Source organism: Streptomyces sp. NPDC033221, from assembly GCF_055577005.1.
Map to the genome: position 1 here is coordinate 170,426 of NZ_JBVIQN010000014.1, position 41,144 is coordinate 211,569.

Consider the following 41,144-nt stretch of genomic DNA (forward strand, 5'->3'; position numbering starts at 1 on the left):
GCGGGTCGAGGCCGACGGTGGGCTCGTCGAGGAACAGCACGCCGGGTTCGTGGAGCAGGGCGCGGGCGATCTCCAGGCGGCGGCGCAGTCCGCCGGAGAGGGTGCGTACGCGGTCCCGGCGGCGCTCGGTCAGTCCGGTCAGCTCCAGGAGCGTGGCGCTGCGGGTCCGGGAGCGGGCTCGGGAGAGACCGTACAGGCGCGCGTGGAGGTGGAGGTTGCGTTCGAGGCTGAGGTCGGGGTCGACGGCGCTGTGCTGGAACAGCAGGCCGACTCCGCGCCGTACGTGCTGCGGCTGGGTACGGATGTCGGCCCCGGCCACCCGGGCCTGCCCCGAGCTGGGGCGGGCCAGGGCGCAGAGCATCGCGATGGTGGTGGTCTTGCCGGCGCCGTTGGGGCCGAGGAAGGCGAACGTTTCGCCGGGGCGTACGTGGAGGTCGACTCCGCGGACCGCCTCCGTGCCGGGGTAGCGCTTGGTCAGGCCGTGGGCGCAGATCGCGTACCGGTCGGCGCGGTGTGCGGCCTCGGTCACCGTTCGGCTCCCGGCGTCCGGTGGCCGGCCGCGCGGTACCGCTTCCGGGGCCGCCCATCCGCTTCCTTTTGACGTGACACGCTGCACCCCTCAGGCTGGAGACAGAGGGAAAAAACCCTATATGCGCCGTAACGTCTTTGCGGTGTCGACTCGACCGTAGAAGGAAGGTGACAACAATGCGTTTGCGCTACACGCCTCCGAAGGTCGTCCGTATCGGACGGGTCGAGAAGCTGACCGGACAGCTGCGCCACGGCACTCCCGACCTGCTCGGTCACGGAAACATCTGGTAGCCATCCCCGTCGGTACGGGGCGGAGTCCGGAAGGCTCCGCCCCGTACCGTACGACGACACCGGGGAGAACGATGGCCGGTCGGTACGTCACGGAGTTCCCCGGCTGTTCCGGGTGGGTCGCCGCCGGTGCGGCCACCGTCGATCACGAACATGTGCCGTTCGACCGCGTACAGGCGCGGGCCGGTCACATCCACGCGCGCTCCGGTCACGTACACGCGCCGTTCGAAGTCCGGAACGGCCACCACCCGCGCGGCAGCCACCTCCAGCAGTGGATCCAAACGGGTACGGACGGGCCTGTCCCCGGCATCCCGCAGCCGGTCCCGCACGCCTACCTCGCTCTCGCCGGCCCGGCCCCGCGAGAACTGCCGCCGGATCGGGTGAAGCGTCTGATCGGGGAGGTGGACCGGGACACGTACGCCGCGCTCCGCCACCTCCCGCCGGATGTCGCCGGCGCGGTCGTCACGCCCCGGCGAGTCGTCCTCTTCCGCGGAGTGACCAGCGCCGACCAGCTCTTCTTCCGCGTGTCGGACGGCTGGACACGGTGGTCGAGCGACCCGCGCCACCTGCTCGACGGTCCGCCGCGCTTCGCACACGAAACGCTCTGGCGCGCCTGCCGCGGTGAGGACGTCTTCGTCTTCCCCGGCCTGGGCCGGCTGCTTCCCGGTCAGTTCGCCGTCGCGGACGGCCGGTCGGCGCACACCGGCACGTACGACCGGATCACCCCGCTGCCGATGCCGCGCCGCACCTCGCTGCGCGCCTACGCCGACCTGGCCTACCAACTGCTCCTGGAGGAGACCCGGCGGTACGCGTCCGCCGGCCGCATCGGCGTCCTGCTCTCGGGCGGCGTCGATTCCGCCACCGTGCTCGCCGCGCTCGCCGACCAGGGAGCCGACGTCACCGCGTACCACATGTACACGCCCGATCCCCTCGCTGACGAATCCCCGCGGGCGCGCCAGGTGTGCCGGGAACTCTCCGTCCCCTTGGTGACCGTGGACCCGCCCGGCGAGGACGAGTCCTACTTCCCCGACGGCCACGACTTCCCGCTGCCCTTCAACCACGTCTGGTTCCGCCGCCTGGACCTGACGGCCCGCCGGATCGCCGCGGACGGGGTGCGCACGGTGCTCTCCGGCCTGGACGGGGACGTCGTCTTCGGACCACTGCGATTCGGCCTGTACGACATCGCCGTCGCCGACGTGCCGTTGCGCGAACGGTGGACCATGGCCAACGGCCTGCTCAGTTCCCGTTGGGAGCTGAGCCGCATCGCCCGCAGCATCCGTCGCGACTACTCGCTCTACGAGGACCCCGAAGCGACCGCCGAGACCGAGCGCGCGGGCGACTTCCTCGTCCCCGTGCCCGGCGCCGGCCCGGAACGGTACGAGCCGGACTCCGCCGCGCAGGAACACACCCTGAACCTCACCGTCTGGCGGCCGTACGGCATCCACTGCGCCAAGCCCTGGGGCGGCCGTCAGCTGCGCCGGCTGGCGGCCCGGCTGCCGAACGCCTACCGGGTCATCCCGTACGGCGGGCGCACCATCGACAAGCCCGTGCTGCGTCTCGCCGCCGCCCGCCGAGGGGTGCCCTCCTGCGTGTGGCGGCACTACGGCAGGGACTGGCTGGGCTCGCCGGACGAGACATGGTGCCTGTGCCACCCGGACGCCGTCGCCGACCTCCTGGGCGGCCCCGACGCCCGGCTGACCACCCTCGGCATCGTCGACCCGCAGCGGCTGGCCGCCGTTCTCGCCGACCCGCGCGCCCTGCGCCGCAACGCCGAAAACCTGCTGTGCACGGCCATGGTGGAACTGTTCCTGCGCGACCTCTCGCACAAGACCGCCCCGCTACCCGGCACATGAACGCCGGATGGCAGCCCCCGGCCCCGGACCCGCGACAGGAGCCCTCCAATGACACTGATCCGCCTAGCCGAACAGACCGTCTTCGACCCCGCCGACGGTACGGGTGTCCTCCTCGACACTGCCGAAGGCGTCTACTTCGAGCTGAACCCCACCGCGACGCTCATCCTGGAAGCGTCCCTGCGCTGCGAGACGTACGACGAAGCCGTCCGCGACCTCGCGGAGCGCATCGACGCCACCGACGGCGAACTGCGCGAGGGCATCACATCGCTCGCCGCCCAGCTCACCGAGAGCCGTCTCGCCGAGTCGGGCGACGGGTCGCCATGAGGGCCCGGGCGACCACAGGCCGGGCGACCGCGGACTGGGCCTTCCTGCTGTGGGGGGACGCGGCGGCCGGGCCCGTGCCCCGTACGCCACCCTCGGCACGGCTGGCCGCCGCCGTACGCACCGCGCGGGCGCTGCGGGCCCTGAACCGGCACGGTTGGGGCGTCGCGCAGACCCAGCTGCGCGGTCTGCGGCCGGCTGCCGGTGCTCACCGCGGCCTGTCGGAGGCGACGGCCGTCCGCCTCGCCCACCGGGAACTGCCGCGCTGCCAGCTCGTCGTGCGCCTGACCGAACCCGAGGCACTGTGCCTGGCCAGGTCATTCGCGCTGGCCGTCCACCTGTCGGTGCTCGGACTGCCGGCCGAGACCGTCATCGCCCGGCAGCGATCGTCGATCGGCGCCCGGTTCGCCTTCCACTCCTGGACCGAACTGTACGGCGAGGTACTCAACGACGTCCCGGTCGTCCAGAGCGGCCACACAGTGCTGCAACGGGTCGGCTGCTCTGCGCTTCATCGACCGGACTGATCGCCTGTTTTCGTCGTGACCATCACATCCATGTCCGGCAGGAGGGGCAGGTCGATGTCGGCCCGGCCTTCGCTCTCCGTTAAAGGGAGCCGAAGTTTCCGGAACATCGAAGTCATCTGTTTCCCAAAGGCCTTGGGGCTGCAGTGGAGCCTTGGGGCAATGCCCGTGTTCGAGAACCGGCCCTCCAAAAGCCTCACGGCGTAGGGAGTCTCGGCCTAGTGGGACAGCGCCGGCAGGCCGACCTGGGGATGGTCCTGTACCTGAACCAGATCATGGTCGTCGAGCTGAGCATCGACGGGCTGGGCCGCCAACGGCAAGTGGGCACCGCCCCCGTATGACAAGCAGGTATGGACGGGCCCGAGCCGCTGAGCCGGGTGTTCCGGCACCTGGCTCAGCGGCTCGGTGACTGCCGTCGTGCCGGGCGAGGAACACCCCAGGATCGAGGCCGAGTACCGGCACGGCTGCGGATCGACAATCGGCTCGGTCGGCCCGCCCAAGGGCCTTGGGTTTTTCCCGTCGCGTCTGAGAACAAACGTGTACCGAGGGCGTGTTGTCCCGGAAAAGAGAGCTCCTCCCGGGTATCTGCACCGCAGCGATACCTGATACGATCGCGTGAATCGCCCATCTATCCCATCGTTCGGCGGTGGGCTATCGCCTGTCGCGCGAGAATTACACGCCGAGCTTCCAGCCTGTAACTCGCCATGTGAAAGAGCCAGCCGGTCCCCTGTATGAAAGCGCGGGGCCCCTCGACCCGCTCATTTCCACCGGACGGTTCAGCGCAGGGCACCCGGTTCGAGAGCACGCCCCCTCGCATGGCAATTCCGTTCCTCAAGCCATCCGGCACCCAGGCTCAACAGTTCGCTCAGGAGTGTGCGATGCGTGTCGTCATCACCGGCGGTGCCGGCTTTCTCGGATCGCACCTGTGCGACGCGCTGGTGCGGCGGGGGGACAGCGTCGTATGCGTCGACGACCTGTCCACCGGGCGGCTCGACAACCTCAGTCAGCTGCGCGACGACCCCAGCCTGACATTCCTTGAGTGCGACGTGACCCGTGGCATCGAAGTCACCGGCTCCATCGACGTGGTCGCCCACCTGGCCAGCCCCGCTTCGCCGCCCGACTATCTGCGGCGCCCGCTGGAGACACTCCGCGTCGGTAGCCGGGGTACGGAAAACGCCATCACCCTGGCCAGAGACCACGGTGCTCGATTCATACTGGCTTCGACCAGTGAAATCTACGGCAGCCCGGCACTGCACCCACAGCCCGAGGAATACTGGGGCAATGTGAATCCCATCGGGCCACGCAGCGTGTACGACGAAAGCAAAAGGTACGCGGAAGCCGTGACTGCCGCCTGCGCCCGCACTTACTCAGTGAATACGGGCATTGTGAGGATTTTCAATACCTACGGTCCTCGAATGCGCGCCGGCGACGGACGTGTGGTCACCAACTTCATCACCCAGGCCCTCACCGGCCGGCCACTCACCGTGAACGGAGACGGCAGCCAGACCAGGAGTTTCTGCTATGTCGACGACCTGGTCGCCGGGCTCACCGCGATGATCGACGCAACGGAGCCCGGGCCCGTCAATCTGGGGAATCCCGAGGAGTACACCGTCCTCCGACTCGCCGAGCTCATACGGTGGATGACCGGCGCCAAGGTGCCGATCGACCACCGGCGACTTCCCCGGGACGATCCACCGCGGCGCCGCCCGGTCATCGAACGCGCGGAACGCACACTGGGCTGGCACCCCGTCACCGGCGTCGAGGAGGGCCTGCGCAGAACGATTGACTGGTTCAAGGCCCGGCCCGAGGAACTGCGGGAGAGCGCCGTCGTGACGGCGGACACCTGAGGGAACGCGCAGCCGCCGGGGCCGGAGACGTGTGGGTGCCGGGCCGACAGCCCGGCGGGTCTCCCCGGACCGTGTGTAGAGTCTGGCCTCGCAGCACGCCGGCCACCGCGTCGGAGCTGGGATCCGGGATCGGCGGCAGGTCGGCGGAGCTGAATGTCGAAGGGGTACCCGTCTTCGTCAAGCGGGTTCCGCTGACGGACCGGGAGTTACAGCCGGAGAACCTGCGGTCGACTGCCAACCCGTTCGATCTGCCGCTGTTCTATCAGTACGGAATCGGCTCAGCCGGTTTTGGAGCCTGGCGCGAACTGGCCACGCACATCATGACCACCGGGTGGGTTCTGGAGGGCGCCGGCGCGGACTTTCCGCTGATGTACCACTGGCGGATTCTTCCCGACCGTCCCCCCCACCGGGTTCACCGACGAGTTGCCGTATCCCTGGGTGGAGAAAGCCCTGATACGCGGGACCGACTTTAATCGGCGCCATCATCGACAGGCACGCCCGATGCGCCGTCGTCCTTGAGGGCTTCCACCGTCGGCTGCTCAAGCAGAGCAAAAGGACACCGTATCCGCTCTTGAGGTTCAGCAGGCGATGGACAGCGCCTATGCACCCCAGAGCTGATCGGACATCGCGGCCGTAGTCCCACTCCGGATCAGGATCACAAAGACGCCCGTACTCCAGCCGGAGACCAGTCACCTGTTCTTCGGCTGGTAGGTGACCGTTGCTGGCGCAGCTGATCGCGCGACCAGCCGTGTTCCTCGGTCATGTGCTTCCTCGACTCCAACCACGGCCCCGGCGTGACGCCCGTGATGTGGTTCCCGCAGTGGGGTGTACCACGGCAGATCTAGGCATGCGGCGGCTGCGCCCGCCGCATGCGGCCGGCCTGGTCGGCGGTGCCCTGGTGGGCGAGGCATTCGACGACGACAACGACTGACGGCCTCGGCCAGGAACGTGAACTGAAGGAGAGGGGCAGTGGCAGCTTCCGGACGGCATGGAGTCTGCTTGACACACCACTCCTCGCCTGCCGCTGGAACGGCTGGAGGCGGACAATCACCGCGCCCAGCCGGTCGACGACTTCTTTGACCGCCCCGCTTGCCCCGCTGCCGAATTGGCGCCCGCGGGGGCGGGCCAGGGCGTCGGCGAGTACCGGGACGCCGGCGGCTTCTCCGGCGCAGATCCGCGCACCCTGGTACACCTGGTACAGAAGAATCGCTTCCGCACCCTCGATTTCGCGCCTCTTCATGGTTCTGTCGAGCGGTCAGAAGGTGCCCGAAACCGGATTCAAAGCCCGTCGGTCCGGCTGCACGGCGCTTGCGTGTCACACCTCGGGGAGACCGACGGCAATTGGCCTGCTGCTCGGCCGCCGACGGCCGGAAGGTTGCCGTGATCTTCGGACTTGGCGGTATTCGACGGCAGCACGCCTGGGGGTGCTGTCGAATACCTCTCGCCGATATCCGCCACCTCGGGGAAAGGACTGCTGTGCAGCCGCATCTGTCACCTCTTGCCGCGACGGCGAGCACCCTTCTCCGGGTCCCATGACCGCGTGACAGCAACACGACTCCAGGAGAAGATATGGCTACAGGCCCCAGAACACGTCGGCACCTACTGTGGCGCTGGCGACGAGGTACGGCCGGGATCGCGGTGACGGCGCTGCTCGCCGGCCTGTGTGTCGCTCTGGCCGCGACACCGGCCTCGGCCGCCTCGGTCGACACCAGCGCGTGGTACGTCCTGGTCAACCGCAACAGCGGCAAGGCGCTGGATGTCACCGACCGCGACACCGACAACGGAGTCGGGCTCCAGCAGCACAAGCGTAACGACGGGGCCTGGCAGCAGTGGCGTTTCGTCGACTCCGGCGACGGCTCCTACCGGTTGCGTTCTCGCTTCAGCGGCAAGGTCCTCGACGTATCCGCCCGGTCGACGGCCGACGGAGCCCGGATACAGCAGTGGGACGACACGAAGGCGAGCAGCCAGCAGTTCAGCCTGGCGACCTCCGCAGGTGGGTACCTGCGTCTGATCAACCGCAACAGCGGAAAGGCCGTCCAGGTCGCGGGCGCCTCCACGTCCGACGCGGCGGCCATCGACCAGTCGACCGACCGGGGCGGAGCCGGCCAGCAGTGGCAGCTGGTGAAGGTCGGTGTCACCTCGAACTCCCTTCCCTCCGCGTTCTCCTGGGTGTCGACCGGTGTGCTGGCGGGTCCGCGGTCGAACGCGTCGCACCGGCTGGTGTCGATCAAGGACTTCTCGGTCATCCGGTACAACGGGAAGTACCACGTCTACGCCACCACGGCCAACACGGCGGGGAAGTGGAGCCTGGCGTACTTCAGCTTCGACAAATGGGCGAACGCCGCCTCCGCCACACAGCATTACCTGGATTCTTCGGCCATCGGCACCCGTTACGCGGCCGCACCCCAGGTCTTCTACTTCGCCCCGCAGAAGCTCTGGTACATGGTCTACCAGACCGGCCCGCCCACCTACTCCACGACGACCGACCCCGCCAACCCCTCCTCCTGGTCCGCACCCAAGACATTCATCGCCTCGGAACCGCCCGTGGTGACGCAGAACAAGGGCAAGGGGCAGTGGATCGACTTCTGGACCATCTGCGACACCGCGAACTGCTACCTGTTCTTCAGTGACGACAACGGGCACCTCTACCGCGCCCGGACCACGCTCGCGAACTTCCCCAACGGATTCGGCGACACCACCATCGTGATGTCCGACTCCCGGCCCAAGCTCTTCGAGGCCTCGAATATCTACAAGGTGTCCGGCACCAACCAGTACCTGTTGCTGGTGGAGGCCATGGGAGCGGGCGGCCGTTATTTCCGCTCCTGGACGTCCACCGGCCTGACCGGGATCTGGACCCCGCTCGCATCCACCGAAAGCGCCCCGTTCGCGGGCACGGCCAACGTCTCGTTCAACGGCCCCGCCTGGACCAACGACATCAGCCACGGCGAACTGGTCCGCTCGGGCACTGACCAGAACCTGACCATCGACCCCTGTCACCTGCAGTACGTCTACCAAGGACGCCATCCGAAATCCAGCGGAGAGTACTCGCAACACCCGTACCGCATGGGCCTGCTCACCCAGGCCAATTCCACCTGCTGACCCGGATCCGTCTCGCGTCATCACCGAAGAGGAGAACACCCGGACGTGAATACACTCGCCCACGCCCGAATACGTGAAAACCGCCGTCTCGGCCTGTCGGCCAGAGGCACCTGTGTGCTGGCACTGACGGCCCTGCTGTCCCTGCTCTTTCCCGGTACCGCCAGTGCCGGACCCGTCATCGCGACGAACAAGACCGGCATCCACGACGGTTACTACTACTCGTTCTGGACCGACAGTCCTTCGACGGTGTCCATGGACCTGACGTCCGGCGGCAGGTACAGCACCTCGTGGCGAAACACCGGTAACTTCGTCGCCGGCAAGGGTTGGGAGACCGGCGGGCGGAAGAGCGTCACCTACTCCGGAAGTTTCCGCCCTTCCGGCAACGCCTACCTGACGCTCTACGGGTGGAGCACCAACCCCCTCGTCGAGTACTACATCGTCGACAACTGGGGCACTTACCGGCCCACCGGCACCTACCAGGGCACGGTGACCAGTGACGGCGGCACCTACGACATCTACCGGACGACCCGCGTCGACGCCCCCTCCATCGAGGGAAGGAAGACGTTCGACCAGTACTGGAGTGTCCGGCGGTCGAAGCGTACGGGCGGCACCATCACCACCGGCAATCACTTCGATGCCTGGGCGCGCCACGGGATGCGCCTCGGTACCTTCCACTACATGATCATGGCGACGGAGGGTTACCGCAGCAGCGGAAGCTCGAACATCACAGTGAGCGCGTCCCCTCACAAGACGCGGCGGTAACTGAGTGGCGCGCGGAACCCCACCGCGGTTGCGCGCGCCACGCAGTGCGCTGATGGGCGCCGGCCAGTGGGTGATCGTGCGGGCTCAGCCGGTCCGTACGGGGGGCTCGCAGTTCGACCAGCCTCCGCGTTCGGGGGTGCCGTTGAGCAGCCTGGCCCGCTCGGCGAGCAGCGCCGCCTGGACACGGCCGGCCACCCGCAGCTTGCTCAGGACCGAGCCGACGTGGTCCTTGACGGTGCCCGCACTGAGGTGGATGCGTATGCCGATCTCGACGTTGGACAGGCCCTCAGTGACCAGCATGAGCACGTTGCGTTCGCGGTCGCTGAGCAGGGCCATCAGCGCCTCGTCGTCGACCACCACCAACCGGAGCACACCCGGCCCGCCGGTGAATGGTGGACATGCCGTCACGCTGGCCCTGACGGCTGCCCTGATCTCCAGCGGTATAAGCAGTCCACTTGCGCTGGCCGGGGTGATCGGCTGCTGGGCTGTCTTCGCCTGGGGCCTCACCCCGCCCATCCAGGGCAGCATCCTTACGGCGGCCGGTCCGGCCTCCGGCATGACCACGCTCGCCTTGAACATATCCGGCCTCTACCTGGGCACCGGAGTGGCCGGAGCCCTCGGCGGCACCGTGATCGACACGATCGGCATCCGGCACGTGCCGCTTGCGGCCACCGTCTTGATGGCGCTGTCCTTCGCGATGACGCTGCTTCCCTCGCCCCCCATCCGACGGCACACCGCCTGTATCGACCCGGCACCGGAGCGCGCGGATGTCTGACCTCGGCGGACGTCCCCGGGAAGGATGGGAACTTCGGACGACGCACGCCCCGAAGCCTTGGCGGGAGCGACCCGCCCTACCCGGGCTGTCTGACGGGTGCGGATACATTCGCCGCCGGACTCTAAGAAGTCACCCGGCTCCGGACCAGCGGGACCCGGCCGGCCCAACCATAGGGACACAGCACGCGGACCGTGGCGCCGCTCAGGGCGTCCGCGTGGGGGAGTACTGGAGGATCCATCTGGAGGTTGCCACTCTTTTGCGGCAGCGAGGGGCATCGCGGCGCGCCATGCTGTCAGGTCAGGCCCGAAGGTGGATATCACGGCTGGATCCGTCAGATTCCGGAGCGGGCCACAGAACAGGTAGCCCGGTGCGCCTCACCGCAAGCGCTTCGCTGTCGTTGTCAGCAGCGCCGTACTGGCAGTTCTGGGGTGACGCGGAGCGCACCGCAGGGTGATCGCAAACCTGCCTCAATGGCGTGGGCGCCGGACACTCACGTCAGGCCGTCACAGGTCCAGCGACAGCCGTAGTTGAAGGCATGGGCCGCCGGGTCCTCCAAGGCCGCCGTGGAGCCCACCCGGTTGGTGCGGACCTTGGTGCGGTCGGCCTCGACCGTCGCCTTGGGACCACCCCGTCGTTGGATCGTGACTGGGCCAGGTGGTGGCCTTCGCCGACGTGCTGGGGTGCGCCGGCCACGGCCCGGGAAGCTGGTACTGGTAGTCGCCTCGCAACTCTGACCGATACCGCTCCTGGTTGTGTACGCGCCGCTCCGCAACCGCCAGGGTGGCGCTCAAACCCTCACAGCTGGCTCTCGGAGACGGACCGCCCCGGCCGGGCCGCCGCACCCCCGTGACGGCGGCCCGGGCCCGGCTCAGCGGAGCCGAGTTGCGGCGTACGCCTCGATGGCGGCCCGCTGGTACGCGGCCAGGCCCGGCGCGATCGACTCATACGCCGCGTACCAGTGTTCGTTCTCCACGCAGCAACGACCGATCGCGCGGTACTCCTCGGCGGTGGCTGCCCGGATCCGGGCCAGCGTCCGGTACTGTGCGTCGATCTCTGCCTGCACCGCGTCGGCGTCAGCGGCCAGGCCGGCGGCCAGCAGCTCGGCCAGCCGGATCATCTGTGCCGTGCGCTCGCGCTCGTCGGCCTCGCTCTCGGCCTTGCTCAGCGCCGCGGCATGCCGTTCGACGGCCCCGGCCAGTTCCGGGAAACCGTGCAGGGCCTTCATGCACTGGGATGACCGGATGCCCTCGAACAGGTTCTCCGGCCGGCTGATGCTGATCATGTCTGTGCCGTCCTTCCTGGACTGTTCCAGTTCGGCGATCGTGCGGGCGACGGTGCCGGCCAGGACATCCAGCCGGTCGCGCTCGGCGAGCAGCCGACGGTGATGGCCCCGCAGGGCCGCCAGCTCGTCGACCTGCGCGGCCAGGATCCGGCCTATCTCGGGCAGCCCCAGGCCCAGCGCCCGCAGCACGAGAACCTGCTGCAGCCGCAGCAGTTGACGCTCCTCGTAGTAACGGTGGCCGTTGGCACCGATCCAGGCCGGCGACAGCAGACCGATCTCGTCGTAGTGCCGCAGTGTCCGGGCCGTCACTCCCGACACCCGGGCGACCTCCGCGATCGGCCAGGCCATCGCCGCCTCCCCCACACGTGCTGCATCGGGCCGGAATCTCCGGCTCTTCTCAGGACGGTAGCGGCTTCCGCTGCGGCAGCTTCAAGCCCGGTTCTCAGGCTCCCAGGTCACGCGCCGATCGGCGGCCGCCCGAACGGTGACCTCGATCGGCCTGCTTGCAAAACCCGGTGCTGTCGAAACTCGTGAACATTCTTGTCCCGGCCCCGACGGCCTGGTGCCTTCCGAACCAGTATTGAACTGCTGACGTTTCTCGTGAACAGAGCCAGCACCGCGTGGGCGGGACCACATCGTCTGTGGAGCCCCCGAGGCCGGGTTTAGGGATGGGTGCGGCCTATGTTCGGTGGCGAGATGATGTTCTTGCATTACCTGCGAGAACAGCAAAGGCGTGGACCAAGAGGTCGATGTCCGCATCAGACCGGAGGGAAGACGGCCATTGCCGTACTGCCACTGCCCCAAACCGTCACATGGTGGCCAGGATGAGACTCGGACATCTCGGTGACCTCGGCCCCCAAGGGGTGCCCCGGGCGCCTCGGTGACAGGCAATTGAGCGGTGTCAGTGGCAGATTTACGTTGGTGCCGGCCGAGCCTGGTTCCGACGGTTGAGTGTTGCCGCACGTCGGGACGGTCGCAGACGACGGGGCCCGATGCGCAACAGCACGTCCATTCCGGTCACTCTTCCACGACTCCCGCTGATTGAGCCTTCCGATTCCCGGCCGACCGTTCATGCTCTCTGCGACGTCGATGGCGCCACGTAACTGTGGCTCACCGGTATGGAGTTCCTGCGGGCCCCGAAGGCCGCCGGCGGCAAAGCGTCCACCAGCACGAAGAATACGGCCAAGAAGACCGCAGGGAAGAAAACCACCAGCAGACGAGCCGGGTAGCAGAGCCGGAACGCCCCACCCTGCCGAAGCGGCGGGGAGGGGAGCTACCTGGTGTAGCGGAGGTATACCTTCCAGGCGCTCGCCTTGAAGTGGTACCGGTCACCTGGCCTCAAGGAGAAGCCGGTCCACCGGCCCTTCCCGCACACCCGCGAGGACAGGTCGGTGTCGCGCAGCTGGCCGTTCTTGTACCAGCGAACCATGATCTGGACGCACCACCCGTCATTGGCGTTGTCCTTGACCCAGCCCCTGGCTCCGTATCCGTTGAGCTGGTCGACGTGATAGACCGAGCTCGGCCGCTTGGCGCTCTGTGCTTTCTCGGTGGCCGGTGAAGCAGCGGCAGTTCCGGCTCCCGTCGCGATCACCAGGGCGCTTGCCAACGCCATTACCGGGACGACCTTTTTCCACGCATTCATGAGCTGGACTCCTTCGTGCGCCGTATGCCCCAGACGGGTCACAGCATCGCTCCTCCCAAGGGCTCGGGAGTGTGATCGACTGTAGGCGTCAAAACAGTTCGTATGTAGGGCTGTTGACCGGCGTGAGGGGTCGTCCAGGGGCGCACGGTCGGCGTGCAGAAGGAAGAAACGCGAGCCACCTTTGCTGCCTCCCCGGAATTCCCGCCGCCCCATACCGCACGGGCGGTACGCAGCACCCGGGGCACCTGGGCAGGTGGCGCGCCCCGGCACCGACGCCTTGCCGGACCTCGCGGACGGGTAGCGGGGGCCCGTCCCGCAGGTAGGCGACCAGTCGGCGCTCGGCCCGGCGCCGCCGCGCCACCCACACCAGCCGCAGCACAGACCCCGCAGCTTGCGCAGCCTCAGCACCCGGTCGGGCAGGCCGGCGAAGGCGGTCCCAGTGGGCGGACAGGCTTGCCGACGTGGACCGCCGGGACCTGTCCCTGCTGATCTGGACCCACGTAAATCCGTACGGCCGGTTCGATCCGGACACGAACAGTCGCCTTGATCTGAATTGGTTCATCCATGAGGCAGTGCCCCGCCCGTGCACTCCGCAGAAGGGGGGAGGTGCTGCTGTACGGGCGCCTGCTCAAGGACCGCTTCACGGCGTACGACCTGACCCGCTGTCTGGAACTGACCGCTACCTCGGAGGACAACGGCGTCCTGGACGCGCTCGCACACGCCCGCTGCCACAAACACCTGCGCGACCACCGCCCGGAGCGGTACAAGGACGGCCACCCGGTCGACATCTCGCCACGCTGAACCGGCAGAAGGCCGTACGGACGAGCAACTGCTGGCCTGAGAGGACGTCCCGGGTTGCCGGCGCGATCACTCTGCAGTTCGTTCCGGGAGGGGTGGCAGTGACGCGGGCGCGGATCGGAATAAGCCCCTCTATGATCATTTTTGGCCAGTTCCAGGCTCTCGCCACCGCCCCCGTGGCCGCTACGTTCACCCCTTGACCGAACACACACGACCAGGGGGAAGGGCAACGATGCGCCCCATAGGACCCGCGAGCCGCATCGGCAGATCACTCATGGCGGTGACCGCTACGGCGGCCGCCTGGGCGGTCACCGCCACGGGCCTTGCCGCCTCACCTGCTGCGGCAGCACCCACCACCACGACGGCGCAGACGCCCGCGCCCGGCGACACCTGTACGGCGGCCGACCTCGGCACACGCCACCCGTACATCAAGACCACCGAAGTCTCCCCGACGATCACCCACTTCAAGGGCTGGTACGTCACCGAGGGCACAACGGGCACCCAGACCGTCACCACCACCACCCAGACGACCATCACGGTCTCCGTCGGTCTCAACGGCAATGTCGAGGGCGGTTTCGGCACCGAGGCCCTCGGTAAGGTCGGCGCGAGCCTGGGCCTGAACGTAAAGGTCGATTACACCTCCACCAGCACCGAGTCGAACGCGGTCACGTGGAACTTCAACCAGCCCGGCTATTACGGCGCCTACAAGGGCACCAAAAAGGTCACCGGTACCTACGCAAGCCTCAACTGCAACCGCGTCCAACAGGGCGGCGGCAGTTGGGCGTTGAAGTGGACCGAAGGGCCCGACGGCGGCAACTTCACCACTTACACCACCCTTGAGGAAGGCGCGGTGCGCTGCCAGGACCAGGTGCCCGCAGGCAGCATCATGGCCAAGGCACAGGCCCTCCTCGACTGCGGCTCGGCCGCCGCGAAGGCCGAGCATCCGGCGGGTGCGGTGGCGCCGACGGCGAAGCAGGTGCGGGACCGCCTCGTGCAGCGCCCGGCTCCCGCCAGCCGCACCTCTGCCGAACAGCCCAGGGCCACCGGGCGTAGCGCGCGGGCCGCTCTCGACTGCCAGGCCGAGGTCTACAAGATCGCTGTACCCGGCAAGCCCCTGTCCTGGGGCGCGCCGCTCCTGGCGGCCGACGGTGTCCGCCTGCGGCCCTCGTCGATCTTCAGTGCCCACCTGGACAACTGGCGCCTGTGTAACGTGACGGAGCGCAACGGCGTCCTTGAGGCGTCCCTGTGGAACTGGGGCAACGGCGGGTGCGCGACCATCGCCTCGCAGAACGCGTCCACCGAACGGGCGGTCCTGCAGACGGCCTCCTGCGCGGAGGACGACCTCCAGCGGTTCTACATCTACCGCGACGTACCCGGCAGCTCGAAGATCGGTGTGCAGAACAAGTACACCGGCTCCATGATGGGCCACGACCGGTACGCGGACGGGGAGTTCATACGCCAGTACTCCAGCGGCAGGCAGGACGGTACGGGTACGTACACCCTGATCGCAGTCTGACGGCCAACACCCCGTGAGCGGTCCCGCACGTGAACCCCCTACTTCCCGGTTTCGTGCGGGACCCTCCGGGCCCGGCCTTGGGGACCAGTGGAACAGTCGATGTCGGCTGTTCCACTGGCAGTGGTGCTCAATGTGCGCCGTGGATGCGACGGCACCGACGAGACGACAGGCGGACTCCTCGTTCACGGCGTGCGCGGCAAAGGCTTCGACCGCGTCCCCATGCAGCCACACGCCCCCCAGCCTTCGCGCCCGTGGGCCGTCGTACACGTCGTGCATACCGCCATTGCATTCCGGGAAGAGCCTCACGCACTGCCACTGCTCTTGCCGCCGAGCCTGACCAGAGTGGTCCTGCCCCGGCGTCCCGCCACTGTCCACGCCCGCAAGGGGCGTGTCATGAACGAGATCGGTAAGGACGTGGGCCGCGAGATCAGTGCGGCCCGGGCTGAGGGGAATGGCGGGTGGGCTGTGCCGCCCGAGACTGTGTAGCTGCCCAGATGGCGAGGAGTTCGAGCCGGTCCTCGGATGCGGTGCCGGGTTCGACGGTGTAGATGATCAGGTCGTGCACGGCTCGGCCCGGCAGGGGCAGGTCGAGCGACTGGAAGGTCAGGTCCAGGTGGCCGACGTCGGGGTGCTGGAGTCGTTTGACGCCGTCGTGGCGCATCAGGACGTCGTGCGCGGCCCATCGGCTGCGAAACTCCGGGCTGAGGGCGGACAACTCGCCGACGAGTTCGCGCAGTGCCCGGTCACGGGGCTCGCGCCCGGCCTCGGCGCGCAGCAGGGCGGCGGTGGCGCCGCCGGCGGCGCCCCAGTCGACGAAGAAGTCATGTGCACCACGGTCGAGGAAGACATAGCGGGCGATGTTGGGGCGGCCGCGCTTGTCGACGGTGGCACTGTCGAACATCGGCGCGAGCAGGGCTCGGGCCAGGGGATTGCCGGCGACGATGTCCGTGCGGCCGTTGCGTACGAACGCCGAGGACATCGTCATGGAGTCGAGCAGCCACTGGACCCGGGGCGGGACATCGACGTCCCTGCGACGCGGCGGCGTGCGACTCGCGTGCCGCGATGACCGGGCCAGGTCGAACAGATAGGTGCGTTCGTCGTCGTCCAGCCGCAGGACACGAGCGACCGCGTCAAGGACATCTTCGGACACGCCGCCGATGTGGCCCTTCTCCAACCGCGTATACCACTCCGTGCTCACACCGGCAAGGACGGCGACCTCCTCGCGCCGCAGCCCGGCGACCCGGCGACGGACGCTGGTCGGCAGTCCGGCCTGCGCCGGGGTGATCCTGGCGCGTCGGCCGACAAGGAAGTCCCGGATTTCGCCGCGGTTTCCGGGCTGCTGATCCATGTCATGCAGGGTAGCCGCCGGCCACGGCGTGAGGGGGGTTGAGGTTGTACCCCCCATAGAAGCGGCCTTCTCCGGTGGCGGCGATCGCGGTCTCCTGGGGTTCGATCGTTCCGACACGGTCCCCGAGAACAAACAACGGAGACAAGACATGACGAGCAAGGCGCTGACTGTGCCGGCGGTGGCGTTGGGCACATGGGCCTGGGGAGACAGCGGCGAGGCAGGCGACGGCTGCTTCGGCAGTCAGCTGAGCGAGTCCGGCCTGCGAGAGGTCGTCGAGAAGGCGCAGTCGAACGGGCTCACCTTGTGGGACACCGCCGTGGCGTACGGCATGGGCCGCTCGGAGACTGCCCCCGCCCAGGCACTGACGGGCTATCACCGCAGCGAGTACCAGCTGTCGACGAAGTTCACCCCGCAGATCTCGGGCGACGGCGACGATCCGGTCGGGGACATGCTGGAGCAGAGCCTCGACCGCATGAGTACGGACTATGTGGATCTCTTCTGGATCCATAACCCTGCCGACGTGGCACGATGGACGCCGCCTCTGATCCCGCTGCTCAAGAGCGGCAAAATCAAGCATGTCGGCGTCTCGAATCACAACATGGAGGAGATCGCTCTTGCCGATCGGATCCTCGGCGAGGCCGGCTTCCGCGTGGAGGCGGTCCAGAACCACTACAGCCTCCTGCACCGGAGCTCTGAGCGCGCGGGCATCCTCGACCACTGCCGCAAGCACGGCGTGCGGTTCTTCTCCTACATGGTCCTCGAACAAGGAGCGCTGACGGACCGGATGGGGGCGATCGGCAAGGAACGAGGCGCGTCCGCCGCCGATGTCGCCACCGCCTGGGCCATCGCCAAGGGGACCACCCCGATCATCGGGGTCACGAAGGCGGATTACCTCGACGGGGTGGTCCGAGCTCGCGGCATCGAGCTCGCCGACGAGGAGATCGCGGAACTGGAGGCGCTGGCGGACGCCGCAGACGTCGACACGCGCGGCTGGTGGGAGCACGAAATGTAGCAGCGGTCGGAACCGAAGAAGGGACCGCGTCGTGGAGCGACGATGACCTGGTCTTCGTCTCCGAGGAGGGTACGAGGCGACCGTCCTCGCCAGGCTACGGCGGGCTGGAGGCTGAGGTCTGTGGCTTGCCGGTGGGGCCGCCGGGCCGGCGGCCCGGTGTGCGCACATCCTGTCGCGACGCGAGCCCGCCAACGACCGTATCTGTGCACGTAAGTGAGGGCGACCGCTGGCGTGCGGGCGGGGCGCGGGTGGCTGGCGCCCTGACGGAAGGGCTTCTGTTGCTCCGATCTTTGGGAGTGCGGAAACAATCATCCTTGTCGCGAATGCGCACGATGCACTCATCGGCCGTTCCGGCCTGGGAGTTCATGTATACGCGGAGTCCCGCACTGAGGAGAACTGATGAAGCGCCGCAGCCCGCTCTGCTCCCTGCGGCGCTCGTCTGGACGAGGCAGCGTCTTCGAGCGTGGTGGCCCGGTGCGTCCTGGAGTGGGCGGGTGACCTGGACGCCGCGCAACTGGCTCGCGATGTCGTCCGTTCCGTTCCGTTGTGTTGGTCGGTGGCCCTTGGGTGAGCCGTCGGCGAAACCTTCCGGGAGCTCGGGAAGTCGCGGTCGGGGCAGGTCGCCGCGGTCTCGAAGCTCCTTGTTCGGCCTGGGGCGGGAGGCGCGGCGGAGATCAGGCGCCGGGCAAGGATGGAGCGCGTCGCGACGTCGAGTGTGATCGTGATTTCGGCGTTGTAAATGTCGTTTATCGCGAGGTGAAGGCCGGAATGGCCTGTTGCCGAGCCACCCGGGGGCGCGAGTAGGGTCGGGGGGCTGCGTGATCACTGAGGGCTGCACCCTGTCCTCCCGGCCCTTGTGAGGGCACATGTGTACGTGGCCTTCCCGGCCCCACCCGGGAAGGGCGCATGGCATGCGCACGTACGGGAAGCGTCCGTACGCGCCGGGCACCGGGATGCGGCGCCGACGTCTCACGGGCAGTACAGCGGACCCCCGGGTCCGTATCCCCCACACACAAAGAGTCGCGCGTGCGCGGCCGCAGATCAGGAGTACCGGTGCAGGGCATCCCCCACATAGCCAGCACACCGCACGACGGGCGATTGTCGTCCGTACCCCCTGCCCGCAGGGAGCAGTACCCGGCGCAGCAAACGGGGTGGGACATGACACAGCGCATGCCACACCAGGGCGCGGCGCCTCGCGTGCCCCCGGCGGCACGGCGTCCCGAGGCCGCCGCCCGACCTCCCGTCTTCATCTCCCAGTCGGGTTGGCGCAGGCGGACGCTGCAAGGCGTGGCGCTGGCCGTGGGCTGCACCTGCCTCGGGTATCTGCTGTTCGTCGGCATGCTGATCAGCGGACTCCGGCAGCCCGTCGGCACGCACCCGCCGAGTATGAACGGACCGGTGCCTTCCGGTCCGGACACCGGCACGTCGCAGTACGGCCGCGGCGCACCGGTCCGAGCCGAGTCACACCGGCCGTCCGCCAGGGCCCGAGTGGACCGCGACAACCGCCGCCCGCCGGCCGGCAGATCCGCCCCGTCGGCCGGAGGCCCGAAGCAGTGAGCCGGCACGCCGCCGATGTGCGGCGCCCGCCGCGCGGACACTGGCTCGTGCTCCTGCTGGTCCTCCTGGTGGTCGCCGTCACCCTGGTCTTCGAGGGCTGGACGACCCATCAGGTCGATGCCGCGCGTACCAAGCCGCCATGCACCCGGCCGATCCCGCGTGAAGCGGACGACGGGAAGCCGCTGCTGCGGTTCGGCCCGGAAGGAGTCGCCACCGCGGCCATGCCACCGGGGACCGTCGCGCTCACCTTCGACGGCGAGCCCGACCCGGTGTGGACGCCGCGTCTGCTCGACCTGCTGCGCAAACACCATGCGCGGGCGACCTTCTTCGTCTACGGGAAGGACGCGGCTCGGAACCCGGAGCTGGTGCGGCAGATCTTGCGCGAGGGGCACGAGATCGGCTCGTACACCTACAGCGGCGGCGACCTCGGTGTCGCCTCACCGCTGCGCGCGCGGCTCGAACTGCCGCTCACCCAGACCGCTTTCGCGGGTGCGGCCGGCATCAATACCACCCTGTTGAGGCTGCCGCACACCACGGCCGCGGACACGCTCTGCGGGCCCGAGTGGCCGGCCGCGAAGCGCGCGGCGGCGCAGGGGTATCTGGTGGTCGCCTCGGATCGCAAGGACCGCAAGCCGTGGCGGGGGGTGGTGACGCAGCACAGCCAGACCGACCTCGGCTACCACGAGGCCAGAGATCTGCTGGAGGACCGCAGCGTGAAGCGGTTCACCACTATCAGCGGCGGACTCGGCCGTTCCTCCTTCCTCGAAGAGGCTCCGGTCACCGAAGAGATCAAGGGGGAGGGCCTGATCTGGTCACAGCGGCTCGGGCACGCCTTCCTCACCGTGATGGTGTGGGCGTTGACCCTCACGGGTGTGCTCGGCGTCCTGCGGATGCTCCTGTTCGCGCTGTTCGCCCGGCTCCACGTACGCAGGCTGCGCCGGTACCGGCCCGGCGCACCACGGCTGCGCGCGGTGCAGGACCCGGTGACGGTCCTGGTGCCGGCGTACAACGAGGAGGCCGGTATCGCCTCCACCGTGTACTCGCTGCTCGCTTCCACCCATCCGCACGTGCAGATCATCGTGATCGACGACGGCTCGACCGACTCCACCGCCGACATCGCCGAGGGCATCGACGATCCGCGGGTGACGGTGATCCGGCAGCCCAACGGCGGCAAGCCCAGCGCCCTCAACACCGGATTGGCGTACGCCCGGCACGACATCGTCATCATGGTCGATGCGGACACCATCTTCGAACCCGCGGCGCTGGCCCGGCTGATCCAGCCGCTCGCCCACCCGGCGGTCGGCGCGGTCAGCGGCAACACCAAGGTCGGCAACCGGCGCAGCCTGATGGGCAAATGGCAGCACCTGGAGTACGTCCTCGGCTTCAACCTCGACCGGCGGATGTTCGAGGTCCTGGAGTGCATGCCGACGGTTCCGGGGGCGATCGGCGCCTTCCGCAGGGACGCGCTGATGGGCATCGGCGGTGTCAGCGACGAGACCCTGGCCGAGGACACCGACCTCACGATGGCGCTCTGGCGGGCCGGCTGGCGCGTCGTCTACGAGGAGTCGGCGGTGGCCTGGACCGAGGTGCCCAGTACCGTGCGACAGCTGTGGCGCCAGCGCTACCGCTGGTGCTACGGCACCCTCCAGTCGATGTGGAAGCACCGTCATACGGTGAAGGAGGTCGGCCCCGCCGGACGCTTCGGCCGTCGCATGATGCTCTACGTCACGCTGTTCCAGATCGTGCTGCCGTTGTGCGCGCCGGTCGTGGACCTGTTCGCCCTCTTCGGGGCGCTGTTCCGCGACCCCGGGGAGGCCGCCCTCGTCTGGTTCGGTTTCCTCGCCGTCCAGTTGGTCACCGCCGCGTACGCGCTGCGGCTCGACCGCGAGCGGCTGCGCGTGCTGTGGGTGCTGCCGCTCCAGCAGTTCGTCTACCGGCAGTTGATGTACCTGGTGGTCATCCACTCCGTGATCACGGCGCTGCTCGGCACCCGCCTGAAGTGGCACAGCATGAAGCGCACCGGAACCGCCGACCCGTATCTGCTCGGATCACCGGCCGGAGAGACGTCCGGAGATTCGCTGGAGGAACTGCCCCCGCGGCGGAGCCTGTCGTCGCAGTGAGGGGACGGGGTGGACGGGAGAGGACGGAGAAGACGGGAGGGGAACCGGTGAGCGGCCGCGCGAGTCCGACCTGGGACATGACCGAGGGAGCTGACCATGACAGACCCGCTTGACCAGCGGGCCGGACGCACCACACCCACAGGGGAGCAGAGCTGGCACGGCGACGCCGGGAGTGGTCCCGTGCACCGGGGGCCGGTACGGGTGACGGGCGACCTGTGGCGCCCGGAGCCGGGGGGCGGCCGGGGCCAGTACGTCGAGCCGAAGCCGTATGCCGATCCAGATCCGGACGCTGATCCAGATGTGCACGCCGATCCAGACCTGCACGCTGATCCGGATCCGCACGCCGGCCAGGGCCCGTACGCAGCCCCGGAAGGCACCGCCGCGCGTGAGCGGTTCGCCGAACGCCCCAGTTCGCGCTACGGGCCCCGGCGCGCCCACGCCCGGCAGCCGAAGAAGCGCAGGAGGCTGCGGCGGGCGGTGCTCGTCCTGCTGGCTGTGGTGGTCGTCGCGGCGGGCGGCACGTACGGCTGGGCCGAGACCCGGCTGCAACGTGACGTCGACCTCGGCGCGTACGGGGACCGGCCGCCGCCCGGTGAGGGGACCAACTACCTCATCGTGGGCTCGGACAGCCGCGACGGACTCTCGGCGGGCGATGTGGAAGACCTGCACGCCGGCGGGGGTGGCGGCCGGCGCACCGACTCGATGATGCTGCTGCACTCCGGGGCCCGGGGAACCAGCATGGTCAGCCTGCCGCGCGACTCCTGGATCACCGTGCCCGGCCGCCTCGACACGTCGACGGGCAAGACCAAGCGGCCTGAGAGGGACAAGCTGAACGCCGCCTTCTCCTACGGCGGCCCCGAACTGCTCGCCCACACCGTCGAGAAGAACACCGGGCTGCGCATCGACCACTACGCGGAGATCGGCTTCGCCGGGTTCGTGAATATCGTCGACGCCATCGGCGGCGTCCGGATGTGCCTGGACCGGGACATCAAGGACGAGAAGTCGGGCGCCGACCTGCACAAAGGCTGCCACACCCTGAGCGGCAAGCAGGCGCTCGCCTTCGTCCGCCAGCGGCACCAGGAGAGAGAGGGCGACCTGGGCCGGTCGAAGAACCAGCAGAAGTTCCTGTCGACCCTCGCCCACCAGGCCGCCCAGCCCGACACCCTCTTCGACCCGACGGAGATCGGTCCGGCCATGCAGGCCGGGCTCGACACGCTCATCGTCGACAAGGACATGAGCCTGCGTGAGCTCAGCAGGATCTTCCTCGCCGTACAGAGCGTCGCGGGCGGACACGGCAAACAGATCAATGTGCCCGTGTCCGGCATCGGCGTCCCCACGCCCAAGGGCAACGTACTGAAGTGGGACGCCAGGGGCTCGGCCCGGCTCTTCGAGGACCTGCGGTACGACCGGCCGGTGACGGAGACGGGAAAGACGTCCCGGCACCGGGGCGGCTCCGTCAGCCACGCGCCGTCACGCGACGACCGCCCGCAGCAGCAGGAAGAGCAGCGGACCGACAGGTGACGGCAGGTGGGAGGTGAGGAATCCCCGTCGGCTGGTTCCGGCGGGGATTCCTGCGTTCGCGGATGCGACTGGTGCGTGGTGTTTGACGCGCTTGTCGTGCTCCGGCTCGCTGCTTTCGACGGCGTAGCCACCCCACCAAGACAGCGGATTTGAAATCGACCGGGAGACGGCTGGGAAAACCGTGCGGGCCGGGCATCGACGGCGCGTGCGCGCCCACTGCCGCCGCGTCGCTGTGACCTGGTGTCTCCCGCAGCGGTACGGCCTGTCCGCCACCGTACCGGGGGAGGCGGACAGGCCACGGAGCGCAGCCCGGACCGAGAGAATCAGCGAGCGATGCCGGGACCGCCTACTTGATGGCCTTGATCAGCTCACCGTTCGCCGTGTCGCCGCTCAGTTCCCAGAAGAACGTGCCGCCCAGTCCCTGCTGGTTCTTGTACGCCATCTTGGTACCGATGGTCTGCGGGGTGTCGTAGCTCCACCACTGGCTGCCGCACTTGGCGTACGCCGTGCCGCCGACCTTGCCGGTTGCCGGGCAGCGGGTCTTGAGGAGCTTGTAGTCCTCGATGCCGGCCTCGTACTTGCCGGGCGCCGCGCCGGTTGCCGTGCCGCCCGGTGCGTCCTGTGTCACGCCCTGCCAGCCGCGGCCGTAGAAGCCGAGGCCCAGCAGGAGCTTGTTGGCCGGGACGCCCAGGCTCTTGAGCTTCTTGATGGTGTCGGTGGTGTTGAAGCCGGCCTTCGGGATGCCGTTGTACGAGGTCAGCGGGGAGTGCGGGGCCGTCGGGCCCTTGGCGTCCCAGGCGCCGAAGTAGTCGTACGTCATCGGGTTGTACCAGTCGAGGTACTGCGCGGCGCCCTTGTAGTCGGCGGCGTCCAGCTTGCCGCCGGCCGAGGCGTCGGCGCTGATCGCGGCCGTCACCAGCTTGCTGCCGAACTTCGAGCGGAGTGCCTTGGCCAGGTTGGTGAACGCTTCGCGGCCGCTGGTGTCGCAGGTCAGGCCGCAGGCGTTCGGGTACTCCCAGTCGATGTCGATGCCGTCGAAGACATCGGCCCAGCGCTTGTCCTGGACGAGGTCCAGACAGGACTGCGCGAAGGCGTTCGGGTTCTTGGCGGCCTGGGCGAAGCCGCCGGACCAGGTCCAGCCGCCGAAGGACCAGATCACCTTGAGGTTCGGGTGCAGCTTCTTGAGCTTGCGCAGCTGGTTGAAGTTGCCGCGCAGCGCGCCCGCGTCCCAGGTGTCGGCCTTGCCGTCGACGCTCTGGTCCGCGGTGTAGGCCTTGTCGTAGTCCGCGTACGCGTCGCCGATGGTGCACTTGCCGCCCTGGACGTTGCCGAAGGCGTAGTTGATGTGGGTCAGCTTGTCGGCGGAGCCGGACGTCTGGATGTTCTTGACGTGGTAATTGCGGTCGTAGACGCCCCAGTTGGTGAAGTAGCCGACCACCTTGTTGCCGGCGGCCTGAGTGCCGGCCGGCTGGGCGGCGGCCGGTGCGGCCGCGGGGGCGGCGGCGCTGCCGGCGGGGTCGGCGGCGGCCGTGCCGGCGAACAGGGTGCCGGCCAGGGCGGCCGTACACAGCGCGGTGGTGGCGGCGATCAGCCGGCGCGGCGATCGCGTACGGAGGGGTCTGGGCATGTCGTCTCCTCGGAGGGGGGTCGAGGGCGGTGCGGGACGGACACGCGTTCCGAATTGGCATGGACGCGTTGAGTGTTGCGGGGAGAACGTAGAAGGACTAGACCAGTGTGGTCAATGGTTTGGACCAATTTCGCGGTGTGTACAGGTTCTGTTGGTTGTGGGGTGTCGGGGGTGGGCGGGGGGCGGTACGGGCGTGCCGGCTCGGTGAGGGGCTGGTGGGAGGCCGTACGAGGGGGGCGTGCGGTTTCGGGTGGCGGTGCGGCGGTCGGCGTACCGTTCGTACGGGGCGGTGTGCGCGATCGGGCACGGAAGCGAGCGGTTCCGGCGCCGGTGAAGTCCCCGGCAACCCGGACAAGATCTCGATCAACCAGTGACGTGAAGCCGTCGATCGGGCATACTCACAGCGCCACAGCTGCAGGTCACCGCCCTCCGCGATCCGGTGGGAGATCATCTGCCGAGCACTGTGTGAACAACCGGCGGCGCCGCCACACCCTCGCGGGCGCCGTCGCAGCGCCCGACAGGGAGGAGAGCGCCGCCATGACCGAGTACGGCCCCCGGCCGGTGGACCGCAGGCTGCCCACAGAGGAGGCCCGCGACCTGCTGATCTTGGTGCGGGACCTCCTCGAGCGCGAGATCGAGCCGGTCGCGGCCGAGCAGGAGGAGGCGGGACGGTTCCCCCGGGAGACCTTCGCCCTGCTCTCCGAGTCCGGGCTGCTCTCCCTCCCGTACGCGGAGGAGTTCGGCGGCGGGGACCAGCCCTACGAGGTCTACCTCCAGGTCCTGGAGGAGCTGGCCGCGGCGCGGCTGACCGTGGGCCTCGGCGTCAGCGTGCACACCCTCGCCTGCCACGCGCTCGCCGAGTTCGGTACGAAGGAGCAGCGCGCCGCCCACCTGCCCGCCATGCTCGGCGGCGGCCTCCTCGGGGCCTACTGCCTCTCCGAACCCTCGTCCGGCTCCGACGCCGCCTCCCTGACCACCCGGGCGACCCGCGACGGGGACGTCTGGACCCTGGAGGGCACCAAGGCGTGGATCACCCACGGCGGCATCGCCGACTTCTACACCGTGCTGGCGCGCACCGGCGGCAAGGGCGCCCACGGCATCACGGCCTTCCTGGTGCCCGGCGACGCGGAAGGGCTGAGCGCCGCCGCGCCCGAGCGCAAGATGGGCATGAAGGGCTCGCCCACGGCCCAGCTGCACTTCGACGGCGTACGGATCCCCGACGCGCGCCGCATCGGGGATGTGGGCCAGGGCTTCGCCGTCGCCCTGTCCGCCCTGGACTCCGGCCGCCTCGGCATCGCCGCCTGCGCGATCGGCGTCGCCCAGGCCGCCCTGGACGAGGCGCTGGAGTACAGCGCCTCCCGTCAGCAGTTCGGCCGCCCGATCGCCGACTTCCAGGGCCTGCGCTTCATGCTCGCCGACATGGCCACCCAGATCGAGGCCGGCCGTGCCCTCTATCTGTCCGCCGCCCGCCTCAAGGACGCCGGACTGCCGTTCTCCAAGGAAGCGGCGATGGCCAAGCTGTTCTGCACCGATGCCGCGATGCGGGTCACGACGGACGCCGTCCAGCTCCTCGGCGGGTACGGCTACACGCTCGACTTCCCGGCCGAGCGCTATATGCGCGAGGCCAAGGTGCTCCAGATCGTCGAGGGCACCAATCAGATCCAGCGCATGGTTGTCGCACGGCACCTGGCGGGGCCAGAGTCCCGCTGAGCGGCGGGGGAGGGGAGGGAGAGGCCGTTTTCGGGGGCGGTAGGTGGTAGATGGTGGGCGGGCTGGGAGCTGTCTGCCGCTGTCAGGTTCGGTCCGGTGAGGTGTCCCGGTGAGGGATGATCGACGCGTCCGCCGCCTCGTCGTGGGTGAGGTCGTCTGGCACTGGGCCGTCCGGCAGCGGATGAGGCCCGTTTACGCCGATTGCCGCGTCACGCTCTCCTTCTTCACCGGCGGATCGAGGGGGGAAGCCAAGCGCCGCTTGTCCTTGGTCTTCGCCCCGCACCCGACCGGAGCGACCGGAGTGGTCTCGTGCGGGTACTTCGGGTCGGGTACCGTCGTGCGTCTTCCGGACCGCTGTCACCTCAATCTCCACGAGCCGGGGACGGCTCGTCGGTTCCTGGAGGCCGCCGCACCCCTCCTGGAGCTGCGGCCCTCGGAACAGAGCCTGGAAGTGGACGGCTGGGCCTACTTCGCCGAGGCCGCGGACAGCCGTCCGTGAACACCTCGCCCGCCGGATCCGGACGGCACCCCGAGGCGACCGTCCTTATCGTCGGCGCCGTCCGGCGGTGACCTCACCCGCCCCGCGGGAACCTCACCCGCCCGCCGCCCCCGGTCCCATCTCCTTCATGCCCGTCGCCGTGCCGATCGCCACCACCAGTTCCGGCAGCTCGCGCAGCATCCGGCGGGCTACGGAGATCGCCACGGCGGAGGATGCCTCCAGCAGCAGACCCTGCTCGGCGAGGCGGCGTTGTTCGGCCACGAACTCCTTTTCCGCCACTGCTACGGCCGTGCCGCCGGATCGCCACAGTGCGTCCAAACCCTGCCAGCACGGGCGTTCCTCGCCGAGGGAGAAGGCGGCGGTGCGGTGGCTCTCCACGCGGGTGCGTTCCTGGGCCGCGCGGTCGGCGTGGCGCAGGGCGGCGGTGAAGGGTGCCGCGCCGGCGGGTTCGGCGGCCACCATGCGCGGGGCCGCGGACACCAGGCCGGCCGCGGCCAGTTCGCGGAAGCCGCGTTCGATCCCGGAGAGCAGGTCGGCCCGGCTCGTCGGGACGACCACCGCCCCGATCCGCCGCCCGGCGAAGTCGCGCGCCAGCTCGTACGCCACCGACTTGTACCCCTCGTCGGCGTACGGATTGCCGCCGGGGGAGGGCGCGGAGAAGCTGGTGAGCGGGTACCAGCCGTGCTCCTCGACGGCCCGTGCCATCGCGGCGTTACGGGCCTTGAAGCCGCCCTCGCACCGCACCTGTTCGGCGCCGAGCAGGTCGATCTGCGCGGCCAGGGCGGGCGGCATGCCCCAGTCGGTGAAGACCACGCACCGCAGCCCGGCCCGGCCCGCGTAGGCGGCCGCCGCCGCGCCCGCGTTGCCGGAGGACGCGGCGACCACCGTGTCGGCGCCGGTCTCCAGCGCGGCGGCCACGCCCACGGCCATGGCCCGGTCCTTGTGGGAGCCGGTCGGGTTGCCGCCCTCGTACTTGACCCACAACTCGCTGCCGCACTCCGGCGCGTGTCCGTCGCCGAGCGCGGCCGGGTCGGTGCGCAGCCGTATGTTGGGGGTGTCGCCCTCGCCGAGGGTCACCGGCGGGCCGCTGACCGGCAGGGTCTCCGGCCAGCCCCATGGGCCGCCCGGGTACGAGGACAGTTCCAGGCCCTCCAGGTCGGCCAGCGGCGGCATCGCGTTGACCCCGATGTCCTCCGCGGCGCACCGGGGACAGCCGGTGAACCCTCTCACCTCCAGGCCGCAGCGCAGACAGTGCAGGCTGCTCGGGCCCTGCGCGGAGCTGGCCGTCGTCATGGTGTCCCCCTCGTTCCGTCGCCGTTTCGTCGCCGGTGTCCGCGATGGCCTTCGGCCCCACTGTACGGTGGCGGGTTCGCCGTACAGCACAGCCGGGGCTTCGTGTCCGTGGCCGCTGGTGGGTGGGGTGGGTGGCGGGCGGGCGTTGTCTTGGCGTGGTGGGTTCCCTGCTTCGGGGCGGGTACGGCTCTGGTCCCGGCCCGTGTTCCTGACGTACCGTCAATTCCTTTCGCGGAAACGGTCGCCGTGGCGGGCGGAGTCGCCCGCCCTGTGGCCGCCGGCCCGCGCCCGCTCGCGCGTCCTGGAGGTGTTTCGTGACCGACCGCCCGATCGCGCTCGACGAATACCCGATCCACCAGGTGCCGCTGTCCATGCGGCACGTCGCCACCGGCGACCGCAACGCGTACGACCGCTGCATCTTCCACGTCCTGGACCACACCGGCCGCGCCCTGCTCGTCGCCGGCCTCGGTGTCTACCCCAACACCGGTGTCATCGACGCCTACGCCACCCTCCGGCTCGGCGACCGCCTGCACGCCGTGCGCGCCTCCGACGCGCTCACCGACGACCGCCTCGCCCTCGCCGTCGGACCGTTGACGATCACCGTCGACCAGCCACTCGCACGGCTTCGGCTGCACTGCGCCGCCGACCCGGCCGATCCCGACGGTCTTTCCTATGACCTTGAATGGCGTGCGGACTTTCCGGCTGTCTGGGAGCCGCACCATACGCAGTACCGCGGCGGGCGGCTCGTCCTGGAGGGCCGCCGGTTCGTCCAGGCGGGGAGCTGTACCGGCACCATCCGCGCCGCCGGCGAGGAGCTGGCCGTCACGGCGGGGGAGTGGACCGGCACCCGTGACCGCAGCTGGGGCGTGCGGCCCATCCCCGGCGAGGAGGGCGGCCGTGCGGCCGAGGAGGCGCGGCCGGAAGGCTTCCACTGGATCTGGTGCCCGGTCCGCTTCGACGACCACTTCGTGATGGTCATCGTCCAGGAGGACGCCGACGGACACCGTACGCTCAACGAGGCCCTGCTCGTCCGCAACGGCAGCCCTGACGTCCAACTCGGCTGGCCGTACGCCGACATCACCTACCGGCCGGGCACCCGGCAGCCCGAAAGGGCCGTTCTCCACCTGACCGACCCGGCCCGCAAGCCGCTCGAACTCGCCGCCGACCTCCTCACCTCCTCGCCCCTGGCCGTCGGCGCGGGCTATCCGCCCGCCGACGACTGGCAGCACGGCACCTGGCGCGGGCGCGGCTGGACCGACCGCCGCACCTACGACCTCGGCGACCCTGCCGTCCATCCTCTGGCGGCTTACGGCGTCACCGACCACGCGGCCCGCTTCTCGCTCGGCGGCCGCACCGGGTACGGGATCTTCGAGCACGGCAGCTTCGGCCGCCACGACCCCAGCGGCTTCACCGGCTACGCCGATCGCGCACCGGCCGGTGCGCGGGCCGCCCGGCCTGCCGAGGACCGGTCATGAGCGGCGTGCCCCGGCCCCGGACCACCACCCGCGACCCCGGCGAACTGACCCGGCGCCTGTCCACCTGGCTGGCAGCTCGTCTGCCCGGAGCCCAGGCGGTCGCCGCGACCGTCCCCGCCTCCAACGGCATGTCCAGCGAAACTTTGCTCTTCGACATCGACCACCCCCGTCCGCCTGCCCGCTCCTGCGCGCTGCGCCTCGCCGCCGACCCCGCCGCTTACACGGTATTCCCCACCTATGACATGGCCCGCCAGTACCGCACGATGCGCCTGGTGGCCGAGCACACCGACGTGCCCGTGCCGCGCACCCTGTGGCTGGAGGAGGATCCGGCGCCGCTCGGTGCGCCGTTCTTCGTGATGGAGCGCGCCGAGGGCCGCGTACCGCCGGACGTCATGCCCTATACGTACGAGGGGAATTGGCTGCACGCCGCCACCGACGCGGAGCGCGCTGACCTGGAGGCGTCCACGGTCTCCGTTCTCGCCCGTCTTCACGACCAGGTGCCCGCCGAGGAGACGGAGTTCCTGGCCCTGCCCGGCAGTGGCAGCGCGCTGCGGCGGCATGTGGCGGCCCAACGGGCCTACTACGCGTGGGTCGTCGAAGGACGAGAGCCGTCCCCGCTGATCGAGCGCGGCTTCGCCTGGCTCGCCGGTCACTGGCCGCCGGAGGAAGCGGAAGCCGATGAGACCGTGCTGACCTGGGGCGATGCCCGGATCGGCAATATCGTCTACGACGGCTTCACGCCTGCCGCCGTACTGGACTGGGAAATGGCCGCGCCCGGCCCGCGCGAACTCGACCTCGGCTGGATGATCTACCTCCACCGGTTCTTCCAGGACCTGGCGGAGAGCGGCGGCCAGTGCGGTCTGCCCGGTCTGCTGCGCCGCGACCGCGTCGAGGAACGCTATGCCGGGCTCACCGGCCACACCCCGCGCGCCATGGACTTCCACACCCTCTACGCGGCCCTGCGGCACGCCATCGTCATGCTGCGCGTGGCGTACCGGCAGGTCCACTTCGGGGAGGTGCCCGTACCGGCTGACCCGGACGGGCTGATCATGCACCGGGCAGCGCTGGAGGCGATGATCGAGGGCCGCTACTCGTGGGGGCCGGACACGGCCCCGGCGGCGCTCCGGGAGCACTGCGGAGATGACGCGGGAGCGGCTGCCCGCTTCCGCCGGACGGACGCGGGCCTCAGGGCCGGCGCATCCGCGGCACGCGCGTCGGCCGTGTACCCGGCCCGCCCACGTGCGAGAACGGCTGCCGGCGCCAGTCCAGGCCCTCCGGCAGGGTCAGCAGTACGCCGGCGTCCTGCTCCTGGGCCTCCAGCGAGTCGTCCGCTGAGGGGGCGTCGGCCAGCGGCCGTCCCGAGCCCTCGCACACCGTCAGGCAGAAGGGATCCCACGGCGTCGGGCACAGCGCGTGCTCGGGCAGGGTGTCCTCGTCCGCCAGCATGGCGATCGGCTGGGCGCAGTCCGGGCACGCCACCCGGAAGATCTCCAAGGTCTCGAAGGAGTCGTACGGATCGTCCTCGCCGGCGAAGCCGGGACTGTCGCCCTCCTGGGCGTCGAGGCTGAGCGGCGCGGATTCGGTCTTCAGACGTCGCATGATGGTTCCCCCTCGGGTGGGCCGCGCGGGCCGCCGGCTTCCTGTGACGGGCGGCTCCGGCCAACACGAGCAATTCCCCTCATGCCTCGCGCATAATCGCCGAGCCCCACGGGATACGGGGTCACGGGTGTGGCATTGGTCACACGATGGGCGCGGACGGGTCCACGATCCGGCGTACGGTGCGCACACGCGCCCGGGCACAGTAGGTTGATCGTGTGGAGGAGCTGGACCGACAAATCGTGGATCTGCTCGTCAAGGACGGGCGGATGAGCTACACCGACCTGGGCAAGGCCACCGGCCTGTCCACTTCGGCGGTGCACCAGCGGGTGCGCCGTCTGGAGCAGCGCGGTGTCATTCGCGGCTATGCCGCCATCGTGGACCCGGAGGCGGTGGGGCTGCCGCTGACCGCGTTCATCTCGGTGAAACCCTTCGACCCCAGCGCCCCGGACGACATCGCCGACCGGCTCGCCGAGGTGCCCGAGCTGGAGGCGTGCCACAGCGTCGCGGGCGACGAGAACTACATCCTCAAGGTGCGGGTGGCCACGCCTCTGGAGCTGGAGCACCTGCTGACCCGTATCCGCACCCTGGCCGGGGTCTCCACGCGGACCACGGTCGTGCTGTCCACGCCGTACGAGGCCCGGCCGCCGCGCATCTGACGCGTACCGGGTGGGCCTGCCGGGCGGGCGTCAAGATCCCGACCCCGCGCGCGGGCCCGCCGTCCGCAGGGGCCAAACTGTCCGCTATGAGTGAGCGCACCCCCGATCCGGCCCGGCCCCGTACCGTCCTGCTGCGCGGCGGGGAGGTCCACAGTCCCGCCGACCCCTTCGCCACCGCCATGGTGGTCGAGGGCGACAGTATCGCCTGGGTGGGCGAGGAGGGCGCGGCCGACTCCTTCGCCGACGGCGTGGACGAGATCGTCCACCTCGACGGCGCACTCGTCACCCCGGCGTTCACGGACGCACATGTGCACACGACGGCCACCGGCCTCGCGCTCACCGGCCTGGACCTGTCCGGGGCCGGCACGCTCACCGACGCGCTGGCCCGGGTACGGGAGCACGCCGCGGCCCGCCCGGCCGACCGGATCCTCCTGGGGCACGGCTGGGACGCCACCGCCTGGCCCGAGGGCCGCCCGCCGTCCCGCGCCGAGCTGGACGCGGCCACCGGCGGCCGCCCGCTCTACCTGACCCGGGTCGACGTGCACTCCGCGGTCGTCACCACGGCCCTCCTCGACCTCGTACCCGGCGTCCGCGGCCTGCCCGGCTTCCACGCCGAGCAGCCGCTGACCGGCGACGCCCACCACGCCGTACGGGCCGCCGCGTACGCCACCGTCACCCCCGCCCAGCGCGACGCCGCCCAGGCCGCGGCCCTCGCGCACGCCGCCTCCCGGGGCATCGGCACCCTCCACGAGTGCGCGGGGCCCGACATCTCCAGTGAGGACGATTTCGTCGCCCTGCTGGCCCGCGCCGCCCGTGAAGCCGGCCCGCGCGTCGTCGGCTACTGGGCGGAAACCGTCACGAGCGCAAAGGATGCCGACCGGGTACGCGCCCTCGGCGCGATCGGTGCCGCCGGTGACCTCTTCGCCGACGGCTCCCTCGGTTCACACACCGCGCACCTGCACGCCCCGTACGCCGACGCCGACCACACCGGCACCGCCCACTTGGACGCCGTCGCCGTCGCCGCACACGTCGCGGCCTGCACCGAGGCCGGACTCCAGGCCGGGTTCCACGCCATCGGGGACGCCGCGCTGACCGCCGTCACCGACGGCGTACGGGCCGCCGCCGACCGGGTCGGCCTGGGCCGCGTCCGAGCCGCCCGGCACCGCGTCGAGCACGCCGAGATGCTCACCGAGGCCACGGTCGCCGCGTTCGCCGAATTCGCCCTGACCGCCTCCGTACAGCCCGCCTTCGACGCGGCCTGGGGCGGCGAGGACGGCATGTACGCCGCCCGGCTGGGCATCGAGCGCGCCCGCACCCTCAACCCGTACGCCGCCCTGCTGCGCGCCGGCGTCCCGCTCGCCCTCGGCTCCGACAGCCCCGTCACCCCGCTGGACCCGTGGGGCACCGTGCGGGCCGCGGTCTTCCACCGCACCCCCGGGCACGGCATCTCCGCCCGCGCTGCCTTCACCGCGCACACCCGCGGCGGCTGGCGCGCGATCGGCCGCGACGACGCGGGCATCCTGGTGCCCGGCGCGCCCGCCGATTACGCGGTCTGGCGGACCGGCGACCTCGTCGTGCAGGCTCCTGACGAGCGGGTCGAGCGCTGGTCCACCGACCCCCGCTCCGGCACCCCGGGACTGCCCGACCTGACCCCCGGCCGGGACCTGCCCGTATGCCTGCGGACGGTGGTCGGCGGACGCGCCGTGTACGGGCGGCCGAACGAGTGACTTCACGCGGGCGCGTACCCCCGCGGTACGCGCCCTGGGCGCCTGCCCCGCTTGGGAGAGCGGGCGCCTGCCTGGGGCGACGCGAAAACCACGCGGTCCGGGCAACTGTTGACAGCAGACGGTCGGCGGCCGGTAGGTTCGGCCGAGTCCACCACAGGACGTCCGACCGGGAGACCTCCGCGCAGTCGTCGAACGCAGCTGGGCCATGGGACGGTGAGCCGCACCGGCACACCGCCACTGGGAGCCAGGTCCAGCATCTGCGGCACGGGGACGACGGAAAGGTTTCGGCTGGATGGGGGTCCCTCCCCGCTCGTCAAGAGCGAGGGGGAAGGTGCGACCCGGGTGGGGCCCGGTTGCTCAGTAGACAACGGCTTTCGGTCGACCCGCAGCCAGCGGGTCCCAGGTCGGCCCGAAGGGTGCCGGGCCCCGATCCGCACCGCGCGGCGGTGCCGTTCCGCCCCGCCGTGCCACGGGCGGCGCACGTTATACCTTCCGCGACCCCCGGTCCGCAATCGCACAAGCCCGATGTACGGTCTGCACACCACCGCACGACCTGCAAGGAAGGCCGCGACCGTGCCATCGGGCTCCGACACCACACCACCAGCCGTTCCCGGGCGCGGTCGCCGGTTCGCGGCGCTGGTCCGCCGCGAGGCACCGCGTACGGGAATCGCCGTCCTGAGCGGCATCGCGCTCGCGCTGGCCTTCCCGCCGTACGACCTGTGGCCGCTGTCCCTCGTCGGTGTCGCGGCCCTCGGTCTGCTCACCCGCGGCCGGACGGCCCGTCAGGGCGCCTGGACGGGTTTCGCCTTCGGGCTGCCGTTCTTCTTCCTGCTGCTGAAGTGGCTCCATGTCGTCGGCTGGGACGCGGTGTTCGGGCTGGCCCTCGTACAGGCCCTGTACATGGCCCTGCTCGGGGCCGGGCTCGCCGTCACCTCCCGCGTCAAGTACGCGCCGGTGTGGGCCGCCTGTCTGTGGGCCACCGAGGAGTGGGCCCGCGACCGCGTGCCCTTCGGCGGCTTCCCGTGGGGACGGCTCGCCTTCGCCAACACCGGCTCGCTCTTCACCCCGCTCGCGGCCCTGGGCGGCGCGCCGCTGGTGACCTTCGCGGTCGCCCTCAGCGGCGCCCTGCTGGCCGCGGCGGCCGTCGTCCTGTGGCGGCTGCGCCGCGGGCCGGGCAGGTCGGTACGGGCGGTCCTGCCCGCCGTGGAGGCCGTCGGCCTGGCCGCCGCGGTCACGGTGTCCGGGCTCCTCGTACCGGTGCACACCGACGCGGACGATCATGTGAACATCGCCATCGTCCAGGGCAACGTGCAGCGGCCCGGCATGGACTTCCTCGGCCGCCCGATGCAGATCCTGGACAACCACGCCACGGCCACGGAGAAGCTGGCCGCCGACGTGAAGGCGGGCCGGGCGAAGAAGCCGGACCTGGTGATCTGGCCGGAGAACGCCTCCGACCTGGACCCGTTCCGCTATCCGCAGGCGTACGACCGTATCGACGAGGCGGTCAAGGCGATCGGTGTGCCGGTCCTCGTCGGCGCCCTCGTCAACCACCCGGACAAACCGGGCTATGTCTTCAACCAGGGCATCGTCTGGGACCCGAAGAAGGGCCCCGGCGCCTCGTACACCAAGCAGCACCCGGTGCCGTTCGGCGAGTACGTGCCGTTCCGGGAGCAGCTCAGCAAGATCATCACACGGTTCCAGCGGGTGCCGCGCGACTTCTACCCCGGTGACCACACCGGCGTGCTCGACGTCGGGCCCGCCCGGCTCGGCGACGTCATCTGCTTCGAGGTCGCCTACGACGAGATCGTCCACGACACCGTGAACGCGGGCGCCCGCGCCCTCGTCGTGCAGACCAACAACGCCACCTACGGCCGCACCGGGCAGCCCGAGCAGCAGCTGGCCATGTCCAAGCTGCGCGCCGTGGAACACGGCCGTGCCGTCGTCACGGCGGCCACCAGTGGGATCAGCGCGGTGGTGGCCCCGGACGGTACGGTCACCCACGAGATCCCGGAGTTCACCCAAGGGGTGCTGCAGGCGAGCCTGCCTCTGCGTGACGAAAAGACCGTGGCCGACCGCGTCGGTGCCATTCCCGAGTGGGCGCTCGCTATCGTGGGACTTCTGTCCTGCGTGGCCGCGACAGTCATCGGCCGGCGCGGGCGTACGAAGGACGAGAAGGGGCAGCAGTGACAGACGGTCAGCGGAAGTACGGTCCGCTCGGGACCACCTTGGTGATCATTCCGACCTATAACGAGGCGGAGAACATCAAGCCGATCGTCTCGCGGGTACGGACCTCCGTGCCCGAGGCACACATCCTCGTCGCGGACGACAACAGCCCGGACGGCACGGGCAAGGTCGCCGACGAGCTGGCGGCGGTGGACGACCACGTCCGGGTGCTGCACCGCAAGGGCAAGGAAGGGCTCGGCGCCGCCTATCTGGCGGGCTTCGAGTGGGGCATCGAGCACGGCTTCGGCGTCCTGGTGGAGATGGACGCGGACGGCTCGCACCGCCCCGAGGAACTGCCCCGGCTGCTCACCGCCCTCAAGGGTGCCGACCTCGTGCTCGGCTCCCGCTGGGTGCCCGGCGGCCGGGTGGTGAACTGGCCCAAGCACCGCGAGTACCTCTCCCGTGGCGGCAGCACGTACTGCCGGGCCATGCTGGACGTGCCGTTGCGCGACGTCACCGGCGGCTACCGGGCCTTCCGCAAGGAGACCCTGGAGGGGCTGGGCCTGGACGAGGTCTCCTCGCAGGGCTACTGCTTCCAGGTCGACCTGGCCCGCCGTGCCGTCGAGAGCGGCTTCCACGTCGTCGAGGTCCCCATCACCTTCGTCGAGCGCGAGCGCGGCGACAGCAAGATGAGCAAGGACATCGTCGTGGAGGCCCTGTGGCGGGTCACCGGCTGGGGTGTCGGGTCCCGGGTCAACAAGCTGCGCGGGCGCTGAGCGGACCGGCCGCCGGGGCCGGGTGCGGGATCTGAGCGTTCGCGGGAGCAACGCTAGGCCGGTCGGGCGGAGTCTTCCCGGCCCGGCCGGTCCTCGTCGCAAGGTCGGCGTTTTGCGGTCGCATGATCGGGAAACTCGCGCCATATGGTGCAAATCGGCTACACGATGATGACTGAGCAAGCCGGCCCGCGTGATCTCGTCGACCACGTCGTCCGGGCCGAGGAAACCGGCTTCGACTTCTCGGTGACCTCCGACCACTACGCGCCCTGGCTGGAGTCCCAGGGGCACGCTCCGTACGCCTGGAGCGTCCTGGGCGCCGCGGCGCAGGCCACCTCCCGCATCCCGCTGATGACGTACGTGACCTGCCCGACGGTGCGCTACCACCCGGCGGTCGTCGCGCAGAAGGCCGCGACCATGCAGCTGCTCTCCGGCGGCCGCTTCCGGCTGGGCGTGGGCTCGGGCGAGAACCTCAACGAACACGTCGTGGGACACGGCTGGCCGGGCAAGACCACCCGGCACGAGATGTTCACCGAGGCCCTGGAGATCATCCGGGCGCTCTTCGAAGGCGGCACCGTCAGCTACCACGGCAACCACTTCGACGTGGACTCCGCCAAGCTGTGGGACCTGCCCGACGAGGCCCCGCCCATCGGCGTGGCCGTCTCGGGGGAGCGGTCCTGCGAGATCGCCGGCCGCCTCGGCGACCTGGTCATCGCGACCGAGCCCAAGGGCGACCTGATCAGCTCCTTCGAGAAGCACGGCGGCAAGGGCAAGCCGCGGGTCGGCCAGCTGCCCATCTGCTACGACCCAGACCGGGACGCCGCCGTGAAGCGCGCCCATGACCAGTTCCGCTGGTTCGCCGGCGGCTGGAAGGTCAACTCCGAGCTGCCGGACCCGGCCGGATTCGCCGGGGCCACCCAGTTCGTACGGCCGGAGGACGTGGCGGAGACGATCCCCTGCGGCGACAACGTGGACGACTTCGTCGAGGCGGTGCGCCCGTACGCGGAAGCCGGCTTCACGGAGGTCGCCGTGGTCCAGGTCGGCGGCGACCACCAGCGCGAGTTCTTCGACTGGGCCGGGAAGAAGCTGCTGCCCGCGCTGCGGGAGCTGTGAGCATGCCGGGAGCCCCGCGGAACCGGTGACCGCGGGGCTCCCGGGCGGCACGGGAGGGGGCGTGCCACCCGGCGCACGGACCCGCCGCATCAGTCGGCGGGCTCGTCCGGGGTCGGATCGTCGGCCTGCGCGTCGCGGTCGTGCGGCGCGCCACGGCGGCCCGTGCCGGAGACGTCGGTGTCGGGCACGTCCGTGTGCTCCGAGCGGTCGTCCCCGTCGTCCGGGCTGCGGCCCTCCCACGGGTCCGGCGCGCCCTCCGGGTCCGCCTGCTGGTCCGGCAGGTCCCGGGGGATGGCGCTGCCGCCCTGCTCCGGTGTCTCGCTGCGCTTGTCCATCGCGTGGCCTCCTTGTGAGAGGGACGGGGAAGGGTGTCCGGTACGGGTGCCCGACGGGCGCGGCCACATGCGTCCCGGGGCGATCGGGACCGTACGGAGGGGCAGAGGCACGCATCCGTACGGGCCCGCCAGGAGTACGAGCGGGAGGAGACGGAGATGGCAGCGGTGGCACGGACGGACCTGGTCATGGTGCTGGACTGCGCCGACCGGGCGGTGCTGGCGGAGTTCTGGAGCGAGGTCCTCGGATACCGGATCACGCGCACCACACCGCCGTACACGGCCCTGACGGACCCGGAGGGACGCGGCCCGGAACTGCTGCTCCAGCAGGTACCGGAACCCAAGCAGGGCAAGAACCGGATGCACCTCGATCTGCGGGTGCCCGCCATGGAGCCCGGACTCAGCCGGGTGGTGGGCCTCGGCGCGCGCGTCCTGCGCGGCCCGTTCGACGACGCGGGCTGTCCGACCACGGTGCTCGCCGACCCCGAGGGCAACGAATTCTGCTTGATCGTCTTCACCGGCGCGTAAGGCGCCGTGAGGCGACCCGCGGGCGGGCGCGGAGGCCGGGGCCAGGCACACTTGAACCATGACGTTCGCAGCCACGCCGCCGCCCAGCTCCCGCCCGCCCAAGCGCTCGCGCGCCCGCCGGTTCATCCCCTTGGGCATCGCCGCCTGGCTGGTCCTGGAGATCTGGCTGCTGACCCTGGTCGCCGACGCCGCGGGCGGCCTGACGGTGCTTCTGCTGCTCCTCGCGGGCGTGGTCGCCGGCGGTTACGTGATCAAGCGGGCCGGCCGGCGGGCCTGGAAGAACCTCACCAAGGCCATGCAGGCGGGCGGGGACCCCGAGACCTCCCCGAAGCCGGGGGAGCGGACGTCGTCGGGCAGCGGGAACACACTGCCCATGCTCGGTGGGCTGCTGCTGATGTTCCCCGGCCTGGCCTCCGACGTCGCCGGGCTGCTCTGCCTCTTCCCGCCCACCCGCAAACTGCTCCACCGCCGCGCTGAGCGCCTCCTGTCCCGCCAGGCACGCTATACGCCGGGATCGCTCGGAGACGCCTTCCAGCAGGCCCGTATGCATCAGCCGGACGGCAAGGTCGTGCAGGGTGAGGTCGTACGGGAGGACGAGGGGCCCGCACCGCGTCGTGAGGACCCGCCGCTGACGCGCTGAGCGCCGCGCTGCCGTACCTCGTAACTGAAGGTAGGACAGGGCGGATTGGCCGAGTCGGCGCACGCCCGGTGTGCGAGCCGTGACGCCTGGTAGCGGTGAGGGGGTGAGGGTGTCTGCGGAACCCAAAAAAAGCCCCGGCCAGTCGGGGGTACTGGCCGGGGCTGTCCATGGGTGCGGGTACCGGTGGCGGTCGCCTCTCGGCGAAAGGCTCCGTGGGGCTTCAGCCGAACGATCGTCCCCACGGGCGAATGGTGAGGCCCGGGGACACTGTCCCACCGGCACCCGCACCCGTTACAGCGTGTGGGCCCCGCGGATGATTCCGCAGGTGGAGGGTGACCTGACGCACACCGAGGGCCTGTGGACGGGCGTGCGCGGGTACGGAAACGGGCCGGGGCCACTGCGTGGTGCAGTGGCCCCGGCCCGTTCGCGCGTCCGTTCGTCAGGCGGACTTGCGATTGTTGTTGTTGTCGCGCGGATGCACGGCAATGTTCATGGTGCCGGAGCGCAGGACGGCCAGCCTTTCGGCCAGCACCTCCTCCAGCTCCTCGCGGGTGCGCCGCTCCATGAGCATGTCCCAGTGCGTACGCGCGGGCTTGCCCTTCTTTTCCTCGGGGCCATCGCCATCCACCAGGAGGGCTTGTGCACCACATACCTTGCACTCCCACTCGGATGGAATCTCGGCCTCTACCGAGAACGGCATCTCGAATCGATGTCCGTTCTGGCATGCGTACTCCACCGCCTGGCGCGGGGCCAGGTCGATGCCGCGGTCGGTCTCGTAGCTGGTCACCACAAGTCGCGTGCCGCGAAGAGCTCGCTCACTCATGAATCGTGCCTCCCGGGCTTGTCGCCCACAGGACAGGTGTCGCTGTCGTCGTCATCCGGTCAACGTCCGGTCGGCGGTGAAGATTCCCGTCACCGGGAGATGTGCCCACCCGTCGCCCACCACCGCCTGATGGAGGCGCTGCGCGCCGCTGCCTTCCTTCGTGCCGCCCCTTGTTGTACCCACCAATGCCCGGTTTGTCACATCTGGCAGCAGATGTCACCCAGCGCTTTCTACAGTTCAGCGCGCAGTAACGGTCCGCCTGGTGAGCCAAAGGCGTACACTACCGGCCCGCGGCCCCCATGCCGAAATCAGGGTCCCCCTCGGCGCGACCACCGCACTCCGGTAACGGCTCGTCAGGACGGGGCGAGCCGCCCCTCCCAGGCTGCGGACATCATGCCGCGGGCCACGCTTCCCGGGCGGTCAGCACCTTTCGCAGGGCGCCGATGTCATCGGTCATGATCCCGTCCACCCCGAGATCCAGCAGGTCCGCCATCCGCCGCGGATCATTCACGGTCCACACATGCACCTGCAAACGCCACGCGTGCGCGGCCCGGATCAGCAGCGGATCCACCACGCGGATGCCGGACTGCCGCTCCGGCACCTGTACGCACACCGCGTTGCGCCGGACCGCCGCCCCCAGCAGCCGGTCCAGGGGTACGTTCCGGCCGTACGAGCGCATCCGCAGCCCCAGCACGCCACGCGTCCCGAGCGAGGTCGCCATGCGCGGCCCGGCCAGCCGCTGGGCCCGCGCGACCCGGGCCTCCGAGAACGACCCGACACACACCCGGTCCCAGGCGTCCGTACGGCGCAGCAGGTCCAGCAGCGGCCGCAGCGCCGCCTCCGCCTTGATGTCGACGTTCCAGCGGGCCTGCGGGAACTCCTCCAGCAGCTCTTCGAAGAGCGACAGCGGCTCCCGGCCCGCCACCCGCGCCCGGCGGACGGCCCGCCAGGGAAGCCGGCCGATCGCGCCGCCCATGTCGGTGACCCGGTCCAGCGTCGCGTCGTGGAAGGCCACGAGCCGGCCGTCCGACGTGGCGTGCACATCGGTCTCCAGGTAGCGGTAGCCGAGGGCCACCGCGCGCCGGAAGGCGGCGGCGGTGTTCTCCAGCCCGTCCGCGGCACCGCCCCGGTGGGCGAAGGCGAGCGGCGCCGGGTGGTCGAGGTAGGGGTGCCGTACGGGGAACCCGCGGGTGGTCAACTGCTGGGAGCGCATTGGCCAGAGGATATACAGGGCGGACGGGCGGCCCGTCGGCAACCGGCCACGGGCGCGGCCGGCCGCCGGAGCCGTGCTGCGTCCGCCGCCCCGTTATGTTCTTCGCGGCTCTGCAATGGGGCTGCTGGCCTCCGGGCCCGGCATGGCTGTTGCCCCCTGTCGAAGGCATGACCTGGGGGGTGG

Annotated in this window: 32 protein-coding genes and 4 pseudogenes (1 of these 36 cut by a window edge); 25 read left to right on the top strand and 11 right to left on the bottom strand. The window is 70.2% G+C overall.

Annotated features, from left to right (window positions below; translation table 11 throughout):
• Positions 1–529: the 5' portion of an ABC transporter ATP-binding protein gene (locus tag ACZ53K_RS20490; RefSeq protein WP_468838346.1), read on the bottom strand. The gene continues 506 nt to the left of window position 1, outside the view; 529 of the gene's 1,035 nt are visible here — the first part of the coding sequence; it begins with the start codon at positions 527–529; the stop codon falls past the left edge of the window.
• Positions 530–705: 176 nt separating this feature from the next.
• On the opposite strand from ACZ53K_RS20490, the gene ACZ53K_RS20495 reads away from it, so the two are divergent.
• The 8 genes and pseudogenes from ACZ53K_RS20495 to ACZ53K_RS20530 form a co-directional block, all read left to right on the top strand.
• On the top strand, positions 706–819 hold the full coding sequence (locus tag ACZ53K_RS20495; protein WP_125530442.1) for a lasso RiPP family leader peptide-containing protein: 114 nt from the start codon (positions 706–708) through the stop codon (positions 817–819).
• A gap of 71 nt (positions 820–890) precedes the next feature.
• Positions 891–2,669 carry an asparagine synthase-related protein gene (locus tag ACZ53K_RS20500; protein ID WP_468838349.1) on the top strand — a complete coding sequence of 593 codons (1,779 nt, stop codon included), beginning with the start codon at positions 891–893 and terminating at the stop codon, positions 2,667–2,669.
• Between the two features lie 48 nt (positions 2,670–2,717).
• The gene (locus ACZ53K_RS20505) at positions 2,718–2,993 is read left to right on the top strand and encodes a PqqD family peptide modification chaperone (RefSeq protein ID WP_468838352.1); all 276 of its coding nucleotides are present in this window, start codon (positions 2,718–2,720) and stop codon (positions 2,991–2,993) included.
• Positions 2,990–3,514 (top strand): lasso peptide biosynthesis protein, encoded by a 525-nt coding sequence (locus tag ACZ53K_RS20510; RefSeq protein WP_468838355.1) that lies wholly within the window; start codon positions 2,990–2,992, stop codon positions 3,512–3,514. The genes ACZ53K_RS20505 and ACZ53K_RS20510 overlap by 4 nt, the downstream gene beginning before the upstream one ends.
• Positions 3,515–4,389: 875 nt before the next feature.
• The gene (locus tag ACZ53K_RS20515) at positions 4,390–5,358 is read left to right on the top strand and encodes an NAD-dependent epimerase/dehydratase family protein (protein WP_468838443.1); all 969 of its coding nucleotides are present in this window, start codon (positions 4,390–4,392) and stop codon (positions 5,356–5,358) included.
• A 101-nt stretch (positions 5,359–5,459) separates the two neighbouring features.
• A pseudogene (locus tag ACZ53K_RS20520) lies at positions 5,460–5,781 on the top strand (protein kinase family protein); the annotation flags it as partial.
• A 1,146-nt stretch (positions 5,782–6,927) separates the two neighbouring features.
• Positions 6,928–8,457: a non-reducing end alpha-L-arabinofuranosidase family hydrolase gene (locus tag ACZ53K_RS20525; protein ID WP_468838358.1), complete on the top strand. Its 1,530-nt coding sequence runs from the start codon at positions 6,928–6,930 to the stop codon at positions 8,455–8,457.
• Between the two features lie 93 nt (positions 8,458–8,550).
• Positions 8,551–9,198 (top strand): annotated as a pseudogene (locus ACZ53K_RS20530) (glycoside hydrolase family 11 protein); the annotation flags it as partial.
• A 105-nt stretch (positions 9,199–9,303) separates the two neighbouring features.
• Here ACZ53K_RS20530 and ACZ53K_RS20535 read toward each other — a convergent pair.
• A pseudogene (locus ACZ53K_RS20535) lies at positions 9,304–9,567 on the bottom strand (response regulator transcription factor); the annotation flags it as partial.
• A gap of 37 nt (positions 9,568–9,604) precedes the next feature.
• Between ACZ53K_RS20535 and ACZ53K_RS20540 the strand changes: the two are divergent.
• Positions 9,605–9,994, top strand: a complete 390-nt coding sequence (locus ACZ53K_RS20540; RefSeq protein ID WP_468838361.1) for a hypothetical protein — start codon at positions 9,605–9,607, stop codon at positions 9,992–9,994.
• Between the two features lie 868 nt (positions 9,995–10,862).
• Here the strand turns inward: ACZ53K_RS20540 and ACZ53K_RS20545 are convergent.
• Both ACZ53K_RS20545 and ACZ53K_RS20550 read right to left on the bottom strand, forming a co-directional pair.
• Entirely contained in the window at positions 10,863–11,624 is a 762-nt protein-coding gene (locus tag ACZ53K_RS20545; RefSeq protein WP_468838364.1) for a MerR family transcriptional regulator, read from the bottom strand.
• Positions 11,625–12,549: 925 nt separating this feature from the next.
• Complete coding sequence (locus tag ACZ53K_RS20550) at positions 12,550–12,918, bottom strand: hypothetical protein (protein ID WP_468838367.1); 369 nt, start codon at positions 12,916–12,918, stop codon at positions 12,550–12,552.
• 606 nt (positions 12,919–13,524) lie between these two features.
• Here ACZ53K_RS20550 and ACZ53K_RS20555 point away from each other — a divergent pair.
• Together ACZ53K_RS20555 and ACZ53K_RS20560 are read left to right on the top strand one after the other, a co-directional pair.
• On the top strand, positions 13,525–13,719 hold the full coding sequence (locus tag ACZ53K_RS20555) for a hypothetical protein (protein ID WP_468838370.1): 195 nt from the start codon (positions 13,525–13,527) through the stop codon (positions 13,717–13,719).
• Positions 13,720–13,948: 229 nt separating this feature from the next.
• Complete coding sequence (locus ACZ53K_RS20560) at positions 13,949–15,232, top strand: hypothetical protein (RefSeq protein WP_468838373.1); 1,284 nt, start codon at positions 13,949–13,951, stop codon at positions 15,230–15,232.
• A 427-nt stretch (positions 15,233–15,659) separates the two neighbouring features.
• Here the strand turns inward: ACZ53K_RS20560 and ACZ53K_RS20565 are convergent, their stop codons facing one another.
• On the bottom strand, positions 15,660–16,580 hold the full coding sequence (locus ACZ53K_RS20565) for a helix-turn-helix transcriptional regulator (protein WP_468838375.1): 921 nt from the start codon (positions 16,578–16,580) through the stop codon (positions 15,660–15,662).
• 148 nt (positions 16,581–16,728) lie between these two features.
• Here ACZ53K_RS20565 and ACZ53K_RS20570 point away from each other — a divergent pair, with 148 nt between their 5' ends.
• From ACZ53K_RS20570 to ACZ53K_RS20580, 3 genes are all read left to right on the top strand, one after another.
• Complete coding sequence (locus ACZ53K_RS20570) at positions 16,729–17,592, top strand: aldo/keto reductase (protein ID WP_468838377.1); 864 nt, start codon at positions 16,729–16,731, stop codon at positions 17,590–17,592.
• A gap of 1,553 nt (positions 17,593–19,145) precedes the next feature.
• Entirely contained in the window at positions 19,146–21,269 is a 2,124-nt protein-coding gene (locus tag ACZ53K_RS20575) for a bifunctional polysaccharide deacetylase/glycosyltransferase family 2 protein (RefSeq protein WP_468838379.1), read from the top strand.
• A gap of 96 nt (positions 21,270–21,365) precedes the next feature.
• Entirely contained in the window at positions 21,366–22,790 is a 1,425-nt protein-coding gene (locus ACZ53K_RS20580; RefSeq protein ID WP_468838381.1) for an LCP family protein, read from the top strand.
• Between the two features lie 346 nt (positions 22,791–23,136).
• Here ACZ53K_RS20580 and ACZ53K_RS20585 read toward each other — a convergent pair whose 3' ends face one another.
• A complete protein-coding gene (locus ACZ53K_RS20585; protein WP_468838384.1) occupies positions 23,137–24,417 on the bottom strand; it encodes a glycoside hydrolase family 18 protein in 1,281 nt (426 codons plus the stop codon).
• A 537-nt stretch (positions 24,418–24,954) separates the two neighbouring features.
• Between ACZ53K_RS20585 and ACZ53K_RS20590 the strand changes: the two genes are divergently transcribed.
• Both ACZ53K_RS20590 and ACZ53K_RS20595 read left to right on the top strand, forming a co-directional pair.
• Positions 24,955–26,127 carry an acyl-CoA dehydrogenase family protein gene (locus ACZ53K_RS20590; protein WP_468838386.1) on the top strand — a complete coding sequence of 391 codons (1,173 nt, stop codon included), beginning with the start codon at positions 24,955–24,957 and terminating at the stop codon, positions 26,125–26,127.
• A 109-nt stretch (positions 26,128–26,236) separates the two neighbouring features.
• Entirely contained in the window at positions 26,237–26,626 is a 390-nt protein-coding gene (locus ACZ53K_RS20595; RefSeq protein ID WP_468838389.1) for a hypothetical protein, read from the top strand.
• A gap of 93 nt (positions 26,627–26,719) precedes the next feature.
• Here the strand turns inward: ACZ53K_RS20595 and ACZ53K_RS20600 are convergent, their stop codons facing one another.
• On the bottom strand, positions 26,720–27,919 hold the full coding sequence (locus ACZ53K_RS20600) for a threonine synthase (RefSeq protein WP_468838392.1): 1,200 nt from the start codon (positions 27,917–27,919) through the stop codon (positions 26,720–26,722).
• Between the two features lie 314 nt (positions 27,920–28,233).
• Between ACZ53K_RS20600 and ACZ53K_RS20605 the strand changes: the two genes are divergently transcribed.
• Both ACZ53K_RS20605 and ACZ53K_RS20610 read left to right on the top strand, forming a co-directional pair.
• Positions 28,234–29,394 carry an Rv3169 family protein gene (locus tag ACZ53K_RS20605; protein WP_468838395.1) on the top strand — a complete coding sequence of 387 codons (1,161 nt, stop codon included), beginning with the start codon at positions 28,234–28,236 and terminating at the stop codon, positions 29,392–29,394.
• A pseudogene (locus ACZ53K_RS20610) lies at positions 29,391–30,485 on the top strand (phosphotransferase family protein); the annotation flags it as partial. The gene ACZ53K_RS20605 and the pseudogene ACZ53K_RS20610, both read left to right, overlap by 4 nt.
• A 94-nt stretch (positions 30,486–30,579) precedes the next feature.
• On the opposite strand, the gene ACZ53K_RS20615 reads toward ACZ53K_RS20610, so the two are convergent.
• Complete coding sequence (locus ACZ53K_RS20615; protein ID WP_468838446.1) at positions 30,580–30,993, bottom strand: hypothetical protein; 414 nt, start codon at positions 30,991–30,993, stop codon at positions 30,580–30,582.
• Between the two features lie 215 nt (positions 30,994–31,208).
• Here ACZ53K_RS20615 and ACZ53K_RS20620 point away from each other — a divergent pair, with 215 nt between their 5' ends.
• The 5 genes from ACZ53K_RS20620 (at position 31,209) to ACZ53K_RS20640 (ending at position 37,425) form a co-directional block, all read left to right on the top strand.
• Entirely contained in the window at positions 31,209–31,649 is a 441-nt protein-coding gene (locus tag ACZ53K_RS20620; protein ID WP_026170119.1) for an Lrp/AsnC family transcriptional regulator, read from the top strand.
• A gap of 86 nt (positions 31,650–31,735) precedes the next feature.
• The gene (locus tag ACZ53K_RS20625; protein ID WP_468838398.1) at positions 31,736–33,376 is read left to right on the top strand and encodes an amidohydrolase; all 1,641 of its coding nucleotides are present in this window, start codon (positions 31,736–31,738) and stop codon (positions 33,374–33,376) included.
• 525 nt (positions 33,377–33,901) lie between these two features.
• Positions 33,902–35,563 carry an apolipoprotein N-acyltransferase gene (lnt, locus tag ACZ53K_RS20630; RefSeq protein ID WP_468838401.1) on the top strand — a complete coding sequence of 554 codons (1,662 nt, stop codon included), beginning with the start codon at positions 33,902–33,904 and terminating at the stop codon, positions 35,561–35,563.
• On the top strand, positions 35,560–36,315 hold the full coding sequence (locus ACZ53K_RS20635; RefSeq protein ID WP_468838403.1) for a polyprenol monophosphomannose synthase: 756 nt from the start codon (positions 35,560–35,562) through the stop codon (positions 36,313–36,315). Before lnt ends, ACZ53K_RS20635 begins: the two co-directional genes overlap by 4 nt.
• Before the next feature lie 144 nt (positions 36,316–36,459).
• Positions 36,460–37,425 (top strand): LLM class F420-dependent oxidoreductase, encoded by a 966-nt coding sequence (locus tag ACZ53K_RS20640; protein ID WP_468838406.1) that lies wholly within the window; start codon positions 36,460–36,462, stop codon positions 37,423–37,425.
• Positions 37,426–37,514: 89 nt separating this feature from the next.
• Here ACZ53K_RS20640 and ACZ53K_RS20645 read toward each other — a convergent pair whose 3' ends face one another.
• Entirely contained in the window at positions 37,515–37,760 is a 246-nt protein-coding gene (locus ACZ53K_RS20645; RefSeq protein ID WP_468838409.1) for a hypothetical protein, read from the bottom strand.
• A gap of 156 nt (positions 37,761–37,916) precedes the next feature.
• On the opposite strand from ACZ53K_RS20645, the gene ACZ53K_RS20650 reads away from it, so the two are divergent.
• Together ACZ53K_RS20650 and fxsA are read left to right on the top strand one after the other, a co-directional pair.
• A complete protein-coding gene (locus ACZ53K_RS20650) occupies positions 37,917–38,285 on the top strand; it encodes a VOC family protein (RefSeq protein WP_468838412.1) in 369 nt (122 codons plus the stop codon).
• 58 nt (positions 38,286–38,343) lie between these two features.
• Complete coding sequence (gene fxsA / locus ACZ53K_RS20655; RefSeq protein ID WP_468838415.1) at positions 38,344–38,925, top strand: FxsA family membrane protein; 582 nt, start codon at positions 38,344–38,346, stop codon at positions 38,923–38,925.
• A 439-nt stretch (positions 38,926–39,364) separates the two neighbouring features.
• Here fxsA and ACZ53K_RS20660 read toward each other — a convergent pair whose 3' ends face one another.
• Together ACZ53K_RS20660 and ACZ53K_RS20665 are read right to left on the bottom strand one after the other, a co-directional pair.
• Complete coding sequence (locus tag ACZ53K_RS20660; protein WP_031000331.1) at positions 39,365–39,748, bottom strand: RNA polymerase-binding protein RbpA; 384 nt, start codon at positions 39,746–39,748, stop codon at positions 39,365–39,367.
• Between the two features lie 391 nt (positions 39,749–40,139).
• A complete protein-coding gene (locus ACZ53K_RS20665; RefSeq protein ID WP_468838418.1) occupies positions 40,140–40,961 on the bottom strand; it encodes a glycerophosphodiester phosphodiesterase family protein in 822 nt (273 codons plus the stop codon).
• Positions 40,962–41,144: the final 183 nt, after the last annotated feature.

What these genes read in the sequence shown, in the direction of transcription:
- ACZ53K_RS20495 (WP_125530442.1), top strand. Translation starts at nt 706, where the DNA reads ATGCGTTTGCGCTACACGCCTCCGAAGGTCGTCCGTATCGGACGGGTC.
- ACZ53K_RS20500 (WP_468838349.1), top strand. Translation starts at nt 891, where the DNA reads ATGGCCGGTCGGTACGTCACGGAGTTCCCCGGCTGTTCCGGGTGGGTC.
- ACZ53K_RS20505 (WP_468838352.1), top strand. Translation starts at nt 2,718, where the DNA reads ATGACACTGATCCGCCTAGCCGAACAGACCGTCTTCGACCCCGCCGAC.
- ACZ53K_RS20510 (WP_468838355.1), top strand. Translation starts at nt 2,990, where the DNA reads ATGAGGGCCCGGGCGACCACAGGCCGGGCGACCGCGGACTGGGCCTTC.
- ACZ53K_RS20515 (WP_468838443.1), top strand. Translation starts at nt 4,390, where the DNA reads ATGCGTGTCGTCATCACCGGCGGTGCCGGCTTTCTCGGATCGCACCTG.
- ACZ53K_RS20525 (WP_468838358.1), top strand. Translation starts at nt 6,928, where the DNA reads ATGGCTACAGGCCCCAGAACACGTCGGCACCTACTGTGGCGCTGGCGA.
- ACZ53K_RS20545 (WP_468838364.1), bottom strand. Translation starts at nt 11,624, where the DNA reads ATGGCCTGGCCGATCGCGGAGGTCGCCCGGGTGTCGGGAGTGACGGCC.
- ACZ53K_RS20550 (WP_468838367.1), bottom strand. Translation starts at nt 12,918, where the DNA reads ATGAATGCGTGGAAAAAGGTCGTCCCGGTAATGGCGTTGGCAAGCGCC.
- ACZ53K_RS20560 (WP_468838373.1), top strand. Translation starts at nt 13,949, where the DNA reads ATGCGCCCCATAGGACCCGCGAGCCGCATCGGCAGATCACTCATGGCG.
- ACZ53K_RS20565 (WP_468838375.1), bottom strand. Translation starts at nt 16,580, where the DNA reads ATGGATCAGCAGCCCGGAAACCGCGGCGAAATCCGGGACTTCCTTGTC.
- ACZ53K_RS20570 (WP_468838377.1), top strand. Translation starts at nt 16,729, where the DNA reads ATGACGAGCAAGGCGCTGACTGTGCCGGCGGTGGCGTTGGGCACATGG.
- ACZ53K_RS20580 (WP_468838381.1), top strand. Translation starts at nt 21,366, where the DNA reads ATGACAGACCCGCTTGACCAGCGGGCCGGACGCACCACACCCACAGGG.
- ACZ53K_RS20585 (WP_468838384.1), bottom strand. Translation starts at nt 24,417, where the DNA reads ATGCCCAGACCCCTCCGTACGCGATCGCCGCGCCGGCTGATCGCCGCC.
- ACZ53K_RS20590 (WP_468838386.1), top strand. Translation starts at nt 24,955, where the DNA reads ATGACCGAGTACGGCCCCCGGCCGGTGGACCGCAGGCTGCCCACAGAG.
- ACZ53K_RS20600 (WP_468838392.1), bottom strand. Translation starts at nt 27,919, where the DNA reads ATGACGACGGCCAGCTCCGCGCAGGGCCCGAGCAGCCTGCACTGTCTG.
- ACZ53K_RS20615 (WP_468838446.1), bottom strand. Translation starts at nt 30,993, where the DNA reads ATGCGACGTCTGAAGACCGAATCCGCGCCGCTCAGCCTCGACGCCCAG.
- ACZ53K_RS20625 (WP_468838398.1), top strand. Translation starts at nt 31,736, where the DNA reads ATGAGTGAGCGCACCCCCGATCCGGCCCGGCCCCGTACCGTCCTGCTG.
- lnt (WP_468838401.1), top strand. Translation starts at nt 33,902, where the DNA reads ATGTACGGTCTGCACACCACCGCACGACCTGCAAGGAAGGCCGCGACC.
- ACZ53K_RS20640 (WP_468838406.1), top strand. Translation starts at nt 36,460, where the DNA reads ATGGTGCAAATCGGCTACACGATGATGACTGAGCAAGCCGGCCCGCGT.
- ACZ53K_RS20645 (WP_468838409.1), bottom strand. Translation starts at nt 37,760, where the DNA reads ATGGACAAGCGCAGCGAGACACCGGAGCAGGGCGGCAGCGCCATCCCC.
- ACZ53K_RS20650 (WP_468838412.1), top strand. Translation starts at nt 37,917, where the DNA reads ATGGCAGCGGTGGCACGGACGGACCTGGTCATGGTGCTGGACTGCGCC.
- fxsA (WP_468838415.1), top strand. Translation starts at nt 38,344, where the DNA reads ATGACGTTCGCAGCCACGCCGCCGCCCAGCTCCCGCCCGCCCAAGCGC.
- ACZ53K_RS20660 (WP_031000331.1), bottom strand. Translation starts at nt 39,748, where the DNA reads ATGAGTGAGCGAGCTCTTCGCGGCACGCGACTTGTGGTGACCAGCTAC.
- ACZ53K_RS20665 (WP_468838418.1), bottom strand. Translation starts at nt 40,961, where the DNA reads ATGCGCTCCCAGCAGTTGACCACCCGCGGGTTCCCCGTACGGCACCCC.